Origin of the sequence: Paenibacillus glacialis (assembly GCF_001637205.1) — a bacterium.
Lineage (GTDB): Bacteria > Bacillota > Bacilli > Paenibacillales > Paenibacillaceae > Paenibacillus_AQ > Paenibacillus_AQ glacialis.
On the sequence record NZ_LVJH01000007.1, the window covers coordinates 461,372 to 519,042 of the forward strand.

61 protein-coding genes and 2 pseudogenes (2 of these 63 running past the window's edge) are annotated in these 57,671 nt (G+C 39.7%); 49 read left to right on the plus strand and 14 right to left on the minus strand.

Translation table 11 applies throughout. The annotated features are described in order from the left end of the window. The 12 genes from mutL to glnA form a co-directional block, all read left to right on the plus strand. Positions 1-1,814 carry the 3' portion of a DNA mismatch repair endonuclease MutL gene (gene mutL, locus PGLA_RS07500; protein WP_068531027.1) on the plus strand. Its footprint begins 139 nt before the window's first position, so 1,814 of the gene's 1,953 nt are visible here — the last part of the coding sequence; its start codon lies off the left edge, out of view; the stop codon is at positions 1,812-1,814. 48 nt (positions 1,815-1,862) lie between these two features. Continuing rightward, positions 1,863-2,651, plus strand: coding sequence for a class I SAM-dependent methyltransferase (locus tag PGLA_RS07505; protein ID WP_068531029.1), 789 nt, complete (start codon positions 1,863-1,865; stop codon positions 2,649-2,651). Beyond that, positions 2,635-3,615 carry a tRNA (adenosine(37)-N6)-dimethylallyltransferase MiaA gene (gene miaA, locus PGLA_RS07510; protein ID WP_068531032.1) on the plus strand — a complete coding sequence of 327 codons (981 nt, stop codon included), beginning with the start codon at positions 2,635-2,637 and terminating at the stop codon, positions 3,613-3,615. Before PGLA_RS07505 ends, miaA begins: the two co-directional genes overlap by 17 nt. 19 nt (positions 3,616-3,634) lie before the next feature. Then, on the plus strand, positions 3,635-3,874 hold the full coding sequence (gene hfq / locus PGLA_RS07515; RefSeq protein ID WP_068531042.1) for an RNA chaperone Hfq: 240 nt from the start codon (positions 3,635-3,637) through the stop codon (positions 3,872-3,874). Between the two features lie 123 nt (positions 3,875-3,997). Then, positions 3,998-6,577, plus strand: coding sequence for a transglycosylase domain-containing protein (locus PGLA_RS07520; RefSeq protein ID WP_068531045.1), 2,580 nt, complete (start codon positions 3,998-4,000; stop codon positions 6,575-6,577). A 200-nt stretch (positions 6,578-6,777) separates the two neighbouring features. Beyond that, the gene (locus PGLA_RS07525) at positions 6,778-7,335 is read left to right on the plus strand and encodes a ribonuclease FAU-1 family protein (protein ID WP_068531048.1); all 558 of its coding nucleotides are present in this window, start codon (positions 6,778-6,780) and stop codon (positions 7,333-7,335) included. Beyond that, on the plus strand, positions 7,332-7,991 hold the full coding sequence (locus PGLA_RS07530) for a YdcF family protein (RefSeq protein ID WP_084410827.1): 660 nt from the start codon (positions 7,332-7,334) through the stop codon (positions 7,989-7,991). The genes PGLA_RS07525 and PGLA_RS07530 overlap by 4 nt, the downstream gene beginning before the upstream one ends. Positions 7,992-8,076: 85 nt before the next feature. Then, entirely contained in the window at positions 8,077-9,069 is a 993-nt protein-coding gene (locus PGLA_RS07535) for an AAA family ATPase (RefSeq protein WP_068531051.1), read from the plus strand. 65 nt (positions 9,070-9,134) lie between these two features. After that, entirely contained in the window at positions 9,135-10,433 is a 1,299-nt protein-coding gene (gene hflX / locus PGLA_RS07540; RefSeq protein WP_068531054.1) for a GTPase HflX, read from the plus strand. Positions 10,434-10,500: 67 nt separating this feature from the next. Further along, positions 10,501-11,754, plus strand: a complete 1,254-nt coding sequence (locus PGLA_RS07545; RefSeq protein ID WP_068531057.1) for a methionine gamma-lyase family protein — start codon at positions 10,501-10,503, stop codon at positions 11,752-11,754. A gap of 81 nt (positions 11,755-11,835) precedes the next feature. Next, positions 11,836-12,246 (plus strand): MerR family transcriptional regulator, encoded by a 411-nt coding sequence (locus PGLA_RS07550; RefSeq protein ID WP_068531060.1) that lies wholly within the window; start codon positions 11,836-11,838, stop codon positions 12,244-12,246. Positions 12,247-12,328: 82 nt separating this feature from the next. Further along, positions 12,329-13,657 (plus strand): type I glutamate--ammonia ligase, encoded by a 1,329-nt coding sequence (gene glnA / locus PGLA_RS07555; RefSeq protein WP_068531064.1) that lies wholly within the window; start codon positions 12,329-12,331, stop codon positions 13,655-13,657. Between the two features lie 74 nt (positions 13,658-13,731). On the opposite strand, the pseudogene PGLA_RS28820 reads toward glnA, so the two are convergent. The 5 genes and pseudogenes from PGLA_RS28820 to PGLA_RS07580 all read right to left on the minus strand — a co-directional run. Beyond that, a pseudogene (locus tag PGLA_RS28820) lies at positions 13,732-14,318 on the minus strand (site-specific integrase); the annotation flags it as partial. Beyond that, positions 14,306-14,674 (minus strand): hypothetical protein, encoded by a 369-nt coding sequence (locus PGLA_RS07565; RefSeq protein ID WP_068531070.1) that lies wholly within the window; start codon positions 14,672-14,674, stop codon positions 14,306-14,308. The gene PGLA_RS07565 and the pseudogene PGLA_RS28820, both read right to left, overlap by 13 nt. A gap of 398 nt (positions 14,675-15,072) precedes the next feature. Further along, positions 15,073-15,279 carry a DUF6199 family natural product biosynthesis protein gene (locus tag PGLA_RS29530; protein WP_068531075.1) on the minus strand — a complete coding sequence of 69 codons (207 nt, stop codon included), beginning with the start codon at positions 15,277-15,279 and terminating at the stop codon, positions 15,073-15,075. 567 nt (positions 15,280-15,846) lie between these two features. Beyond that, complete coding sequence (locus PGLA_RS07575) at positions 15,847-16,056, minus strand: DUF6199 family natural product biosynthesis protein (protein ID WP_068531078.1); 210 nt, start codon at positions 16,054-16,056, stop codon at positions 15,847-15,849. 28 nt (positions 16,057-16,084) lie between these two features. Further along, entirely contained in the window at positions 16,085-16,309 is a 225-nt protein-coding gene (locus tag PGLA_RS07580; RefSeq protein WP_068531081.1) for a DUF6199 family natural product biosynthesis protein, read from the minus strand. 211 nt (positions 16,310-16,520) lie between these two features. On the opposite strand from PGLA_RS07580, the gene PGLA_RS07585 reads away from it, so the two are divergent. The 4 genes from PGLA_RS07585 to PGLA_RS07600 all read left to right on the plus strand — a co-directional run bounded on the left by PGLA_RS07585 (position 16,521) and on the right by PGLA_RS07600 (position 18,139). After that, positions 16,521-16,991, plus strand: coding sequence for a hypothetical protein (locus PGLA_RS07585; RefSeq protein WP_068531086.1), 471 nt, complete (start codon positions 16,521-16,523; stop codon positions 16,989-16,991). Between the two features lie 329 nt (positions 16,992-17,320). Beyond that, on the plus strand, positions 17,321-17,602 hold the full coding sequence (locus tag PGLA_RS07590) for a hypothetical protein (RefSeq protein WP_068531089.1): 282 nt from the start codon (positions 17,321-17,323) through the stop codon (positions 17,600-17,602). Further along, a complete protein-coding gene (locus tag PGLA_RS07595; protein WP_068531092.1) occupies positions 17,599-17,904 on the plus strand; it encodes a hypothetical protein in 306 nt (101 codons plus the stop codon). The genes PGLA_RS07590 and PGLA_RS07595 overlap by 4 nt, the downstream gene beginning before the upstream one ends. A gap of 1 nt (position 17,905) precedes the next feature. Next, positions 17,906-18,139, plus strand: a complete 234-nt coding sequence (locus PGLA_RS07600; RefSeq protein WP_068531096.1) for a hypothetical protein — start codon at positions 17,906-17,908, stop codon at positions 18,137-18,139. A gap of 69 nt (positions 18,140-18,208) precedes the next feature. Here PGLA_RS07600 and PGLA_RS07605 read toward each other — a convergent pair whose 3' ends face one another. After that, positions 18,209-18,511 carry a hypothetical protein gene (locus PGLA_RS07605; RefSeq protein WP_068531099.1) on the minus strand — a complete coding sequence of 101 codons (303 nt, stop codon included), beginning with the start codon at positions 18,509-18,511 and terminating at the stop codon, positions 18,209-18,211. Between the two features lie 151 nt (positions 18,512-18,662). Continuing rightward, positions 18,663-19,175, minus strand: coding sequence for a DUF3231 family protein (locus tag PGLA_RS07610; protein WP_068531102.1), 513 nt, complete (start codon positions 19,173-19,175; stop codon positions 18,663-18,665). Positions 19,176-19,338: 163 nt separating this feature from the next. Between PGLA_RS07610 and PGLA_RS07615 the strand changes: the two genes are divergently transcribed. Further along, positions 19,339-19,518, plus strand: a complete 180-nt coding sequence (locus PGLA_RS07615; RefSeq protein WP_068531105.1) for a hypothetical protein — start codon at positions 19,339-19,341, stop codon at positions 19,516-19,518. Between the two features lie 177 nt (positions 19,519-19,695). Further along, positions 19,696-19,932, plus strand: coding sequence for a hypothetical protein (locus PGLA_RS07620; RefSeq protein WP_068531108.1), 237 nt, complete (start codon positions 19,696-19,698; stop codon positions 19,930-19,932). A gap of 329 nt (positions 19,933-20,261) precedes the next feature. On the opposite strand, the gene PGLA_RS07625 is transcribed toward PGLA_RS07620, so the two are convergent. After that, entirely contained in the window at positions 20,262-20,942 is a 681-nt protein-coding gene (locus PGLA_RS07625; protein WP_068531111.1) for a hypothetical protein, read from the minus strand. Between the two features lie 89 nt (positions 20,943-21,031). Here PGLA_RS07625 and PGLA_RS29370 point away from each other — a divergent pair, with 89 nt between their 5' ends. Further along, complete coding sequence (locus PGLA_RS29370; RefSeq protein WP_281197268.1) at positions 21,032-21,166, plus strand: hypothetical protein; 135 nt, start codon at positions 21,032-21,034, stop codon at positions 21,164-21,166. Between the two features lie 16 nt (positions 21,167-21,182). Next, positions 21,183-21,407: a hypothetical protein gene (locus PGLA_RS07630; protein ID WP_068531114.1), complete on the plus strand. Its 225-nt coding sequence runs from the start codon at positions 21,183-21,185 to the stop codon at positions 21,405-21,407. Here the strand turns inward: PGLA_RS07630 and PGLA_RS28510 are convergent. The 5 genes and pseudogenes from PGLA_RS28510 to lexA all read right to left on the minus strand — a co-directional run bounded on the left by PGLA_RS28510 (position 21,358) and on the right by lexA (position 23,926). Continuing rightward, the gene (locus tag PGLA_RS28510) at positions 21,358-21,657 is read right to left on the minus strand and encodes a hypothetical protein (RefSeq protein ID WP_145939504.1); all 300 of its coding nucleotides are present in this window, start codon (positions 21,655-21,657) and stop codon (positions 21,358-21,360) included. The two genes, PGLA_RS07630 and PGLA_RS28510, sit on opposite strands and share 50 nt — an antisense overlap. Before the next feature lie 41 nt (positions 21,658-21,698). Further along, positions 21,699-21,833 carry a transposase gene (locus tag PGLA_RS28515; RefSeq protein ID WP_161487857.1) on the minus strand — a complete coding sequence of 45 codons (135 nt, stop codon included), beginning with the start codon at positions 21,831-21,833 and terminating at the stop codon, positions 21,699-21,701. Between the two features lie 132 nt (positions 21,834-21,965). After that, positions 21,966-22,195 (minus strand): annotated as a pseudogene (locus tag PGLA_RS28825) (hypothetical protein); the annotation flags it as partial. A gap of 314 nt (positions 22,196-22,509) precedes the next feature. Then, positions 22,510-23,181: a pentapeptide repeat-containing protein gene (locus tag PGLA_RS07635; protein WP_068531116.1), complete on the minus strand. Its 672-nt coding sequence runs from the start codon at positions 23,179-23,181 to the stop codon at positions 22,510-22,512. Between the two features lie 118 nt (positions 23,182-23,299). Beyond that, positions 23,300-23,926, minus strand: coding sequence for a transcriptional repressor LexA (gene lexA / locus PGLA_RS07640; protein ID WP_068531119.1), 627 nt, complete (start codon positions 23,924-23,926; stop codon positions 23,300-23,302). Positions 23,927-24,101: 175 nt separating this feature from the next. Between lexA and PGLA_RS07645 the strand changes: the two genes are divergently transcribed. The 5 genes from PGLA_RS07645 to PGLA_RS07665 all read left to right on the plus strand — a co-directional run bounded on the left by PGLA_RS07645 (position 24,102) and on the right by PGLA_RS07665 (position 26,825). Then, positions 24,102-24,491, plus strand: a complete 390-nt coding sequence (locus PGLA_RS07645; RefSeq protein ID WP_068531123.1) for a LysM peptidoglycan-binding domain-containing protein — start codon at positions 24,102-24,104, stop codon at positions 24,489-24,491. Positions 24,492-24,547: 56 nt separating this feature from the next. Further along, entirely contained in the window at positions 24,548-24,793 is a 246-nt protein-coding gene (locus tag PGLA_RS07650) for a DUF896 domain-containing protein (protein WP_425415353.1), read from the plus strand. Between the two features lie 26 nt (positions 24,794-24,819). Then, positions 24,820-25,359: a hypothetical protein gene (locus PGLA_RS07655; protein ID WP_068531126.1), complete on the plus strand. Its 540-nt coding sequence runs from the start codon at positions 24,820-24,822 to the stop codon at positions 25,357-25,359. Between the two features lie 24 nt (positions 25,360-25,383). Beyond that, positions 25,384-26,178 (plus strand): HAD family hydrolase, encoded by a 795-nt coding sequence (locus tag PGLA_RS07660; protein WP_068531129.1) that lies wholly within the window; start codon positions 25,384-25,386, stop codon positions 26,176-26,178. A 227-nt stretch (positions 26,179-26,405) separates the two neighbouring features. Further along, complete coding sequence (locus PGLA_RS07665; protein ID WP_068531132.1) at positions 26,406-26,825, plus strand: FixH family protein; 420 nt, start codon at positions 26,406-26,408, stop codon at positions 26,823-26,825. A gap of 85 nt (positions 26,826-26,910) precedes the next feature. Here PGLA_RS07665 and PGLA_RS07670 read toward each other — a convergent pair whose 3' ends face one another. Next, positions 26,911-27,453, minus strand: coding sequence for a cupin domain-containing protein (locus PGLA_RS07670; RefSeq protein ID WP_068531135.1), 543 nt, complete (start codon positions 27,451-27,453; stop codon positions 26,911-26,913). Positions 27,454-27,677: 224 nt separating this feature from the next. On the opposite strand from PGLA_RS07670, the gene metH reads away from it, so the two are divergent. The 24 genes from metH to PGLA_RS07795 all read left to right on the plus strand — a co-directional run. Then, positions 27,678-31,070, plus strand: a complete 3,393-nt coding sequence (metH, locus tag PGLA_RS07675; RefSeq protein WP_425415361.1) for a methionine synthase — start codon at positions 27,678-27,680, stop codon at positions 31,068-31,070. Positions 31,071-31,178: 108 nt separating this feature from the next. Further along, positions 31,179-32,108, plus strand: a complete 930-nt coding sequence (rnz, locus tag PGLA_RS07680; protein WP_068531141.1) for a ribonuclease Z — start codon at positions 31,179-31,181, stop codon at positions 32,106-32,108. A 416-nt stretch (positions 32,109-32,524) separates the two neighbouring features. Further along, positions 32,525-33,313 carry an HAD-IIA family hydrolase gene (locus PGLA_RS07685; RefSeq protein WP_068531144.1) on the plus strand — a complete coding sequence of 263 codons (789 nt, stop codon included), beginning with the start codon at positions 32,525-32,527 and terminating at the stop codon, positions 33,311-33,313. A gap of 69 nt (positions 33,314-33,382) precedes the next feature. Beyond that, positions 33,383-34,198: an Fpg/Nei family DNA glycosylase gene (locus PGLA_RS07690; RefSeq protein ID WP_068531147.1), complete on the plus strand. Its 816-nt coding sequence runs from the start codon at positions 33,383-33,385 to the stop codon at positions 34,196-34,198. Continuing rightward, on the plus strand, positions 34,188-35,042 hold the full coding sequence (locus PGLA_RS07695) for a deoxyribonuclease IV (protein ID WP_068531150.1): 855 nt from the start codon (positions 34,188-34,190) through the stop codon (positions 35,040-35,042). The genes PGLA_RS07690 and PGLA_RS07695 overlap by 11 nt, the downstream gene beginning before the upstream one ends. 48 nt (positions 35,043-35,090) lie before the next feature. After that, complete coding sequence (locus tag PGLA_RS07700; protein ID WP_068531153.1) at positions 35,091-35,438, plus strand: cyclic-phosphate processing receiver domain-containing protein; 348 nt, start codon at positions 35,091-35,093, stop codon at positions 35,436-35,438. Further along, positions 35,435-35,752 carry a thioredoxin family protein gene (locus PGLA_RS07705; RefSeq protein ID WP_068531157.1) on the plus strand — a complete coding sequence of 106 codons (318 nt, stop codon included), beginning with the start codon at positions 35,435-35,437 and terminating at the stop codon, positions 35,750-35,752. Before PGLA_RS07700 ends, PGLA_RS07705 begins: the two co-directional genes overlap by 4 nt. After that, positions 35,753-36,526, plus strand: a complete 774-nt coding sequence (locus tag PGLA_RS07710) for an ABC transporter ATP-binding protein (protein ID WP_068531160.1) — start codon at positions 35,753-35,755, stop codon at positions 36,524-36,526. It begins immediately after the preceding gene. Positions 36,527-36,532: 6 nt separating this feature from the next. Further along, positions 36,533-37,612, plus strand: a complete 1,080-nt coding sequence (locus tag PGLA_RS07715; RefSeq protein WP_425415354.1) for an SAM-dependent methyltransferase — start codon at positions 36,533-36,535, stop codon at positions 37,610-37,612. 393 nt (positions 37,613-38,005) lie between these two features. Then, positions 38,006-39,481 carry a serine/threonine-protein kinase gene (locus tag PGLA_RS07720; protein WP_211269509.1) on the plus strand — a complete coding sequence of 492 codons (1,476 nt, stop codon included), beginning with the start codon at positions 38,006-38,008 and terminating at the stop codon, positions 39,479-39,481. A 96-nt stretch (positions 39,482-39,577) separates the two neighbouring features. Continuing rightward, positions 39,578-40,426, plus strand: a complete 849-nt coding sequence (locus PGLA_RS07725; RefSeq protein WP_068531167.1) for a hypothetical protein — start codon at positions 39,578-39,580, stop codon at positions 40,424-40,426. Between the two features lie 262 nt (positions 40,427-40,688). After that, complete coding sequence (locus PGLA_RS07730; RefSeq protein WP_068531170.1) at positions 40,689-41,789, plus strand: SAF domain-containing protein; 1,101 nt, start codon at positions 40,689-40,691, stop codon at positions 41,787-41,789. 16 nt (positions 41,790-41,805) lie between these two features. Next, positions 41,806-42,522, plus strand: a complete 717-nt coding sequence (locus PGLA_RS07735) for a hypothetical protein (protein WP_068531173.1) — start codon at positions 41,806-41,808, stop codon at positions 42,520-42,522. Then, positions 42,510-43,331, plus strand: a complete 822-nt coding sequence (locus PGLA_RS07740) for a CpaE/TadZ family protein (protein ID WP_068531176.1) — start codon at positions 42,510-42,512, stop codon at positions 43,329-43,331. The genes PGLA_RS07735 and PGLA_RS07740 overlap by 13 nt, the downstream gene beginning before the upstream one ends. A gap of 2 nt (positions 43,332-43,333) precedes the next feature. Next, positions 43,334-45,226, plus strand: a complete 1,893-nt coding sequence (locus tag PGLA_RS07745) for a P-loop NTPase family protein (RefSeq protein ID WP_145939505.1) — start codon at positions 43,334-43,336, stop codon at positions 45,224-45,226. Further along, complete coding sequence (locus PGLA_RS07750; RefSeq protein ID WP_068531179.1) at positions 45,227-47,314, plus strand: hypothetical protein; 2,088 nt, start codon at positions 45,227-45,229, stop codon at positions 47,312-47,314. Positions 47,315-47,353: 39 nt separating this feature from the next. Then, positions 47,354-47,836 carry an ABC transporter permease gene (locus PGLA_RS07755; RefSeq protein ID WP_068531182.1) on the plus strand — a complete coding sequence of 161 codons (483 nt, stop codon included), beginning with the start codon at positions 47,354-47,356 and terminating at the stop codon, positions 47,834-47,836. Between the two features lie 70 nt (positions 47,837-47,906). Then, positions 47,907-48,296, plus strand: coding sequence for a hypothetical protein (locus PGLA_RS07760; protein ID WP_068531184.1), 390 nt, complete (start codon positions 47,907-47,909; stop codon positions 48,294-48,296). Between the two features lie 15 nt (positions 48,297-48,311). After that, positions 48,312-48,863, plus strand: a complete 552-nt coding sequence (locus tag PGLA_RS07765; protein ID WP_068531188.1) for a hypothetical protein — start codon at positions 48,312-48,314, stop codon at positions 48,861-48,863. Then, positions 48,847-49,839, plus strand: coding sequence for a hypothetical protein (locus tag PGLA_RS07770; protein ID WP_068531191.1), 993 nt, complete (start codon positions 48,847-48,849; stop codon positions 49,837-49,839). The genes PGLA_RS07765 and PGLA_RS07770 overlap by 17 nt, the downstream gene beginning before the upstream one ends. A 156-nt stretch (positions 49,840-49,995) precedes the next feature. Next, the gene (locus PGLA_RS07775) at positions 49,996-51,270 is read left to right on the plus strand and encodes an S-layer homology domain-containing protein (protein ID WP_068531194.1); all 1,275 of its coding nucleotides are present in this window, start codon (positions 49,996-49,998) and stop codon (positions 51,268-51,270) included. A 305-nt stretch (positions 51,271-51,575) separates the two neighbouring features. Then, a complete protein-coding gene (locus PGLA_RS07785; RefSeq protein WP_245699744.1) occupies positions 51,576-54,722 on the plus strand; it encodes a DUF5704 domain-containing protein in 3,147 nt (1,048 codons plus the stop codon). Positions 54,723-55,153: 431 nt separating this feature from the next. After that, positions 55,154-56,713, plus strand: coding sequence for a ribosomal protection-like ABC-F family protein (gene abc-f / locus PGLA_RS07790; RefSeq protein WP_068531199.1), 1,560 nt, complete (start codon positions 55,154-55,156; stop codon positions 56,711-56,713). 19 nt (positions 56,714-56,732) lie between these two features. After that, on the plus strand, positions 56,733-57,671 hold the 5' portion of the coding sequence (locus PGLA_RS07795) for a MoeB/ThiF family adenylyltransferase (protein ID WP_068531203.1). It continues 123 nt past the right edge of the window; 939 of the gene's 1,062 nt are visible here — the first part of the coding sequence; its start codon is at positions 56,733-56,735; the stop codon falls past the right edge of the window.

A 57,671-nucleotide genomic window follows, 5' to 3' on the forward strand; every position in this document is an offset into this window, starting at 1 on the left:
TCGAAGAGGGTGGACTCCAAAGTATCCGAGTAACAGATAACGGATCAGGGATAGAACCGGATGACTGTGAATCCGCCTTTTATCGTCATGCCACAAGTAAAATTACAAATGGTCGCGATCTTTTTCACATAACAAGTCTAGGTTTCCGTGGTGAAGCATTACCAAGTATTGCATCTGTTTCTAAGATAGCACTTACCACTTCTAGCAAAGAAGATGGACTTGGTCGCAAACTAATCATTGAAGGTGGAAATCTACTATCCAATGATGATTCTGCCGCACCTCGCGGGACTGAATTTGTGGTAAAGGAATTATTCTACAATACTCCGGCAAGGCTGAAGTATATGAAAACCATACAGACAGAGCTTGGTCATATTTCAGATTATATGTACCGTATTGCCTTATCACATCCAGGTATCGGGATTACACTGAGACATAATGATAATACGCTCTTACAGACAGTCGGTAATGGAGATCTTCTCCAGGTTGTAGCTGCCATTTATGGAACGCAGGCTGCTAAGGCTATGCTTCCTATACAAGCAGAGGATAAGGATTATAGCTTGCAAGGTTACGTAAGTATACCTGAATGGACACGCTCGAATCGTAACGCTATTTCAACCTTTGTGAATGGGCGATATATCCGTAATAATGGTCTGAATCATGCCATACTGAGAGCCTATCATACGTTGTTACCCATTAATCGGTATCCTCTTGCTATTCTTTCTTTGACGATGCATCCTTCGATCGTGGATGTGAACGTTCATCCTGCGAAATTAGAGGTACGTTTTAGTAAGGAAAATGAATTATATCCTTTCGTGGAACAAGCGATACATGCGGTCTTACGTCAACAGGTGCTTATTCCTCAGCCAGTGAAACATCCTATTGGAAGCAGTGGAAGTACATCGTTCATACAGGAGCAGTTCGGGTTCTCGAAAGATCAGACAACATCGAATACAGCATTCCCAGAATTAAGTAATCAAGGGGGAAGAATGACTTCTGATTCGAATAAATCCATTCCTTCTGATATGATGGGGAGCCATTCAAGTCGACCTAACGTACCGCCTAACTATGCTATGAACGATGATCGGTCGGGTGTGAATCCTCCTGTAAGAGAACGCAATGACCAGAATTATAGTATAAATGGAGGAACGGGATATCGACCTGAACAAGGAAAGAGTACAACTTTCAATCCGGAAGTGTATGCTGCTCCTAAGAATGGGTCACCTGATATTCCTCCATTTCCAGAATTGACACTGATTGGGCAACATCATGGGACATATCTAATTGCTCAGAATGAAGATGGTCTATATTTAATCGATCAGCATGCAGCACACGAACGAATCAATTATGAATTTTATTATGAACAGTTTGGACGTCCGGGTGATGCTTCACAAGAACTGTTATTACCGATTACCTTAGACTTTACGCCTTCGGAGACGGAACAGTTGAAACAAAAGATCAATTGGTTCGAACAGGTGGGTGTGTATTTAGAACATTTTGGAGGACAAACATTCCGTGTCAGAGCGCATCCATATTGGTTCCCAAAAGGGGAAGAACAGGCGCTGATTGAAGAGATGACAGAATGGGTACTTAGTGAACGTATGATTGATCTAGCCAAATTAAGAGAGAAATCATCCATACTGTGTTCATGTAAGGCCTCCATAAAGGCGAATCAGAATTTGACTGCGCTTGAGTCGGATACACTTTTAGAACGTCTAGCGGCATGCAAACAGCCTTATACATGTCCTCATGGGCGTCCGATTGTGATTTCATTCTCTTCGTATGATCTAGAGAAGCTATTTAAACGTGTGATGTAGTTCAACTTAAGGAATGAGACTTGTATTCACATATGACAGGAGAAAATAATGATAATTACGACAGGAAGATGCGAGGATCCAGACAAGTTGGTCAAGCGTGCTAAGGCATTAGCGTTGGATTCAGGTTATACCTATGTGCCGCGCCATAGGACATCTATTCCGAAGTTAGTTAAGTCTTCAAAAGATTCAGTAGCACTTGTTGTGTTAGAGAATGGTGCTAGATTAGTTAGACCTGGGCAACCGCCTATTGATTATCATCCTAGCATGGGATATGTGAGAGTAAAACGCGTGATTAAAGGCGACACTGATCCTATGTTAGAGGCCGCAGGGATGCAAGCGGGAGATTCGGTTTTAGACTGTACGGCTGGCTTAGGAAGTGATTCGCTCGTATTTGCTGTAATGGCTGGGCCTAAGGGTGAAGTTACGGCATTGGAGAGCTCTAGTGATTTGTCTGCGCTATTGAAAGAAGGTCTGGGACATTATGTTACAGATCTAGAAGAAGTTAACCAGGCGATGCGTAGAATCGAAGTAAGGCATGGACATCATTTGGATATATTAAAAGAAATGCCGGATCAAAGTGTGGATATCGTATATTTCGATCCTATGTTTCGCGAGCCATTAATGGAATCTGCAGCAATAAATCCGTTAAGAGAATTCGCCAATAGCGACGCACTAAGCTTGGAGAGTATACAAGAAGCGGTACGTGTGGCTAGAAAGTCAGTCGTACTTAAAGAGAAGTGGGGTAGCCCTGAATTTGAACGGCTAGGCTTCCGGATGATACAACGTAACAATTCAAAAATCACGTATGGAGTGAAATTCCTTGACAATAGAGACTAAACCAACCTTACTTGTGCTGTTAGGTCCTACGGCAGTTGGTAAGACAAAGATGAGTATCGAAATTGCAAAACGTTATGGATGTGAGATTATTTCGGGTGACTCCATGCAGGTATATCGTCAAATGGATATTGGAACCGCCAAAATTTCTAAAGAAGAAATGGAAGGTATTCCGCATCATTTAATAGATATTCATGATCCAGATGATCCTTATTCGGTTGCTGAATTTCAAGAGCAATGTCGGCGTCTAATTGGGGAGATCCATCATCGAGGGAAGGTTCCATTTATTGTTGGGGGAACTGGGCTTTATATTGAGTCAGTCTGTTATGGGTTCGAATTTACCAATGTTGGCGCAGATGAGGAATTTAGAAATGAACAATTTGCCTATGCAGAAAGTCACGGCGCGGATGCCTTGCATGATCGGTTAAAGTTTGTGGATCCTATCAGCGCGGAGAGATTACACGCGAATGATCAACGGAGAATCGTCCGTGCACTCGAAATTTATCATCTTACGAATACGACTCTTTCAGCTCAAATGGCTACGCAAACAAAAGAGTCTCCATATGATTTGTGTATCATAGGTTTGACAATGGATAGACAAATGCTATATAAACGTATTGAAGCCCGAATCGATCAAATGATTGAACAAGGCTTGCTAGAAGAAGTGAAATCATTGATTCAGAATGGGTATGAACCGGGTCTAATCTCGTTGCAAGGTTTAGGTTACAAGGAGATTATATCTTATCTGCAAGAGGAGTTAACTTGGGAAGACACGATCACGTTATTGAAACGCGATACACGTAGATTTGCCAAGCGTCAGTTGTCTTGGTTTCGCCATATGAAAGACATTGTGTGGGTGGATGTTACAGACGTGGAGAACTTCACAGAGAATTTCGCTAGGATTTGTGATATAATAGCAGGAAAGTTTCTTTCAGATATTGAATATATATCTAAACAATCTAATTGAACCAATGGGGGTACGGCTAATGAACAAATCCATTAATATTCAAGATACTTTTTTGAACCAACTACGTAAAGAAAACATCTCAGTTACCATCTTTTTGGTTAACGGGTTTCAAATCAGAGGAACGATCAAAGCATTCGATAACTTTACGGTTGTTGTGGATAGTGAAGGCCGCCAACAAATGTTATTTAAACATGCTATTTCAACCATTACTCCACAGCGTAACGTATCACTTATGCAGGAACCTTCAACAGAGGGATAACACTTTATGAAACCTTTTCATGAGTTGTTTCGTTTAAAAGAATAGGAAATAGACGATGAGCAACCTATATGGGTTGTTCTTTTCATTCCGATACTAGAATTATTGGAGTTAGGGAGGCAAACAATGGCTAACAATCGACCTACGAGGGCGAATACAAATACAGAACCGCCCAAGAAGAAAAAGAAGAGGAAGTTATCTAAAAAACGTGTGTTTTGGACATTGTTTTTTACTGCTGCCATTGCAATCTTTTGTGCATTAGCTGGATACTTGTACATTACGGTTAGTGGTGAAAAACTGTACAATGAAAACTTTGATAAGATGGAAGTTAAAGAAAATTCTAAAGTGTATGATCGAAGCGGGAAATTAATGGGTGAGTTGTCCATTCAAAAAAGTGATCCTGTAGAGAGTGATCAAATTCCTAAATTACTGAAGGATGCATTCATTGCTACAGAAGACAAGCGTTTCCGGGAGCATAGTGGCGTGGATATTTGGTCCATTGGTCGTGCAGCGGTTAAAGATATTATAGCTAGAGCTAAAGTAGAGGGTGGAAGTACCATTACTCAGCAACTTGCTAAGAATCTCTTTTTGACCCGTGAGAAAACGTTCTTCCGGAAAGCCACAGAAGTATCGATAGCTATGGCATTAGAACGCAAACTGAATAAAGAAGAAATTATAACGATGTATCTCAACCGTATTAATTTCGGTGGTCAAATCTATGGGATCAAGGCAGCTTCTCAATATTACTTTGGGAAAAGTGATCTAAATGAATTAGAAGTTTGGGAGATGGCAACATTAGCAGCGATGCCAAAGGGACCAAGCAAATATAATCCTCTTCGTAATCCAGATCTATCGATGCAGCGTCGATCCGTTGTCCTACAACTGATGAACGAGCAAGGGTATATTACAGCTGAAGAGAAAGAAATAGCTAAGGATGTTGTGTATAACTATACACCTCCGGCCAAGAAGCAACAGTATCTTGCGTTTATGGATTATGTCATGAGTGAAGCCGAGGAAGTTACGGGATTGTCACAAGATGACCTGAATGTCGGTGGATATAAGATCTATACAACGATGGATGCAAATGCGCAACAGGTTATGGAAAAAGAGTTCGCCGATGACAATAATTTCGAGAAGAGTGTGGATGAGGTTCAAGTCCAAGCTTCTATGGTGATCATGAACAATGACACCGGGGCTATTGTGGCCTTGTTGGGCGGGAGAGACTATGAACGTAAAGGATATAGTCGTGTGACAAGCAGTCGGAGACAGCCGGGATCGGCATTTAAACCGATTGTGTCCTATGCACCAGCTTTGGAATCGGGTCAATACACGAAAGACTCACTTCTAAGTAATAAGAAGCAATGTTTCTCAAATTATTGTCCAGGTAATCTACATGGCTATTCAGATACGATAAGTATGCCAGATGCGATTCAGAGATCTGAGAATATTCCTGCCGTGTGGTTATTGAATGAAATTGGCGTAAATACCGGATTCAAGTTCGCACAGAAATTAGGTATTACAATGGAAAAAGAAGATAAGAACCTTTCATTAGCCCTTGGTGGTATGAGTACAGGTACGAACACTTTAGAGATGACGCAGGCGTTTAGCGCATTCGCCAATGGTGGTACGTTGAATGAAGCTTATTCAATCAAACTAATTAAAGATAGCGATGATAAAGTTAAGTATGAGCGCAAGAAAGATGGAGTAGAAGTGATGAGTAAGGACACTTCTTACCAGATGACGCAAATGATGCAGAATGTTGTTGAGAGTGGTACTGGGAAAAAGGCTGCGATTAGTAGACCAGTTGCAGGTAAAACAGGTACGACTCAAAGTGGTATCAAAGGGAATAAAGCAAACCGGGATGTGTGGTTTGTAGGTTATACTCCTGAATTAACAGCAGCTGTGTGGATGGGTTACGACTCTCCTAATAAAACACACTTACTGCGTAAGAGTAGTTCTCTAGCAGCGAGTTTCTGGGGGAAAGTCATGGAGCAGGCGGTACAAGGATTTGAAGCGAAGAGTTTCCCTGAACCACCAGAGAATGTGAAGCAGCCTGTAGAAAAGCCAGTAGAAGTGCCGGTGGCAACTGTTGTTACTGGATTGAATGGTTCTTATGATCCAACCACACAGATTGTTTCATTGAATTGGAATGGTGTAGAAGGTAGTAACGTTCTATATCATGTATACCGTAAAGAATCTTCCGAGAGTGATTTTAGATTAATTATGGATGCAGCTCCTACAAGTAATGTTGAAGATTTCGACATCGTAGAAGGGATGACTTACGAATATTACGTGAAAGCATTTTTCCCAGATACAAACACGGAATCAGAACAATCTAACTCAGTTCAGGTGTTTACTGAGCCATTAACTGAAGAAGTACCAGATGTGGATATCGAACAACCAGATATTAATAACGGCAATGGTAATAACGGAAACGGTAATAATGGAAATGGAAATGGAAACGGGAACGGGAACGGAAATAATGGTAATGGGAACACAGGTGGAGAGATACCAGGAGTCCCAGAGACGAACCCAGGTACGGGTGGAGAGACGATACCAATACCACCCGATGGAACTACGGTTCCTCCTGAACAAGTAGTTCCTCCAGTTGGTGAGGATTCGGGTGTCACGAACCCCTTAGATCCAGGAGCGATCAATACAGGAACAACGGAGCATGTTGAACCACCTGTAACTACAACACCATAGGTTAAACAAAGAGAGCCCCTGTGTGGGGCTTTCTTTGTTAATAAAAAAATTAAACTATGATCCAAAATAACGTGGGATAAATTGGCGTCTGTTGTATAATTGATAAATAAGCAGTTGAGGGCATGTTTTATAACGCTTCTTTTGAGTGTAATTCACAAATGTGTTAAGCTGTAGCTAACATACTGGAGAGGGTAATTTCCATGAAACGTAAATTTGGGGATCGTGCGAACTGGCGCAGAATATCACGCCGCCGCTTTACCTGCCGTTATGTAGAGACCAAGAGGTTTACAGGCTATATTACGTTATATACCATTTATAACCTAAAGGAACCGCTATGGAAAACCTATGGCAGTAATACGTATCGGATTGCGGATAAAGGATATTCTTGGCTGCAATATTATCCAAAGAACAGCCATTATATCGTGACGGCGATGTTTGATGAGAAGCAAGAAATTATACAATGGTATATTGATACATGTAAAACACAAGGAGTAACGGAACAAGGGGTTCCTTGGTTTGATGATTTGTATTTAGATGTTGTTGTACTTCGAAATGGTGAAGTATTTCTACTGGATGAAGACGAGCTAGATGATGCACTAAATCGTAACGATATCACAAATGGTGATTATGAATTAGCAGTGTCAACGGCGAATCAATTGCTAGATGAAATTGACTCCGATCACTTCCCCTATTTCCTGATGTCTATTGAACACCGCAAACAATTGTTTGAGAACGGTGAATTCAGGAGGAACTCATGATTCTTATTACTAAAACATCGTTGATTGGGAATGGCATAAAAGGGTCTCTTTCTCGTTTAATTAAGAGATTTCTAGTCATTATTCTAATCGTATGCCTCTTGATATTTGCTTGGGCAGGTTATGTATTATGGAAGATTAATAGTGTACAACACTCCGATTCAAGTCAATCGGTGGATGTTGGAATTATTCTTGGATCTTCTATGTGGGGTGATTCTCCAAGCCCTAGCCTTCGTGAACGACTGGATTATGGACTGAAGCTATATCATGCCGGGAAGTTCGATCGTATTATCGTAAGTGGGGGACTAGATCAGCCGGATTTTCGATATACCGAAGCTGAAGGAATGCGCCAATATTTATTAGACCACGGTGTATCAGATGCAGCGATTATCATGGAGAACGAGGCAACGAGTACGTTAGAGAACTTGAAATTCAGCCAACTCATTATGAAAGATCGTGGTTGGAATACTGCTGTCATCATAACTCATACATACCACGGGATGCGTTCTCTCGAGATTGCAGAATATTTGGAATATGACCATCCATTGTTGTCAACGACGCAATCAGAGGTTCTTTCGATGTCTTATCATAAGAGTAGAGAAATTCTAGCCTATTCGAAGTGGAAGTTAGATGAGTGGATGTTAAGGCTCGGATTTTAAATCAATCGAAACTGTTAATAACTCTACGTAAAGTTGAATACATTGAATAGAGATATCATCCCAGTAGATAATGAGGTGATGGTGCATGAGCGGGCGTGTCATGGCCTCGAACGGCCAGCCTGAGGGCAGGCCATCTAGACAAATCAATGTTGTTTTACGTAACCAAGAGTCACCGATACAGAACCAGGGTATCCCTGACCGTGAGTCTTCGAAGGTACCGAAAGGTATTCCTGAACAAGGTTTGTATCAAGAAATTCAACGAGAACTAGAACTACTTATAGGGTTAGATAACATTAAAGAGTTAGTGTTTGAAATCTATGCGCTTCTTCAGGTTGCTGTGATGCGTTCGGATGCGGGATTGGCAAGTGGTGGGCATGTGTATCACATGATATTTAAAGGCAACCCAGGAACAGGGAAGACAACCGTGGCGAGAATTATTGCAAAAATATTTCAAAAGATGGGTGTGCTCAGCAAGGGTCATCTTATTGAAGTAGAACGTGCGGATTTAGTTGGAGAATATATTGGGCATACGGCACAGAAGACAAGAGATCTTGTCAAAAAGTCGATGGGCGGCATTCTTTTCATTGACGAAGCTTATAGCTTGGCTCGTGGTGGGGAGAAAGATTTCGGTAAAGAAGCGATTGATACATTGGTGAAAGCAATGGAAGATCATAAGAATCAATTCATCCTCATCCTTGCTGGTTATTGCGAAGAGATGGATTACTTTCTACAGACCAATCCAGGACTGCCATCCCGCTTTCCCATTCAGGTCGACTTCTCTGATTATTCGATTGATCAGCTTATTCAAATCTCGGAACTGATGGCAAGGGATCGAGAGTATATTCTCATGCCACAGGCGATACTTAAATTAAGACAACATATTTCACAGGAAAAGGCCGAAAGTTTACATGCATTTAGCAATGCAAGATATGTACGCAATATGATCGAGAAATCGATACGTAATCATGCGGTTCGACTTTTGAATCAATATGAAAGTAGTAATCCTGGCAAGCAAGAACTGATGACACTACGTACGGAAGATTTCAGGTTTGAATCAAAGACCAGCTCGAGTATATGACTCGAGCTGGTGGTTCGAAACCACACATCATAATATTCAAAGCAGATAAAGGGGTAATTTAATTCATGGCTAATAACATCACGTTTGATACAGAAACAGACATTCCAGATCGGGCAGTACTGGTCAGCCTAGTTACAGACGCAGTAAAGAAAAAAGGGATCAATCCGGAATACTCACTACATGAATTAGTGCAGTTAGCTGAAACAGCAGGAGTAGAAGTGATGGATACGATTAGTCAGAATCTTGCCAAACCTGATCCTAAATTTTTTATTGGGAAAGGTAAAGTAGAAGAGTTACGGATGGCTATGGAAGCGGTAGATGCCACAACAGCTATATTTGATCATGAACTATCTGGGGCGCAGGTTCGGCATTTAGAGGAAAGTCTAGATGTTAAGATTATTGACCGGACCCAGCTAATTCTCGATATTTTTGCACAAAGAGCTAACACACGTGAAGGTATTATTCAAGTTGAGCTGGCGCAGTTAACGTATTTGCTGCCACGACTTTCTGGACATAATACTAACCTCTCTCGTCTGGGTGGTGGTATTGGGACTAGAGGACCAGGTGAAAGTAAGCTTGAAATGGACAGACGTCATATTCGAAACCGTGTTAACGATTTAAAAGATCAGTTAGAAGAGATTACACGTCATCGGACACTTTACCGCGAACGTAGACAGAAAACAGGTGTCTTTCAAGTGGCTCTTGTTGGATATACGAATGCCGGTAAATCAACGTTACTGAAAGAACTGACGGATGCAGAAGTATATATTCAAGATCAATTGTTCGCGACTTTAGATCCGACATCTCGCGTGTTAGAACTACCTACAGGTAAAGAAGTGGTGATTACGGACACTGTTGGATTTATTCAGAATCTACCTCATGATCTCATTGCTGCCTTCCGCGCTACGTTGGAAGAAGCGAATGAAGCGAATCTGATCCTTCATGTCGTTGATGCTTCTTCAGAAATGAGAGAAGACCAGATGGCGGTGGTTCAGTCTATTCTTGTGGACTTAGGTGCATCTGACAAGCCACAAATCGTCCTCTACAATAAGAAGGACCGTTGTACACCAGAACAATTACAAATGCTAAATACAGGTGAAGGGCATTTGACGATCAGTGCATTTGAAGAAGCTGACTTACTAGCGATACGTGATGCCATTCAGACCACGTTAACGGGGGATACCATTACCTTCCGAATCCCAGCGAATCGTGGAGATTTAGCATCTTTGTTGTATCGTGTTGGAGAAATCATTAACCAAGAGTTTGACGGTAGTGATTCACTATATGAGGTACTACTCCACAAAGATGATTATGAGAAAAATGGCTATTTGCTACAAGATTATATTGAGGTATCACATACCTAGAATGATTGTATAGAGTACATGATAATATAATACTGATCGGACGACAGCAAGGGAGAATCGAAAAGAAATGGCAAGATTTACGGAAGAGATAGAGCAAGAGATGATTGCGATAGAACATCAGATTAAAGATCGAATACAGACTGTGGATCATATCGTAGACCTCAACCAGTGGAAAGTTATCGACGCATTTCAAAATCATCATGTAAGTGATTTTCATTTTGCCGGTTCCACAGGTTATGCCTACAATGATAGAGGCCGTGAGGTGCTGGATTTAGTATACGCGGATGTATTTGGTGCTGAAGCGGCACTCGTCAGACCCCATTTTGCATCAGGAACGCATACGATCTCTACAGCACTCTTTGGGGTGTTACGTCCTGGAGATGAATTGTTTTATATAACAGGTCGTCCATATGACACGCTTCATAAGGTAATTGGTGCAGCAGGTGACGGTCATGGTTCGCTATTAGATTTCGGAATCACCTATCGAGAAGCAGCACTGCAAGAGGACGGGAATGTAGATTGGGTTGCGATTGAGAACGGAATTACACCAGCTACGAAAGTCATTGGTATCCAACGTTCAAGAGGATATGATTGGCGATCTTCGTTCACAGTGGAGCAGATCGGTGAGATGGTTCGGCGTATAAAAGCAATTAATCCAAAGCTCATCGTATTCGTCGATAATTGTTATGGCGAATTTACGGAGGAGTATGAACCTACCAATGTGGGTGCCGACCTTATCGCAGGTTCTTTAATCAAGAATCCTGGTGGTGGCATTGCGGAGACTGGTGGATATATTTGTGGTAAGAAAGAGCTTGTTGAATTAGCGGCTTATCGACTAACAGCACCAGGTATTGGTGGCGAGGTAGGAGCAATGATGGGAACGACAAGAGGGATCTATCAAGGTTTGTTCCTAGCGCCTACGCTTGTGGGACAAGCTATTAAGGGTAGTATATTTGCAGCAGCCATGTTCGAAAAGGTTGGTTTTGTGACTAAACCTGCATGGCATGAGAAACGTACTGACCTCATTCAAGCGATATCCTTCACAGGACCTGAGCATTTAATTGCATTTGTTCAAGGCATTCAGCTAGCAGCGGCTGTGGATAGCCACGTTGTTCCTGAGCCATGGGAAATGCCTGGGTACGAACATCCTGTCATTATGGCGGCAGGTACTTTTATTCAAGGTGGGAGCTTAGAACTATCTGCGGATGCACCCATTCGAGAACCTTACATAGGGTATATGCAAGGCGGATTAACCTATGCTCATGTGAAATATGGTGTGCTTAAAACGATCCAAGTGATGAAAGACAGGAATTTATTGTGAGTTTATCTGACATGTCCTTGACACCGGGTATTGAGAGTTGTTACAATGATAAATATTAGATCATTGGAAGGTTGATGAGTCTTGGGCGATGAAATTCGTAGAAATATGGCTTTATTCCCGATTGGTATCGTTATGAAGTTGACTGATTTATCAGCACGACAGATTCGCTACTATGAACAACATCAGTTGATTGTTCCGGCACGTACAGCTGGGAATCAGCGTTTATTTTCTTTTAACGATGTGGAAAGACTGCTTGAAATAAAGGCTCTTATTGAGAAGGGTGTTAATATCGCTGGTATTAAGCAAGTTATGAACCCGGTGATGAGAGAGTCTGAAGAAGCGACAGTTATGACTCCAGATACTGAAGTGAAGCGTAGAGAACTAACTGATTCACAACTTCATCGTTTACTTAAGCAGCAACTTGTAACTGGTAAAAGACCGGGGCAGGTGTCATTGATTCAAGGAGAGTTGTCACGGTTTTTTAATAAATGAGGGATTATCATTCCCTGTTGAAACAGGGTTGACATTCCATCAAATAAAATAAGTATTTTTAGGAGAAAAGGGGAGAGGTTCTGTGAGTTATTCAAAAGAAGATATCTTGAATATGGCGAAAGAAGAGAATGTGCGGTTCGTTCGCTTACAGTTTACTGATTTGCTTGGGACGATTAAGAATGTAGAAATCCCTGTAAGTCAACTGAAGAAAGCCGTAGATAACAAAATGATGTTTGACGGTTCTTCTATTGAAGGATATGTACGTATTGAAGAATCAGACATGTATCTGTATCCTGATCTTAATACTTGGGTTATATTCCCATGGGTAGCAGAAGATCGAATCGCTCGGTTGATTTGTGATATCTACATGCCAGACGGAACACCATTTGCTGGAGATCCACGCGGTATCTTGAAACGCAATTTGAAGGAAGCTGAAGAAATGGGCTATACATCTATGATGGTAGGTCCAGAACCTGAATTCTTCTTATTCAAAACAGATGAAAAAGGCAATCCAACGACTGAGTTGAATGACCAAGGTGGATATTTCGACCTTTCTCCTATGGATCTTGGTGAGAACTGTCGTCGTGAAATCGTTCTTACACTTGAAGAAATGGGCTTCGAAGTTGAAGCGTCCCATCATGAAGTAGCTCCAGGACAACATGAGATCGACTTTAAATATGAAGATGCTATTAAAGCGGCGGATCAGATCCAAACGTTCAAATTGGTTGTCAAAACCATTGCTCGTGAACATGGACTACATGCGACCTTTATGCCTAAACCTCTATTTGGAGTAAATGGTTCAGGTATGCACTGTCACCAATCGCTCTTTATTAAAGATGAGAATGCTTTCTATGATGAAAGTGACGAATTAGGATTGAGCAAAACAGCACGCCACTATATGGCTGGTGTTCTGAAGCATGCGCGCGCATTTGCAGCTATTACGAACCCAACTGTCAATTCATATAAACGTCTTGTACCTGGTTACGAAGCACCTTGTTACGTAGCTTGGTCTGGAAGTAACCGTAGTCCAATGATTCGTATCCCTGCATCACGCGGACTCAGTACACGTGTTGAAGTACGTAATCCGGATCCAGCAGCGAATCCTTATCTAGCTCTTTCTGTTATGCTTAAAGCAGGTCTAGATGGAATCAAAAATGAAACTAAACTACCACCTCCAATCGACCGCAACATCTATGTGATGTCGGAAGAAGAACGTATTGAAGAGGGTATTCCAAGTTTACCATCCAACCTTAAAGAAGCTTTGAATGAACTTATTCGTTCCGAAGTTATTACTTCAGCTCTTGGTGATCATGCTCTAGCTTACTTCTATGAGCTTAAAGAAATTGAGTGGGATATGTTCCGCACTCAGGTTCACCAATGGGAACGCGATCAATATATGACGTTGTACTAGGTCCTCCAAACCCTTGACGCTCTAAGCGTTGGGGGTTTTTCTTTTGTGAGCATTTAATTATTTTGGAGCCATCATATGTGGGCATAAACATCTGATGTAATTTGAATACTACCATGTCCTAGCCGCTCCTGAACATATTTCATATCAGCACCGGATTCCAAAAGCATGACAGCGGATGTGTGACGAAGGGAATGGATAGGTAGGGAGGGAATGCTTGCTCGTTTGAGTATTTGGGAAAAAGCATTGAAAAGAGTTCGTGTTGAATCGAATGTTTTAGGATCTCCCATTAATTCTTCTGAATCCTTTGCGGTAAAATCAAGAGTTTTGGAAATTGATAAGGGTTTGTTCGATTTTATAAAGTATAACGGCTTTTTTCATGGCATTATTCATTGTGGAATGTACTATTTCGACAGTTCTATGAATGTAACCTTTGGCAAAAAGTCCGTTAATAAATTCTTGGTCATGATTGGTTTCACTTCATTAAGTGAAATATCCTTGAAATAAGGAAGTATATGATTATTGATACTATACTGGTGCGATGTAAGGGTGTTTTTTCTTTCTGCTTTAACTGCGGCAATTTGTGCCTCTTTCTTTGTTGAAATCCACGCTGTGACTTCAAACGATATTCCCAACTTGTGATATGTTTTTTTATACTGGCCATTCTAAAACACCAAGCGGTTCAAAACAAATGTGGAAATCCTCAACTTTTATGAGTAAACCGTACTTTTCTATAAAGTACTGAATGGCCGAATCTAAGAATTCTTCTGTAGCATTTAAATAGTCCACAAGTCCATGCCGGTTGCGGATAGCATCTTTATGGGTTTGTAAAATGGAGGTTAGAGGCACGAGTTTTTCATAGGCCCATGCTCTAGCAGTGCGCTCTTGCTCGCGGTTCTGGAGATTGGATTGATCTAGGATGCTACCGCTCGTGGGTGGTGTCCGAGTTCTTCGGCTAAGACCAATGTTTTTCGATAGAAGTAGGTATATATTGGTTAATCCAAATAATGTTGTCACCATCACTCCTTTTCACCAAATCAGTCCGGTTGTTGAACTCATCACAATTGCAGTAGGGCGTTCATTGAAAGCCAAAGAACTCAGACTAATAGAATGTATGGATGAAAAAGAAATAGCCATTTTTGAAAACATGATGAGTGATGCAATTAATTCGGCGTAACTGAAGCAAGGATTACCTTTTGGCTATGGATATTTCGATGATTGACTCTGGGGAATACGTTGTTACTTTCGGGATCTATATACCCAAAAATAGAACTGGTGTAGTTATAAATACAAATTATGGAGGAATAAATATGAAATCTATTAATGAACTCGTTCAAGCAGCACACAACAACGCAATCTCAAAAAGATGGTGAAAAGACGCTCTGGACCAATCAAAGGTTATTAAGCCAACCCATTAATTAAAACAGTTTAAGGATACCAATTAACAAACACATGATCCCAATGATTAAACCAATGATCCCAATTAACTTCCTTGAGGCTATATAAGCGTCACTGGGTGTAGTGTCACCGTTTACCTTCCAACCTTCGCTCCTGTTCCAAGCGAAAGTTGGATTCAAAATATTTAACAAACCCAATGCAATTAATAAAGTCCCAATAAAGATCACACAATCATCTCCTTTTAAAGATAACGCAAATTGTAGTGATAAATTACAAAAAAAGCAAAAAGTCCATCTATAAGGAGCTTAATATACATGGATAAGTTAAAAGAGATAAAAGAGGCGCTGCTTAAAGAGAATTTAGCACACCCAACAAGATAAACAATGCATCCAAAATTAATAGGCGGAATACCCGTGGGATAAGAAGATACTCGGAATACAGCTTGGTTAGTATGTTATTCAATTAAATATCCCTTTGAGTCATTTGAAAAGACCCATTAGCCCAAAAAGAACGACATCGTTAATCCCTTTGTTTAACAATAAACAAAACTATATTTATCACTATAGAAGTCGAGAAAGCGACAAACATCCAGAGTTTTGAATCGAATAGTATTAAAGCCAAACCTACTAATTGAAGCATTAATTGCAATCGATAAAGAAATTTTCTTGTATTTTTAGTCATTAAGATCAACTCCAATCTAATTAATACTATACCATAAATTGGATTTATCTAGAGGGAGGAAGACAGACATTGATGATCCATCACGAAATGCCATTACTATTAGCTGAGTGACATTATATAAAGACATATTGTGTGCTTATCAGGATAATAAATGCACCAATTCCTATAGTTATTTTGCCAGCAAATTTTGTATACGATATCAACAAATCGCTAGGTTCGCGGTCGTCAAACAGGTTCCTGAACCACCATGAATCTGGATGCTTTATAGCAAAAATACCAAGAGCAATCACTGCACTACCAAGTAATAAATTAAAAATGAACATTAGATCAACTCCTTTGTAGGCATATCCATTAAAGCGTCAGCTTTAAAATTCCAGATATTAATAACAGCAAACCAAAAAGTGAAGAAATCAGACCATAAAATTTTGTGACGGATAAGTAGGTACTGCTTGGTTCGGAATCACCGTTTACCTTCCAACCTTCATTGAAATTCCAAGCGAATGAAGGATTAAAGATACTAAGTAAACCGAGTGCGATTGCTACAATTACCATGAAAATGAGCATTAAGCCTGGCATTAAATCAACTCCTTTGTAGATATGACGCAAAATTCGGGAAATAGTTCCAGACGAAGGGAGACAGACACACACACATGGAATGGATCAAGTACGAATGTGAGAATGACAGGTGTGGTCGTAAGTTTGCTGTTGAGGACGATCTAGAAGAGCCAGCATGCCCGGAGTGTTCCGGCATAAACTGCAAGGAAACTGGAACATTGGGGTGATGTAAATGGAACAATTATCTTTTAACCAAGATTGGATTGGAGCAGATACTGGGATCTTAAGAATACAGAACCATTCCAATCTAAGTGCTGGCGATCTGGTTGCATATCAAGGTGTAATTTCATTGTATTCAAAACAAATATTCTTCTATCGATGCATTCTTAAAGATAAACGTAAATCACCTAATCCATATCACTTAGGAACTTTTACCACTGATCAAAGTAATGCGAATTATGACTGTATTGAGCGAGAGTATCAGCTTTCTGTATCGGGATGGTGGCGGCAGACACAGCCGCCTAAAGGTTCACCAGCATATCCACAGTGGATGGCTTGGACGTGGGAAAATTGTGAGGAAGATCGGTTATTTGCAGAGTGGCACATAAGGGACTTCGAGAAGAAACTGAAACCAAGCAAGGCGCAGATAATCACGTCAATTCCACCAATAACAGTGGAATATGAACAGCTCACATTATTTTAGGTTACACCCTGTATTGAATATATAACCCATACCCTAGGAGAGCACAACTTTTAAATATTATTAGGGCGACCAAGATCTGTAATAAGTTGCGCTACGACTAAAGAACAAGCGCCAATTACCAGCAAAACAATAACCATTATAGTAACAAATACTTTACCATTCATCATTTTCACCTCGGTTTGATTATACCAAATATATAACCATAAAGGAGCGATAACAACGGATGGATGAGATGAAACGTGATTTACACGAAGATTTAAAAATAATGACATTGATGCCTAAAGGTTCCGATGAACCGGTAGACATGGTATTCGACGTAGTAGCACCTCATGTTACGTAGGGCTATAGCAGCAGAGGGTCAGTTGGCAGAGGCACAGAAGACCATAACCGATAAGGACGCTGAAATAATAAAGCAAACTGACTTAAAATTTGAAACCTATCGAGCTAACGCGGAATGGCAAGAGCAATATGAAAAATCACAAAGACAGGTAGTTAAACTACAGAAGGCACTAAAAGAAGCGTACGATCGCATGTGTAACAATCTGCCGCTTGCAGTGAGATTCATATTGGTAGATGCCTTGAAGGTGATTAAGGAAGAGGTAGAGTCATGACACAGTTACAGAGTGTACAGGCGTGGTCGGACGAAAAACTAGATGAGGAAATATTGGAGATTACAGATAGGATGGCATCTCCAACTCAAAGCTTAGAGGACTCTCTTGAGGTACAGGCAAAGGCTATAGAAAGAAAGCCAAGAGAATACGCTGAGAATTTAATAAGAGTCGTAAATGGGGACTTCCCACTTTACCAGCTTAAAGAAAATTATATTTTTAATCTGCATTACTTAAATCAATTACTCCAAGCCACTCCACGACAACGAGCAGAAGCTACTTATCTGACTATAAAGGCGGTGTAACATGGCACGACTGAAATTTGATATAAGAGCTAACCAACAGGGCGGCGGAGTTATATGTAGCTTCACGGATGGTAAGAAGCGCACTTCTGAAACTTGGTTCGGTGCACCTCCAGACTCAATAAATCATGTTGGACCTGAATACCTTCAAAATAGACTTCCTAACGCCAGGAATGAACGACATTACACATTTATAAAGCGACGCTTCAAAGAGGAAATAGGCAAGTTTAAACCCTGATACGGTCGCCACTGACATTAAGTATCTCCCAGCCAGTAATGTTGGGGAACGATCGGCTGGGAGATTACATCAACTTTTCTCAGCTTCTGGGTCATTGAAAGTTTCTAAGGCTGCATTGCCTTGCCCTTCATCGCCTGGATATTCACGTTCGTTTCCTGCATGCAACTCTCGATTTTCGTAATCAAATCGATTAGGAGGTCGTTGATCACTACGCCATGGCGTACTTTTGCCTAACGTTTCCGCATTAACGGGTGAACCATATGGTCCGTCTGAGAATTCTTCTGCAACTAAGTCATTGCGTTGGGATTCTACGGTTGCAAGATCGGTGTACTGCCTTCGTTGTTCATTGATAAAACCATCGTCTTTAGACATAGAGAACCTCCTACAAATTTTAAATAATATGCTCATTACATTAAGAAATATAATAATTGATGAAATTGAAATACCTTGGAGAATCTACGGATATTTAATCGGACTCCCAAACAAAGAAATCCTGCTCAATGAGCAGGACTATAAAATAGATTTATTTAGATTCAGGTCTCTTCACTTGAAGAGGAGGAGGGATAAGCCAACCTTTTTCTTTGTTCATCTGGAGTATCCGAACTCCAAAGCCTGTTAAAGTGAGATGGTATTTAGCAAATAAAGCACCAACATCCACTCTAATTGATTGACCCATAGCTTGGCTACAAGCGACAAGTCCGACAGAGATATCTGCCGCAATTTTTGCAGCTATTTCAGGATCAGTAAATCTTGCGCCAGCAGGGATGTCTTCGAGTTTTACTGGTGGTCTTTCAGGCATAATTGGTGCGGGAGCTAATCCGTTATCAGAAAGCAATTTATCAAATTCTTTGATCTCTAGCTTTGCTTGATCAATAAGATCGCCTAGTATTTTTTTAAGGTCCTTGTCACCAGCGTGGTATAAAAATGCTTGGTAGCATGACACCGCACCTCTGGCAACCATAGAGCCCTGCCATACACTATTGATCTCACCATAATGCATTGGTTCATCTTTCGGATTGCCGTTTAAAATACCCATTTAATTTGGCTCCTTCTATTCATGAATTTTTCACAGATGTTATTGTGTCCAAAAAAAATTAAATAATGTAAGATCGTGACCCAACAAAATCAATCAACCCAAGCCGTATAAAGCATTTAAGGGGAGAGAGGTATAACCTCTCTCCCTAAAAGGAGTGTAAAGGATGCCTGAAACAGTTCCGATAAGTGGAAAAGCCATATTGGATGCAGTACCAGGGAATGTATTACTAATATACGCAATAGAAAAACTCTTACTTGAAGGAAAAACAAGACACGAGATAACAGATAAAACTCAGGAAATTGCTTTTGTACTATCAGGTATCGTTAAGGAGGTTAGAGAGTAATGAATAAACCCATAGTTTGTAGTGTATGTCATGAATCATCCAAGGCGGTTGATTGGGATATTCAGACGCAGAAATACTATGATCACTCATTGTTGGAAGAAGGAGAATACAGCAACACATTTATTTGTCCTCACTGTGGCGAAATGCAACCAAGACACATGATTATGGAGGTATCCCATGGATACACAAACAAGGATGATAGATGCAGGCAAATTTATAGAATGGCTGGATACTAGGGCAAACGAAACAAGCCAAGAACAGGCAAAAACACAAGATTCTGAAAAGTTCCATTTTATGAATGGTGATTATGGGATTGGGGAAGTCAGAGGAATTGACGTATGTGTTAATTTCGAGGAATCGTCATTCACCATTCGCGTAAGCCCTGATGATTTGGAGGTAATCCCTAATGAGTAGAGACCAGCTAGAAAGCGATCCTGAATACGCCACAACATTAAGTTATGCAAACGGATTGATCGAAAAGCTACAGGGCGAAATCAAATAGCTAAAAGAAGATAACGCACACTGGATATGCAAACACACAGCCAGTGAGCAAAAGTACCAGACGTAATCGAAAGTGATAGCTGATCTGAAACGTGAACGAGAGAAGATAGCGGAATATTTAGAAGAAATCATCAAGGACTCTAAGCATGATGGAATATCTAAACACCTTGATGATTGCTATTTAAATGCTCGTCAAGTACGTTTCATCCTGTACCCCGTAGATAGGAAGAAGGAATAATAGCTCATTCCCTCAATAGTAATACTTTTACTAATTTCATTGATTCTGCTAAATTCTTATATTCGTTAGCTTTAGACAAGTAAAAAGTTTTTAGCAGACCAGTAATAAAAGTAGAAATATAAAACAATCCAATTACTGATAAAAACATAAACATAAAACTACCAATACCAAAATCAAATAGATGACTAATAAACTCATTCCAAAGGGGGAGGAGAATAACGATTGCTAGAGTAATAGGCCACCACTTGTTTAATTTAATGGTTTCGCCTTTTCTTTCATAGTAATTAATTATCTCACCTAGAATTTGATCAGATATAGGAATTTCTAATTCTACTATTTTTTCTCTAATTTTGTCACATCTATATGCTTGAATAAAATCATCCTGATTGAGAGAGTCGTATTCGGGATAACTATTACGGGAAAGTTCTTCTGATTTTTTAATTGCTACTTTCGTTAGATAGATACCTATAGACGTTGAGCCCAAAGAAGTAATAAATAGCATCGGATTACTCTTAAAAAGGAAATTCAAAAGTAAAAGAATAACGCCAGAGAAAATAAAAAATAATGCGAAGATAGCCCATATCCTTACTCTGTTATTTGCAATAAGCTTAGAAGTTAATAATTCATCTTTGTAATATTCAAATAAGATATTGGTTTTAACGATAAACTCAACTGCGTTCGACAATATTCTCTCATCCTTTCTATTTATATGAGTACGAATGAATATTATGGAAGTTTCAATATGTAAATTATTTAAAAAGGAGAAAACCAATCATGAAAAATGAGATTGATGATTATGATCTGTTCGATCTGGACTTTGAAGAGTGCGTGAGACGTGGACAAGAATGGCTAGAGTGGGAAGCGAAGAATGTAGATAATAACTTAGAATCCCAAGTAAATAAACGGTAAAGTGAGTGGTGAATCCATGGGTAGAGAAGTAGTGATTCTAAATAAACACGATGAGGAAGCAGAGGATAACAGAAAAATCATCCAAGTAACACTTTTCGATGATATTGATAAGGAAGATATTCGAAAAAAAAAATGGATCTTAGGAAAGTACACAGGTATGGAAGATGTCATTAAGAACTATGAGTTTTCCCTCAAACAGATAGAAAATGGAATGTCCGCTTATGATGCTGAGACCGTGTAGCACGCCATTTGTAGTAGCTGGCTCTGGGTATACCTGCAATGGCTAGTAAGCGTGAGACACCGTGTAGACTACGAAGTTCTTCAATTACTTGATAGTTGTCTTGCTGACTGAGAATGCCTCCTTTAACAGATTTGGAATACTGCTTTTTTAGGAAGTCTACCTGTACTTTCAGATAATCTCGTTCTTCCTCTACAGTGTCAAATACTGTACGGGGACGTCCTTTAAGAGGATTAGATTGCCCCTTACGCACATCGAATTTCTCCCCATGAAGCCATTTTCTTACCCATTCCTTTAATATGTGGAATTTCTGATTTCTAACTTTTTTGCTACAACTTCATAGCTCGATGATCCTTCTATGTAATCTTTTACTGCCTCTAATTTGAAATCATCCGTATACTGTTGAAATACTTGTCCTTTTTTAGCCATAAAAATATCCCCTCCAAGTTCACTCTTCTCCACATGATAACATGCGGTTTTTTTTGAGTGTTTACTTAAAAGGGATAATACCAAACACCATATGGTGTTTGGGTTTTTATTATACGGAGATGATGTTTGAAGACTTACCCATATTTTATAAATAAAATTGTGATCATCAGTTACAGATTTTTCAGTATGTACCCTGAATTGCTTGAATGAAGCTAATATAAATGAGAGAGCATAAGCTATTTTATAATCCGGTGTGATGTAACCTTCATTAGTCTGCAGGAGAATTCATTGGCTATGGAATCTGCCCAGGTTTCCGATTCCCGCAATGTATCAAAATAGAGATCGTCACGATGCCATCGAATAGTCAATAGAACACTCCTTTTAGAATTTACTAGATTACCTTTTGCAGCCCTATAATGCCCTCAATGAAAAATGGAAGTAACTAATAGGACAATACCTCACTGTACAGATATCCTTTATCGAAGGTATTCCATTCATTTAAGCACTTGATTTAGTTTTGAACTGTACTTTCATATTCATTTAGTCTTCTTAAAAAGATATGTATGTAATGTATAGAAGAGGAGTGCATCGAGTTCCTAACGAAACCGTAGAAACTCGATTTATTCTATGTAGAAGGGCAAAGGGATGTAACGTGGTTATTTCGATTCGACGATACTTATTCCGGAGTGTCCAAGTCTTTAATTACAAGATCCAATAGACCTGCAAATACATAGGCTTGATGTTTGGAAATCGAGCAACCTTTAAGATCATCCAGATTAATACTTAATGAAGAGAACTCACATGTACTGAAATCAAGTCCATTATGTTTCGCACCAGCGAACTGTGATTGATCAATATTTGATCGTACAAAATTGACCTGCTTCATAGTGGAATAACAATAGTCTGTGCTAGAGAATGTGCAATCTTCGATGTTCACCTGTTTCATATTAGCAAACCTGAAATTCGAAAACTCCCCTAAACAATTCGTGAAAAGGACGTTTCTAATCGTGGATTCCGACAAATCCATCCCAATGATCTTACAATTTCGAAACTCTGTTCTGTGGATGCTTGAGTTACTGAAATCTGCATTAGAAAGATCACATTTGTCAAAAATAACATCGGTTAGTTCCAGATTAGTGATTTTAGAATGGGAAAAGTTCACGTTGCTAAATATAACTTCATCAAAGGTGACATGGTCAAAGCTTTTATTGTCTAAGAAGCAATCCTGAAACTTTCCTCTTTCGATACAATCCTCTGATTGAATATCCATGGCTTCGGCAGATTTATCTGGTAAATCCAAAGGGATTTTGGGTGATTCAATCTTAGTCGTTAACTTCTTAGTCTTCATGGGTACCACCTCGCGTTGTAGATTAAGTTAGGGCACTAACCAAAGAAAAGAATACAGCTCATGGTAAGCAACCGTATCCTAATCTATCGTTAAAACAAAATATTGAAATAATAAGAGCTTAATGAATGTCACGGAAGAGACCAACGACCTTACCTAGGATCGTTACATGGTTTAAACGTAAAGGTTCATAGGTTGGATTCTCAGGTTGGAGTCTGATATGGTCCTTCTCTTTGTAAAAGGTCTTGACCGTAGCTTCGTCTTCCTCAGTCATCGCAACCACGATATCTCCGTTATCAGCCGTCTGTTGTTGGCGAACAATGACAAGGTCTCCATCATGAATACCAGCTTCGATCATACTATCTCCCATAACATTGAGCATAAACACTTTCTCGTCACCCACGAAATGTTGGGGCAGCGGGAAATAATCTTCTATATTCTCTGTTGCAGTAATAGGTATACCGGCGGTCACTCTACCAACAATTGGCACACGGGATACATCATGAGTGAAAAGATGAGCATTCTCAGAGTCTTCTTGTCCCAAAATTTCTATCGCTCGTGGTTTAGTTGGATCTCTTCGAATGAGGCCTTTCTTTTCTAAGCGGTCCAAATGTCCGTGTACAGTTGAACTGGAAGCTAGTCCTACCGCTTCTCCGATCTCACGTACAGATGGCGGATATCCCTTAGTACGTACTTCGTTACGTATGAATTCTAGTATAGCTTGTTGTCGGCTAGATATCTTCGACATATTTACCCACCTCATTAAAGTGACTTTCGGGAAATTATAACATAGAACTTCCGTTCGCACAAACGTAGGTTCTAAATCAGCAAGAACATTTGTTCTAAAATCTATTGAACAAAACAAGTGTTCGTGTTATAGTTATTTCAATAACAAGAACAAACGTTTGGGAGATGGTATTGATATGTTGAGATTCAGTACTTACGAGAGTATTCATGGACCTTCGAGTGACACACATACACGTACACTTACACGTATTAATAATACATATGCATGGAGGGTAAGAGTAAGTGCTATTATTTCACAACAATTGATCAAGAGATTGATATGGATGTTGTTATTACTTACTGTAGGATGCACAGGAATGGTCAGTGCATTTGCTAATTCTGCTGTAGAAGTTCGCGAAGAGAAACATCTTATCATTCAACCAGGAGATACCCTTTGGGAGATTGCTGTTCAGGAGAAACCTGCTGGGATGGATACTCGCGTATATATCAAAGAAATGAAACATTTAAATGATTTATCTAACGGTAGAATTATGGCTGGAGAGGTGCTCTCATTACCTCAATACTGAATGAGAACTCTCAATAGAGCTTGGCGAGGAGGAATCCTTGACAAGCTCTTTTTATCATGGCAAAGTTAGTACTGTTAGTCATGAATGGAGGAAAGTTTATGGATATAGACAACTTGGTATTACGCATTAACGAACTTGCCCAGAAGCATAAAACAGTTGGGTTAACAGATGATGAAATGCAAGAGCGTGCTCGTCTTCGTGAAAACTACCTTCAGAACATTCGTAACAATTTCCGTCAACAGTTGGATTCTATTGAATTCACAGATGAAGTACCGGGTTCTGAACAGGATGGAAATAAGTAAACCTACATTATAAGGGGGACAAAGGCATGGCTCGTTCTTGGGAGAGAATGGTACAGAAAAATAAAAACCAGCTTAATAAGCAACGTAAGAAGCAAGGTAAATCAAGTATTTCAAGTTTTTCAGATCTTGGATCTGTGGTGAGTGGAGATACATTTAAGGGGCGTAAAATAGCTCTTCCTGTTGTGTTAGTCTTACTTGCTTGTTTATATGGACTTCTCGGAGTTGCTTCAAGCACGGTTAATAAGGGTGAAGGTATAAATACACCTACAATGACATGGTTAATCATGGGAGCGTACATCCTTCTGGGTGTTATCATTTATTTTAGACGTCCTTACTTGCTTGTTGGTAAAGATACTTTACAAACGACGAGGCTAAATAGAGTTCGTAATGTGTCAGCAACAAGCATTACAAACATTAAAGTAGCTAAAGGTTCTGTCGTGATTGAACAGAAAGGCAAAGGTGGTAATTGGGTATTTACACGCCTCATTAACCGCTATGATATTCAAGCTATGGGAGTGCGATTGGAAGAATTCGCCAAAGCTAACAACATACCTTTCGAAAAGTAATGGGTGAGGGAGAGAATTAGAGAGATGTCGATAAATGCCGTTATGTTTGATCTAGATGACACTTTATTATGGGATGATCGAAGTGTGGAGGAATCTTTTGAAGCCACTTGTAAGAGAGCTGCTGACGCTACGGGAATAGATCCATCTCAATTAGAAGAAGCCGTTAGAAGTGAAGCTAGAACGCTTTATGAGTCTTATGAAACCTATCCATTTACTACAATGGTTGGAATTAATCCTTTTGAAGGACTGTGGGGGAACTTTACTGCAGGGGAACAATCAGAATTTCGTCAGTTAGAGCAAATTGTTCCTACGTACCGTAAAGAAGCATGGAGACTTGGTCTTTTGAAAATGGGTATAGATGACGATAAGTTAGCTTCTGAACTTGCGGATCAATTCGCAGCTGAAAGACGTTCTCGTCCACATGTATATGAAGAAACGTTTCAAGTGCTTGAAGAGTTGCGTGGGAAAGTGAAGTTGCTTTTACTTACGAATGGTTGTCCAGCATTACAGCAAGAGAAGTTGGATGGCGTTCCAGAATTAGCTCCTTATTTCAATGAGATCATCATTTCAGGTAAATTCGGTAAAGGTAAACCTGATGTTTCTATTTTTAACCATGCCCTATCTACCTTAGGTGTAACTAATGATCAAGCACTTATGGTTGGTGATAAGTTAACGACTGATATCCGTGGTGGTCTAGCTGCAGGAATTCAGACGGTATGGATTAATAGAACAAGCAAACCTAAGGATCCTGAAATTGTACCTAACTTCGAAATTGAGCATCTTTCACAACTACACGAGATCATTTCTCAATTCTCTTAAATGTGATTTCACCAAACCATCGAATCGTTCTTACGTTTTCGTTAAATTAACCTTTAACTCTGTTGCGGTAGAGTTAAAGGTTTTTTATTGATATGATAAATGTCACAATATTGTATATAAATCAATCGTTCTGATGGATTTTGAGTTATATAATGGAATTGATGAGTGGATCTAGTTCAAAAAAGTTTGATATTATATAATAAATTGTTATTAGAAGGGGCAAATCAATGAAAAGAACAATCGTAGGTACAGGATTATTCATGTTGATGTTATTGGTGGCTGTGGGTTGTAGTAATAACAACCATGATCACTCAGGAATGGATATGGTGAATGATGGTTCGTTATCGCCAGTGGTCGTAGACTTAAGTATTCAACCGGATCCAGTTAAAGTGAAGGAGAAAGTGATGATTGAGGTTCTAGTGACGCAGAATAACAAGAACGTTACCGATGCAGATAAAGTCATCATTGAGATCAATCCTACGGCTGTAAATGGAAAACATATTGAGACGCCTGCAACACATGTGGGTGACGGGAAATATGTTCTTGAGACAAGCTTTGATCAAGCGGACAAGTATAGTATCACTTCTCATGTAACGGTTGGGCCTATGCATACGATGCCTAAGAAAGAACTAACAGTTACGGACTGAGTAAGCGCTACACAAGAGAAAAAAACAACCTCACTTTTCCAATATTCGGAAGGGTGGGGTTGTCTTTGAAGTTTGATGTATAAGATTAAGCTTTCTTAAAATCAGGATCATTTACCGGTGATGATACCCAACCATTCTCTTCGATAAAGAGGCGTACAGCTATAATCTGACGGTTATCCATTAATGTGAAGAAGTGATTCGTGTTCTCTGGTACAGAGATAACATCTCCAGCAGATAACTCAACATCGAAATAACCGATATCACCAGCACCTTTGATGACAAAGATACCTTTACCAGACACGATGGCACGAATTTCATCTTCTGTATGGGTATGAACCTCTTCGAATTTGTTAAGAAGCTCGTTCAGATTCGGAGTTGAATCAGAAAGGGTGATGACATCCCAGATTTTATATCCACGACGTGCAGCCAAGTCTTTAATTTCCGCATCATAAATTTGTAGAATCGTATTTTTCTGTTCATCGGTTAAAATGAAATTGTTTTGTAATTCCTCAGGTAATTTAGCGGGTTCCCAACTTTCATAAATAACATCTTGATTCTGTAAAAAAGTACGGACATTTTCTTCTCCAGTGATGCGTTCGTTCGTGTTTCTAATAACGATTTCAGCCATTTGATAACCCTTCTTTCCCACTTGGTTTAATTAGTATTATAATATAGGATGATTTCTTTGTCGATGATTGATTTGCAGAAATCCTTCTCCCATATAGAGAATACCATGAAAGTTGTTTTATATTGTAAGGTATTCTGTTAAACTAAGAACTAACGTTTTGCAGGGAGGGATTTGTGTTGAATATACAGAGTCTTGAAGAATCTTTAAAAGAACGAATATTCATTATGGATGGTGCCATGGGGACAATGATCCAACAAGAGGATCTTTCGCCAGCAGATTTTGGTGGAGAAGAGTTGGATGGTTGTAATGAAATGTTAGTTCTTACCCGTCCAGATGTTATTGGACGAATCCATGAAGAGTATCTGGCTGCAGGTGCAGATATGATCGAGACCAATACATTTGGTGCGACTTCAGTTGTACTTGCTGATTATGACATACCTGAAAAGGCTCGGGAAATCAACCTTAAGGCTGCTGAAATTGCACGCCAGGCTGCAGATAAATATAGTACGGATAGTAAACCACGTTATGTTGTTGGTGCAATGGGGCCTACGACGAAGACCTTGTCAGTAACGGGTGGAGTTACCTTTAAGGAGTTAATTGAATCTTATGAGGAACAAGCTCTAGCTTTGATCGAGGGTCGAGTGGACATGCTCTTGTTAGAGACGAGTCAAGACACATTAAATGTTAAGGCAGGAAGTATTGGTATTCGTAATGCTTTTGAAACTAGTGGTGTGACGTTGCCTATTATGATCTCCGGTACGATAGAACCGATGGGTACGACATTGGCGGGGCAGAACATCGAGTCCTTCTATTTATCATTGGAGCATCTAAATCCTATTTCTATTGGACTTAACTGTGCTACGGGACCTGAGTTTATGCGAGATCATATCCGCTCGCTTGCTACTATGGCAAAAACAGCTGTGAGTTGTTATCCCAATGCAGGACTACCGGATGAGAACGGGAATTATCACGAATCACCTGAATCACTTGCTTTTAAGATCGCTGATTTTGCTGCAAATGGTTGGTTGAATATCGCAGGAGGCTGTTGCGGAACAACACCAGAACATATTCGAGTCATGGCAGAGACGCTTTCGAAGTATGAAGCTCGTCGTGTGTATGGGGAACATCCTCCAGCGGTCTCGGGTATTGATGCAGTCTTTGTTGAAGAGGATAATCGTCCAATCATGATCGGAGAACGCACGAATATTTCGGGATCCCGGAAATTCAAACGTCTAATTAAGGAAGAGAAATTTGATGAGGCTTCTGAAATTGCACGTTCTCAAGTTAAGGGTGGAGCCCAAATTATAGATATAAACCTTCAGGATACGGATATTGATGAGGAATTCGCTGTGAATCATTTCCTTCCTATGGTTGCTAAGAAAATCAAAGCTCCGCTGATGATCGATTCTACGTATGATCACATTATCGAACTAGGTCTTCAATATTCTCAAGGGAAAGCGATAATTAACTCCATTAACCTTGAAGATGGTGAATCTAAGTTCGAATCCGTTGTTCCTCTTATACATCGATATGGAGCAGCAGTGGTCTGTATCTTAATTGATGAGCGTGGGCAAGCGGTAACACGTGAAGCTAAGCTTGAAGTGGCAACTCGCTCGTATGATCTTCTTGTGAATAAGTATGGCTTACATCCATCGGATATCATATTTGACCCTAACATGTTCCCAGTAGGTTCTGGTGATCCACAGTACATCGGTTCTGCTGTTGAGACGATAGAGGGGATTAAGTTAATTAAGGAGAAGTTCCCTCAGGCTAAGACCATTCTTGGACTAAGTAATATCTCCTTTGGTTTGCCGGATGCGGGGCGCGAAGTACTAAATTCAGTATACCTGTACGAATGTACAAAAGCTGGACTTGATTATGCTATCGTGAACACGGAAAAGCTAGAAAGATACGCTTCTATACCGCAAGAGGAACGTCGTCTTGCAGAAGATCTTATTTATCGGACGAATGATCAGACTCTTGCTGATTTTGTAGCTGCTTTCAGAGAAAAGAAAATCGTCAAAAAAGAAGCGATCTCTAATCTTACGTTAGAAGAACGCCTTGCTTCTTATGTCGTGGAAGGAACGAAAGAAGGACTACTTTCTGATTTGGAAGAAGGACTGAATAAATACTCTGCACTAGAATTGATTAATGGCCCTCTAATGACTGGAATGGCCGAAGTTGGTAGACTTTTCAATAATAATGAGCTTATTGTAGCTGAAGTATTGCAAAGTGCTGAAGTCATGAAAGCATCCGTCACGTATCTTGAAGATTTCATGGAGAAGGATGAGAGTAGCGTTAAAGGGAAGGTCATTTTAGCAACAGTCAAAGGCGATGTTCATGATATTGGAAAGAACTTAGTTGAGATTATTCTTTCTAATAATGGTTACCAGATCATAAACTTGGGTATAAAAGTACCACCTGATAAGATTATAGAAGCTTATCGAAATGAGAAAGCAGATATTATTGGGTTATCTGGATTACTTGTGAAGTCGGCTCAGCAAATGATCGTTACGGCTCAGGATTTAAAGATCGCAGACATTGATGTTCCAATCATGGTAGGTGGAGCTGCACTTACGCGTAAGTTTACCAAAACACGTATTAAACCTGAGTATGATGGTATGGTTGTCTATGCGAAGGATGCCATGGATGGGTTAGATATCGCGAACAAACTCATGGACCCAGAACTACGTGAAGTGATGATTACAGATATGCTAGTTGAACAAGAGGCGATCTTAGCTGCTAGTCTTGAGAGCGTGCCATTACCAGTATTGACTCGTGCAGTGAAGTCTAATATTGCAACGGATAATCCTGTACTAATACCTCCGGATACAGAACGTCACGTTATTCGTAATTATCCAATATCTCATATTCTTCCTTATGTAAATATGCAGATGTTATTAGGTCACCATCTGGGGTTACGTGGATCGGTGGAACAGCTATTAGCTGAAGGTAATGCGAAGGCTGTGGAACTTAAGGCAACGGTTGACACAATATTCAAAGAGGCAAGAGAAAATGCGATTATTCAAGCACATGCGATATATCGCTTCTTCCCGGCACAATCTCAAGGGGATAGTATCATTATCTATGATCCACAAGATCATTCGAAAGTGTTACACACGTTCACGTTCCCTCGTCAGAAGGTAGAACCTTATCTCTGTCTAGCTGATTTCTTGAAATCCGTTGAGAGTGGAATTATGGATTATGTTGGCTTCCTCGTTGTAACGGCAGGACATGGTGTTCAACAATTGTCTACGACATGGAAGGATAACGGAGATTATCTTCGTTCACATGTATTGCAGGCAGTTGCGCTAGAGACAGCGGAAGGATTGGCTGAACGTATCCATCATATGATGAGAGATTCGTGGGGCTTCCCTGATCCAGCTGATATGACGATGAAGAAACGTCATGGTGCTCGTTATCAAGGTATCAGAGTATCCTTTGGTTATCCAGCTTGTCCAGATTTGGAAGATCAAGGACCATTATTTAAGCTTCTTCAACCCGAAGACGTTGGTATTGAGTTGACGGAAGGCTTCATGATGGAACCGGAAGCTTCTGTATCAGCAATGGTATTTAGTCATCCACAAGCCCAATATTTCAATGTTGAAAAATTATAGAGTAACGTTAAATATGAAGTAAATACTACAAGGACATATCAACATAAGATCCTCCGATATTTCGGAGGATCTTAATGTTGGGTTGTTGAAAGGAGAACGTTTAGAAGCATGGAATTATTGTTTCTAGGTACGAATGCAGGTGTTCCAACACTGCAACGAAATGTGACCTCTGTCGCACTTCGTTTATTTGAAGAAAGACGCAGTTTCTGGTTATTTGACTGTGGGGAGGCAACCCAGCATCAGATTCTTCGATCCTCATTAAAGCTCAGCAAGCTAGAGAAAATATTTATAACACATTTACATGGCGATCATCTATTTGGACTTCCTGGACTACTTGCTAGTCGAAATAATCAAGGTGGAACTTCGCCATTAACGGTATATGGACCTCGTGGTATTAAGGAATTTCTAGATACGACCATGAGACTGAGTCAGTCTCGGGTGGATTATGTATTGGAAGTAGTGGAGCATGATGGTGGGATTATCTTTGAAGATAAGGGATTCATCGTTGAATCACAACTATTGGAGCATCGGATTGACAGCTATGGATATCGTGTGACTGAGAAGGATCGTATAGGAAGTCTTAATCTGCCACTTCTAGAATCGCACGGAATCAGACCAGGCCCGATGTATGGAAAGCTCAAGTCTGGTGAGAGTATTGAACTAGAGAATGGAACGATTATACGACCAGAAGATGTGTTGGGACAGCCGAAAAAGGGTAGGATCATAACCATTCTTGGAGATACACGGCCTTGTCCTGCAGTTGTAACGTTAGCCAAGGGGGCGGATATGCTTGTTCATGAAGCTACATTCCTTCATGAGATGGTAGAGACTGCTTACGAGTATTATCACAGTACGGCAACTCAAGCCGCTAACGCTGCACAAGATGCGCAAGCTAAACGTCTTGTTCTGACACATTTTAGTTCACGATATAAAGATCTAGAACAACTTGGACAGCTTCTTGATGAAGCTAAAGAAATTTTCCCAAATACAATGTTAGCAGAGGAATTTCACATCCTTCCAATTGAACGTATACAATGAGATAATTGATGTGTACAGTATTGTGAAGTACACATCAATTATTTTCCGGGCAAGCGCAAGTTTAGACACAGGGTTCCATAAAAACGCTAGGGAATTCGGTTATAGTTCGATAATATGTGACGAATGATGAGTGTAAATGATGCGATAAGTGGTGTTATAACCCTCAACTGTCAGAAAATAATGATTCGTTAAGTAGTAAAGTTATCTTTATATATTGAAATATTTCCTGCGATCTGAAATGATAAAGATTGAACTTGTGAGTGTAAACTTCAGTTCATTTATACGGATAAAGGTGTAACATTCCTGAGTAAATGGATATTACAGATATTTAAGCAATTTGATTAATGATTTATACAGTTAATTAAATAGCGAGTGACACATTCATTGCTCTTACGTTGAAAGGATGTTTCTTAGAAATGAAAAAGTCTAAAGGTCTATTAATTGATCTAGATGGCACGTTGTATCATGGGAAGCATATGATTTCAGGCGCTGATATACTTATTAATACGTTGAAAGAGTTGAATATTCCGTATTTGTTCGTAACTAATAACTCATCGCGAACAGCAGAAGATGTAGCTGACGTATTAAATTGTATGGGGATACAGGCTTCTCCTCACGATGTTTGCACATCATCACAAGCAGCCGCAAAATATATCGCTAATGAATCACCAGGCGCAAGAGTGGCTATTCTCGGAGAACACGGTCTACGTCACGCTTTATCGGAAGCTGGATTACAAGAAGTGCAAACCTCTCCGCAATATGTGGTACAGGGAATTGACCGAACTTTTACATATCATTCTTTATCTGCAGCGATAGGTTGGATTAGTGAAGGGGCTCAGTCCATTCTTACTAACCCTGATTTACTTCTTCCTTCTGATAATGGCCAAATACCAGGTGCAGGCACGATTGCTGCTGCAATTGAAGCTGGATCTGGCGTGAAGCCTATCGTCATTGGTAAACCTTCCAGTCATTTAATGACCTATGCAACGGATATATTGGGTATGGAATCATCTGAAGTGATCGTTATTGGTGATAATATTCGTACTGATATTGCTGCCGGCGCAGCAGCTGGGTGTGAAACCGTGTTAGTACTTACAGGAATTACAACGGAAAATAACTTGCAGCAGCATATACAGTCTACAGGGGTAGAACCCGATGTCATTTGTAAAGACTTACATGAGCTTCTAAAGTTCCTGACTTCTTAAATGAAATTTAAATAATCCATTAAAACAAGTTATAATATATATTCTTATACAAGAAAGGGTTGAATACACATGCCTGAAATGCCTGAAATGGAAAATTACCGAAAATTAATTTCTGATCAAATATTGAATATTCCTATCACAAATGTCATCGTGAACAGGGAAAAGTCCATAAATATTGAAGGAGATAATTTTATCTCTGAATTATTGAATACAAGAATTATTTTTATAGAACGTCGTGGTAAATATCTGAACTTTCATTTAAATAATGGACGTAGATTGTTAGTGCATCTGATGCTTGGTGGACTCGTGTATGTTGGTACGGATGGTGATCTACCTCATCGAAATACGCAGGTGGAAATTTCATTCGGAGCAACTACATTATACTTTATCGGTCTTCGTCTGGGTTACGTTCATCTGTTGTCTGCGAAGGAAGTAGAACAAGTGTTAGGTCAGCTTGGTCCGGAAATGACGGATCGTAGAATGGACATTAACCGGTTCTTTAATATCGTAAATGGTCGTCGTGGATCATTAAAAACGTTACTCGTGAACCAAAATGTCATCGCAGGGATTGGGAATCGTTATGCAGATGAGATTGCTTTTGAAGCGGGATTACTACCTTCAGCGAAGGTTCAGGACCTTGGGCCAGAAGTAATAGAGCGATTATTCATGAGTACGAAATCTGTTCTAAGTAAAGCCGTTGATGCTGGTGGTTATATAGATATGCCTGTCACGAAAGATGATTCCCACACGGGTAGCTATAAATCGGAGTTTAAAGTATATGACCGTGAAGGTGAGCTTTGCCCTCAGTGTGGTGGTATCGTGGTTAAAGCCGAGTTGAATAGTAAAAAAACGTTCTATTGCCCTACATGTCAGCATGAACAATGACCTGAAGGTCGGGAGTCATATCAGTATTCGAGGCGGCTATGCGAAAGCAGCACGTCGCGCGATCGATATGGGGGCTCGGTCTTTTCAATATTTCCCGAAGAATCCACGAAGGCTTTATATCAAAGATTTCGATGCCAAAGACGCTGAAAAATGTAGGATTCTGTGCGTAGAGGCTGGGATTGTAAGTATTGCACATACGCCTTATCCAGTTAATCTAGCTGTAGATCATAGCCATGAGCAAGCCTTGTACGATTTAACTGTGAGGTCAATACAAAATGATCTGATTATAGCTGAAGCTTGTGGTTCACTAGGGGTAGTGGTTCATTTTGGCCAATATAAAGGAAATGATCCGTTACAAGGTTATAAAAATATATTAAAATGTCTTAATGAGGTATTACTATCGTGGGAAGGAAATACAAAAATATTAATTGAGAATCAAGCTGGACACGGCCATAGTATGGGTACAACGCTTGAAGAGATGGTTAATATCCGTAAGTTATCCCAATTCCCTGAGAAAATTGGCTTCTGTTTCGATACATGTCATGCATTTACAGCAGGAACATGGGATACTTCTCATAGCGATTCATTGTTTGAGAAAGGTCATGTATTGGATTATTGGCGTGATCTAATAGCTGTTCATCTCAATGATTCTCGTTTTCCTTACGGTTCTGGGCAAGATCGACATGCACGAGTGGGAGAAGGGTTTATTGGAGAGCAGGCTTTTCAAGAACTATTAACCTACCACGGTATTCTTGATACGGCTATTGTGATGGAGACTGAAGCGGGCGAAGATGGAACGCACAAAGATGATATTGCCAGAGTCCTTCGGTGGACTTCGCAATGAAGGGATAACATAGGCGAGTTTGTCAGACCAATGAAGGGGTTGATCACTGTGATTCATTTGTACTTAGATGACTATCGTCGCTGTCCCAAAGGTTTCGCCTTAGCTCGTAGTGGAGAAGAATGTTTGATAATGCTTCGGGAAAGTGAAGTTGATATATTATCTCTAGATTATGAACTAGGGTTTGATAGTGAGATGTGTGGTAGGGATGTAGTGACTGCTCTCATTCGTGAAGGCTTGTATCCACGAGAGGTTTATCTACATACGTCGAGTCTGGCTGGCAAGCAGGAGATGTATCAGTTGTTGTATGAGCATAAACCTGAGGGTATGATCCTCCACAATGGGCCTATGAGTGATGAGTTGTTAGGCCGGATTGCTAAGGCTGCTGATCTAACATGAGGATGCTTAATGAGCAAGAGTTACGCTTTCTAATGGATATTAAGGGTAAGCCTATCGCTATATTTCTGTTTACGCCACTATGTGGAACCTGTAAAGTGGCTCGACGGATGTTGGAAGTGGTTGAACAATTACTTCCTGAAGACACACTATCAACAGCGGATGTTAACATGATGCCTCAAGTAGCTCAAGACTACCAAATTAAAAGTGTACCTGCTCTTATGCTGATGGATGCAGATCGTAGCCATCCACCAAGGATACGCTATCGTATGGGTTCTGTGGAAGAGTTGTTAGACGTGATAAGGAGCGTGCCGTGAATGATATCGATGCAGCATATTACACTGCAAAGAGAGAATGATATAATACTGAATGATGTATCTCTCGAAATTAAAAGTGGTGAAAACTGGGCTATCTTAGGTCGGAATGGTTCTGGAAAGACAACACTCTTAGAAATGATGACGGGTTACCTCTTTCCTAGCCGAGGCCGAGTTGAAGTAATGGGTAATGTGTATGGGCAGTGTGATATTCGTGAAATACGCAAAAGTATTGGTTATATCAGTCCTTCTTTATTAGATAGATTTGCTATGACGGATCCTGTGTGGGAAGTTGTTGCTACGGGTGCGTATGCATACTTGCGCTTCTATGAGACTATTCCTCAAGAAGTGAAAGAGGACGCATATCGACTACTTGAAGAAATGAATATGGCTCGATTAGCAGAACATACATTAGGTACTTTATCTCAAGGGGAACGTAAAAAGGTGTTACTGGCGCGCTGCCTAATGGGAAATCCCAAGATTCTTATTATGGACGAGCCTTGTGCAGGTCTTGATCTGTTTGAACGTGAAAAAATGCTAATAGAAGTAGATCGTTTGCGACAACGTGATATAACGGTCGTCTATGTAACTCATCATGTAGAGGAAATCGTTCCACTCTTTACCCATGTAGCACTCATCAAAGACGGTCGCTTAGCTGGTGCAGGACCGAAAGAACAAGTACTAAATAAAGAAATGATTATGCGTACCTATGAAATTCCAGTTGAACTGGAATGGGACGGCGGACGTCCCTGGATCAAGGTAACTTCTGGAGGTTAATCCAACTTGGATGATAATAAAGTAAATATAAATGAAGTAGTAGAACAAGAAGAGCAACAAGAGCAACGTCAGTCACGGTTTATTGTTACAGCAAATCATGGATTTGCTCCATTCGCACAAGAGGAACTACGTCGCTTATTCGGTAGTGTCAAAAGTTCTGTACTTATCTCAGGTGAAGTATTTCTTGTGAGCGTGGCATATACATGGCATGAAGTTGCATCCATGATTGCAAATCAAGCGCCTATATTTGTAAGACATATTCAACCTGTTGATATCGAGATTGGCGCTGATCAATTAGATGTTGGTGTGAGTGAATTGAAGGCCTATCTACTTCGTCAAGAAGAACTACAAGGTGCAAGTGTTTCCCTTCATGTACGTAAGTCGGAACAAAGTTTAAGTGAAAAAAGTGCGGGTGCTCTCAGAGAGCAACTACTTGCAGAATTGGAAGAACTACATGCGGAATTCACAGTTCAAGATGCGAAGTGGATACTTTCGGTGTTTGTATCATCCGATCATATCTATGCCGGTGTATCGCTCCCTAAGGATAACCTTTCCGATTGGAACGGTGGAGCTGTTCGCTTCCAACGCGAAGAAGGCCAGATTTCTCGTGCCAAATTCAAATTGCTGGAAGCAGAGAAGTCCTTCGGAATTGATTTCTCAGCTTTTCGTCATGCGCTTGATATAGGTGCGGCACCTGGGGGATGGACTTCATTCTTACTTGAGCGTGGCATTCATGTGACTGCGGTTGATCCAGCGAAGATGCATGAGTCATTAGTGAATAACCCACAATTAAAGATTATGCGAAAGAATGCGTCTCAAGTGAAGTTCCGTGACAACCAATTTGATTTGCTTGTCTGCGATATGAGTTGGAGTCCTAAACAAATGGTTAAGCTCGTTAAAGATTTACTCTATTGTCTGTCCCCAGGGGGAACAGCCATTGTAACGGTTAAGCTCATGCATAAGAAGCCAATGGCATTGATCAAAGAAGTGATTGCTTCATTTGAAGAGGATCAGATGCAATTGCAATATGCTAAACAGCTATTTCATAATCGCGACGAAATAACACTTCATATGATTAAATATTAATGGGTTGAAATTAATTAGTCTTAGCATAACCCTCTAATATCTGCATTTGATTAGGGTGTTTGGGCGAGTGAATTGCAATATGTTAATCGAGATCTAGAAGACTAACTAGCTGGAACACACTCAACCGATGGAGAAATTCAACTGAAAGATCTCTTTCGTAAGTTGTCTACGCATCTGCAAGGGCATATGGAACAGATTGAGCGAAATCTTGTGGCATTTGCTCTGCAAAAATAATCCTTTACAAGTAACTTTGTAATGATCTATACTAGTTCCAAAATTAACCATATACCATGAATAGGGAAAGTATCCCGAAAAGCATGAAGATTATCGGTGTAGACCGGTTCTTCACTTTTCAGGGTACTTTCTTTTTTTGTGTTGTGGAATGGGGGTGGAATGATGAATCAACGTTTCTTACTTCTGAAGGGACAAATCATTGGTGGAAGATACCTGATCCAACAGGTCATAGGGTCTGGAGGCATGAGCCATGTGTATTTAGCCGATGATTTGAAATTGCCTGGAAAGCAATGGGCAGTGAAGCAGTGTTTTTCTTTTCCACAGCAATTTACCAACATCGAGGATGAAGCCGAATTATTAACAACATTAAGTCATCCACGATTACCGAGGATTGTAGATTTTTTCCCTCCTGATGTCAAAGGAAATGCCTATTTAGTCATGGACTATATCCAAGGGGTGACATTAGAGAAATATTTGAGTAGTCGTAGTGGAAAAGTGAAGATCGATTTTATAATACGGTTGGCCGAACAAGTCCTTGATGTACTTGAATATCTACATCAACATGACCCTCCCATTGTCTTTCGCGACCTCAAGCCATCCAATATTATGCTGACGTCACAACTAGAGTTACGACTAATTGATTTTGGGATCGCTAGAAATTACAAGCAAGAACGATCCGAAGATACGGTCAAGCTTGGAACTGTTGGGTTCGCGGCACCAGAACAGTATGGCAGTGGTCAAAGCGATGCGAGATCTGACTTGTATGGATTTGGTGCTTTGCTCTTATATCTTGTAACAGGAGGAATAGCTAGCGAATGGTCAGATCGTGTAGAGTCTGTTATTCGACGTGATTGTCCTAATGAAATAATTCCCATTCTACGTAAATGTCTGCAACAATCACCAGAAGACCGATTTCAATCAGCAAGTGAAATAAGTAGAACGTTGATGAATTATCAACAAACTCCTAGTAATTCACCTCAAGCTATAGGAACGGGGCATGTTGGAACTCGAGTGATTACGGTTATGGGTGTGAGTTCAGGTGCAGGCGCTACACATACCGCAATTTGCATCGCTCATTATTTGGCTAGAACATCCAGTAAAGTGGCTATCGTTGAGATGAACATGGAAGCGAGCGCATTTACTCGAATTCAGCAAATCGTCGAAGGAGAGGATGGTCTTGTCATTCAACATGAACGACGTTTCTCCGTAGAAGGTGTTGATTACTATCGTCAGACTGAAAGAGAATATCTGATCGAATTGCTCGGAGGCAGTTACAATTTCGTAATCATGGATCTGGGATCATACCACGAGAACGATACATTGGAAGAATTTCTACGTGCGGACATTCCGATTCTGGTCGGATGGGGTTCGGAGTGGCGGATGCAGGATATGAGCGAATGTATTAGCGGCCTTACGAGATATCCTCAGAACAAATGGGTGTATTGTCTACCCCTAGCACCATCAGATGCGGTACAACGTCTTCGTAAATTAATCAATAGCAATAAAGTGTATAGTGTACCATTGCATCTCGATCCTTTCGATCGGTGTGAGGAGATGGACAAATTAATGAATCAACTATTTAAAGGGATTATTCCTGATATGGTGAAGCGTAGAAGGTTTCGATTCGGATTATGAGAGCTTGTAACGCAATAACGAATCAAATGAACAGCAAACACTATTGGATCAAAGACAAATTACACATGCTCTACGAAGAGTAGGAAGGAGAAAGACATGAGTACAGTTGCTTTTTGGAGTCCTCTACGGGGAGGGAGCGGGAGTACAGCTCATACCGCTGCTGTTGCATCCATGATTGGAATGGAATATCGAGTTCGTATGTTACTGGGACATGGTGGGGCAGTAGGTGAAAGAGTAGAGGAGGCATTTCAGACGGGAAGAGGAGCATTAGATCATTCGTTTATTTCATCTATTGACTGCGGTATGGATGCTTTGGAGCGTTTATGTTTGAATCGACGTCTTAATAAAGAGAATATTCGCGATTATACGGTACCCTTGATGCCAGAAAGGTTCGACTTTATTACTGGAAATGCCAAAAAGGAAGGTACTCTTCCTGGCTACAGATCTTCATTATTACCATCGATTCTTTCCTGCGCTAATGAATATTATGATCTCGTGCTTATGGATGCAGGATGTGGTTTTGAAGATTTGGATTCCAAGGGAGATGGTGCACTTCTGAATCATGCAGATCTAATTGTCGTTAGCCTAACTCAAAATATCCAAGCATTAGAGGGTTTCTTCACGGGAGGACAGCTTCCAGCCGCACTGCAACATAAGCCGTATATCATTGTCGTTGGAAGATATGATCCTCATTCCCACTGCACATTACAAAATATGAAAAAAAGATTTGGATTCAAAGGATCACTTCACGGCATTCCTTATTCAACTGAGTTACTAGATGCCTGGAATATGAAAGCTGTATTACCGTTCATACATAGAAGTAGACACGTGAATAGTCATCAACCTGCGGCTGCCTTCTATGAAAGTATTCGGTCAGTGACAAAGGATATTATGGAGCAGCTCAACTTAAGTTCATCAGTCAAAAGGATGGTGAGGGGCGCCTAAATGCTCTTCGGAAGGCACTTAAGCTTGGTTACATAACTAAGAGATCGATCTTTGTCATCATTCATGTGGCATATATGGTTCTCTAAAAGCTTCAAACTTACGTTTGAGACGATTTATTGTGCAGGGAGGAACGGAAAATATTTAAACAGATTTGCGGGTAAACAATTTAATAAAGGCGTAGTAATTGGATTACTAACTATATTATTCGTGGTGAGTGTGATAGTAGTCTGGTTCTGCTGTCTAACATGAGGGGTGGATATTATTGTCAACGCTTAGACGAAGAACAAAAAACTTGATTCTGGCAAGTCTATCTGGTGCTGTCATTATGGGGGCATTATCAGCAGGTGGGATTACCTATTTAATTAAACAGCATGACAAGGAAGAGAAAACAATCCGATTGGAGTATCAGGCACAAATTGATGAGGCCAAAAAGCTTCTGAAAGAACAAAATTCCGTGAAAAAAAGAGTGGTAGTAACTTCGAAGGAAATTAAGGCAGGGGAAACTTTAACAGAGAAGGATTTAAAGGTGATAGAACTACCTCAAAAAGATGTCCCAGACAATGGGATAGAAGGAATAGAAAATTTACTAGGAAAAGTAATAAAGATCGATGCTGGTTTAAATACGCCATTAATTAGTTCTATGGTATTTGAAGAAGGAGCTACTCCAAATGACCTTAGACATCAAGAGTATACTGTGCTTCAGTTGCCAACACAACTTAAAAAGGGACAATTTGTGGATGTACGGATCATGTTTCCAACTGGACAGGATTACACAGTGTTATCGAAGAAAAAGGTGAAGGATTTATTAGGGTCAACTGTATGGCATGAGGTAAACGAATTTGAGATTTTAGCAATGCAAAGTGCCATTGTAGATGCATATATTCATGGAGCAATACTTTATGAAATAACCTATGTTGATCCTTTTATGCAGGATGAGTCAATTCCAAACTACCCAATAAATCTTAAAGTAATAGAACTTATACAATCCGACCCAAACATTCTCGAAAAAGCCAAGTTCTCAATGAGTACTTGGGGAAGAACAACAATAGAAAAGTCGATGTCAGAGATGGATGAGATGGACATCATTAAAGTTCAGAATGGTAGTACGATGCTGCAACAACAGATTATAAATGATCAAACGGTTCAACAACAAAAGGATCAAGGAATAACAAATGAGCAGATTATTCAACAAACGAGCGAAGATGCAATCGTTAACACTCCAGAAGACATCACAAAAAATGATGCAGAAGTAGGAATACCAACCCCTACAAGTAATTCTGATCTAAAAGAAACGATTGTACAACCTGTTGATTCAGGTGAGAAAGAAAAAGACGTATTTGAACAGCCGCTAGTTAATCCATAGAGAAGGAGTGTTATCGTTGACTAAAACAATATTTTTCGGGTCATGTGATATAAGCGATTTGCTTCAATATACATGCAAAATATTATCGGCTGCAGGTAAACGTGTCCTCCTTATCGATAATACAATAGAACGTTATATCTATTATGGTACACAAAACAATAATAGTGAGTTGAAGCTAGCAGAGAACGATGGATTTGAAATAGCACATGGATTCTTGAAACTATCAGACCTTGAGAGATTTCTCACAAATAACGAACTATATGATCAAGTTCTTATACATTGCACTGACCCAAAATTCCTCTCCAAATCAGATTTACAAAAGTTCAATAAAAAGTACGTAGCAGTGAACAATGAACGTATCGTACTGGAAAAGACCGTTGAGTTTTTGAATGAACTGTTTAGTGGCAAGGGAGAAGGGGTCGGACCCATCCAGTTAACTAAACTCGTTGTTAATCATGTCATATGTGATATAGCTGAAGATTACTTAGAATCCGTTCTGGGGAAATTCCCAATCGTATGGTCAGATGAATCTTATGAAATGTTGTTTGACGAAATTGACTTCGCAACGAAAATTAACAACCAGCATAGTGGGCAGAACAATATTAATCGGTTATCACGAGTATTCAAAAAAACGTTAATGAATATATCTGAGGAAATATCTGGTTTAGAGAAAAAAGAAATAAAATCAGCTTTTAAACAAGCAAAAAGGAGGAAAAGAGTATGGGGCAAATAGCATTTTGGTCACCGGTTGGAGGGCAGGCAGGAATTACAGCTAATATGAGTGCAGTTGCAACTGTTATTTCCATAGAGTACATGACCAAAACATTGATTAGTCATACGCAATGGGAAAATCCAGTATTGGAATCTACATTTATTAGAGACAAAGTAATCGGTGAAGGTGATATGAATTATTCTACTTCAGGTATTGATGCATTGGAACGATTGGTCCGAAGCAAGAAATTAACGCCAGAATTAGTTCGTGATTTCACAATTCCGATTCTAACAAATCGTCTCGATCTGATGACAGGGACAACGAAACCGGATGGATCTATATCAGATGTCGTAAATCGGATTTTTGATGCAGCCAAGCAATTCTATGATGTATCACTCATCGATGTGGAGAATGGATTGGATAACTCATTAACAAATGCCGTTCTACAAAACTCGGATGTGATTGTTGTGAATTTGAATCAAAACCTATCTGTTTTACAAAAGTTTTTTCGTGGAAGTGAATTCAATGAAGTGTTGAAGGATCAGGAATACATCATCGTGTTAGGACAATATGATCGTAATTCTAAATATAACGTTGGGAATATCAAGAGAACGTTTAAATGTGATAAGCCGATGTATACGATTCCACACAACACGGGATTTATGGATGCTATAAATGACGCAACAGTAGTCGAGTTCTTTCTCAAAAATAAAAACATTCGATCGGGGAACGATAATTACCATTTTATTGAAGAGGTTAGGGGATTTGCAAAGGGGATTCTTAGCGCTTCAGGAATAGACACAAAGATCTATAGCGAACGGGGGGCTTAAGTATGTTGACGAGTCAGTGGATTAATATCTCCCTGATTGTCGTATTGGTCTTTGTGATCGGGGTTATTGTCTTTTTTAAGCTTACTGAAAAGAGAGAGCCCCGTAGAAACCCTCATGATCTAGACAAGAAATTTACGATTCCGACTATGATTGAGTTCGTAAAAAAAGCATTAAACGATATGACGACTAGCGATTTAGATCACTTGGGATTATCCGAAGAAGAATTCAATCGACAAATTCGTCAGAGATTACAACTGAAAAAGGCGTTAAAAGGGTCCATTTATGGTGATCGAAATGATAAAAACTATGTCAAAAATACAATCTTTGATCTTCTGTATAAAAACTATGGATTAAATGATGACAATATTAATCAAGTCATTCAGTTTAGTAACAGCAAACAATTAACATCGCAAGATAAATTTGAAATCATTCTACATAAATACAAGAAGAAATATGGTATGGATGCACTGTCAACAATGATTGATAATCACAATCTGGCAGAGTTAAAGGAAATAATCGATGATCATGAATCGGAATCATATATCATAACGGTTGCGGAAATGGACGACGTATTTAAAAAGGAACAGAAGAGTTTGTCTTTCGAGGACAAGCTAAACATTGTGGTACAAAGAATCTATCAGGAATTCAAAGGCTTCAGCGTGATTGATGATATACGTGATATGCGCATTGATGGTGTGTCAGGTGGGGTATCTGGTATACCCATTAATCAGATTGATCCTGATGATGACATGATGATTTGTTCGAACCAAGCCAAGATGAATACAATTCCTTTAAGTCACGATAGTGTGTGGATTTATTATAAAGGGAAAACCATTCATTTATCTTTTCTCTCTTTTCAAACCGAAGGGGAGTTCAAGAGAGTCTGCCAAAATATCTATCGATATAATAATCCCGGACAATTATCAGATCAAAATGGTTTTATAGTCAACGATATGAAAGATGGCTCTCGTGTTGTTGTGGTAAGACCCAAGTTTTCTGAGTCATGGGCATTTTTTGTCCGTAAATTTGATACTGGATCAGCACACCTTGAAGAATTGATATCAGTGAAAGATACGAACCGCCTATTAGTTATAACTCTGCTTATTTATATGATCAAGGGTTGTAGAATTGTCTCACTTACAGGAGCACAAGGTACTGGGAAAACGACATTATTGATGGCATTGGTCAGATATATTCATGCATCCTATACCATTCGAGTGCAAGAAATGACGTTCGAATTACGTTTAAGAAAAATTTATCACAATCGTAATATCTTATCCTTCCGAGAAACGGATACGATCAATGGTCAAGCGGGACTAGATCTTCAGAAAAAGACGGATGGTGTTGTTAACCTGCTTGGTGAAATTGCTACTGATGTTGTTGCAGCTTGGATGATTCAGATGGCACAGGTTGCGAGCTTGTTCACTTTGTTTACCCATCACGCTAAGACGACTAACAATCTAATAGAATCAATCAGGAACTCATTGCTGAAAACAGGCGTGTTTACAAATGAGAAAATCGCTGAGCAGCAAGTAGTTAGTGTTTTAAACTTTGATGTTCATATGAAGAAAGATCTGGATGGGAAGAGATATATCGAGAGAATTACTGAAATTGTACCGCTTGATCAAGATACGGATTACCCAACAGACTTTCGGAATGTATCTGATCCACAAGATAAGATCGATTCTTTTATGAATACAACAGCAGAATATTTCAGAAGACAAACGGACCGGAAATTGTATGAGGCTAGAAACATCATAGAATATCGGGATGGTGGCTATGTGGCAGTAAATCGTATTTCCAGTCGAAATCAGGAAGAAATGTTGGAATTCATGTCACCTCGTGATAAGGAAGAGTATATCGAGTTCACCGAAAGGAATTGGGGGATGATTTAGATGGATTTGAGAACGATAGGGATTGCAGTATTTATTGTATCCATATTGTTGACTGTCGTCTTTTACATCTGGTTGAAACTCCTAACAAGAAAGGCAGAAAGAGACGGTACACAAGAGATTATTCGTTCATATGAGCAATTAGCAGGGACGAATAAGCAAAAATGGAAGAGAAAAGTATATCAATTCTTTCAAGATTCATACGTAATGCTATTGCGAGTTCCACTCATTCGTCGATATGTACTGAAAATTAGAAAGAGACTACAAGCGATCCATGCTTATGACGAGTATACGATGAGACGTGAGACTATTAAAATTGTTTTTTCTACGATTAGTATTATATGTGTGGTTGTGATTGTTCTCATATTTGTAAACCAAGATTTCACTTTCATATTTATGGTTCTGCTAGCTGCGTTAGTTGTGAATGGAATGTTGATAGATGCATTTGTACTTCGTGTTGAGGATCGCTTACTTATCCAGCTTCGAGATCTGCTAAAAGATGTACGTCATAATTACCATCAGAACGGGATGATAGAAGAAGCGGTACATGATTCTGCAGAGACTTCTTCTAATGAAGCTGCACTACATGCAAAAAAAATACATGAAGTCCTAACATCGAACAACTCTGAAGAGAAGCTTGAGCTTTACTATGAATCTGCGCCAAACCGTTTCTTAAAAGGTTTCGCGGGTATGTCCTTTTTAGTTCAAGAGTATGGAGACAAGATTGTTAAAGAAGGCTCACTGTATTTGAATAATTTAAACAAGTTAGCGGAAGAAATTAATTTGGAAATATTAAAACGAAGGAAATTAAACTTTCTCTTTAAGGGCTTAACTGCGATTGCGGTATTTCCAATTCTATTTACTAAACCCATAGAAAACTGGGCAAGTAACCAATTTCCATTAATGGGTGAGTTTTATACAAGTAAGATGGGTTTCTTAACAAAATTAATCATTTTTGCGATTGTCCTTGGATCGTATGTTCTTCTAAAAAAGATGCAAGATCAACAAGAAGGAACATACGTGTCTAAGACTAGAAAGAACCCTTGGGAATTACATTTATTAAAGGTTCCAGGAGTAAAGTGGATCGTCGATCGTCTAACACCAGCACGTAGGACAGGCGAATACTTTAAGATAAGCAGATTGTTAAAAGATGCAAATGCAAGAAATTCGATTGAATGGCACTATCTACACAGGTTTTTATTATGTCTCATTGTATTTGTGGGCGTACTGATTTCTTTTTCGACGATGCATTACATTGCGATCCACAACGTGATGACTGCCCCTACGAATAACTCTAATCTGTTTGGGAAAATGTCCATAGAGGAGTTACAGAATGCAAATCAATTGACTGATTTTGACTCTAACATCATTTATCAAGTGAAGGGGGTGAACAATGAACAACTTCATGACGCAGTGGTCCAGTTGGTCAAACAAGATGAAACAGCATTCTTTAATGAAACATTGCTTAACACTACAACCATTCGGATACTGTCAAAAATTCAGGATATAAACGCTGAGTACCTTAAATGGTGGGAGCTTTTGATTAGTATCGTATTTGGGGGGATTGCATATCAAGTCCCATTGTGGATATTGTTATTCCAAAAGAAAATGCGTGCCATGGATATGCAAAATGAGACGGATCAATTTCACACCATCGTTGCAATGCTTTGTGAGATTGATCGTATGTCTGTCGAGGTAATCCTTGAATGGATGGAGAGATTTTCCAATATTTTCAAAGACCCGTTACATAAGTGCGTTCAGAATTATGAAAGTGGTGCTGAAAAGGCATTGGAACAAGTAAAACTGGATGCACCCTTTATTCCTCTTGTACGAATTATCGAGAGGCTTCAGCTATCGATCGATAGAATTCCGATTAAGCAGGCATTCGACGATCTCGAGACGGAACGAAAGTTCTATTTTGACCAAAGAAAGCAATCTTATGAAGAAATGATTGATGCAAAAGCAGGTTGGGGTAGGATGATTGGCTTTGCACCGATGTATGCGGTTATTTTTCTATACTTAGTCATTCCTTTGATTTACATGAGTTTCACTCAGATTGGAGTGTACTACGAACAAATCAACAAACTATAAACCTTGGTGAAAAATTAGATTAATTAGGAGGAAATTCAAATGAATAACGCTTCAACAGCTTTAAAAGTATCCGCGGGTATCTTTTTAACCATTGCACTGATCACAATTGTCGTCGTCCTGTTTATCTCTGCCCAAGAAGCAACAAAATCAGCTCAAAACAATTTCGCTGACATTCAAACAGAAATGTCGCAGGCATCTTTCACAGTTTATGATAACACGACAGTATCCGGTAGCCAGGTTTTGAATGCTCTTCGTAAGTTCCAAGATAAAGGACAGTTCGGTGTTGAAGTCAAAACTGGTAAAAATACAAATGGTTCTTGGTACTTCAAAACAATTAGCACATCAGTACCGGTAGGGAGTTCTGGGTACGGTTCGGTTACCGCTACAGCGCCAGGCGGTAGTATTGCTCACGCTAGCAATGAATCCGAAAGTGATTATGTGAATCCTTCGGGTAAGTTTGAAGCCAATGTTATTAAAGATAACAGCAATGTCATCCGCGGTATTACCTTTAAACAAAAATAAGTTACGTTCATTCAATACAAGAGAGTGAGATGTACTTTACATCTCCTTTCTAGATCCAATAGAGGTGAGTATGATCGATCTTGAAAATAATGCTTCTGAAGCAATAGGTCATAGTTTTGCCGTATCGGTCTTTATTGTTTCACTGACACTTTCCTTGTACCTATGTTCATCCACTGGGGATACGATACAGAAAACCTACGAAATGAATACTCATTCTGATAACAATATGTATTCTACTTTGAAGGTGCCTATGAATTATTCTGTAAGCGGATCTGAAGTAAGGCAGTCTCTTTACACCATAAGAGAAATTGGAGTTGATATTGAAGTAAACGGAATGATTTATTCCAACTCGCTAGATCCAACTACACTGAACGTTTCAGCTATTGATCTAAATAAAAAATATACTCCCACATATGTAAGAGACACTAACGGTGTATTAACAATGTTACGTTTTCATTAAAGGGGATGTAAAGCCTTGTCCAATTCAGTTGCAAAAGTGTTTGCTGTTATCATAGCGATTGTTCTTCTCTTAATATGGCCTGTATCAACTGCATTGAACAAACAAGATGACATATCTGAAGTTGTAGTGTTAAATTCAGTAACTTACTTTGTGGATTCCGTTCGGGATAAAGGATACATAACCCCTACAATGTACAATGAATTTGTAGATCGAATGGCTCTAACGGGGAATACCTATGATATTCAGATGGTTCATCGACACAAGAGATACGATCCTATTTACAGTGATAATGGTGTGTTTCAAGCTGGATACAAGGTCAATTATGAAGAATTTTTTAATGCTCAAATCAACGCGAAGATATTCCCAATTAATTCAAGTGAAACTATAGATTCCCCTAACCGGATTTATAAATTCGCAACCGGTGATTTCTTCGATGTCACAGTCATAAATACTAATCGAACGATGGGGACGTTGATGAATGATTTCCTTACAGGAGGCATCAACAACCCCAATGAAAAAATAGTAATTCCTTATGGAGGCATGGTCCTCAATGAAGACTATCACTAAACTTGCTATATTTTCCGTCCTTATTCTCTTTCCTTCCTTTGTTATAAATAATATAAATTTAGAGCATCAACGCCAAAGCCTTATTACGGAGTTACGATACAATAGGGCTATTGATACAGCTACACAAGATGCTGCAAAAGCTTTATTAACCAATAGTACTCAAAGGGAAGAAACACAGTATGAAACACTAAAAAAGGTGAAGATCAATAAAGAAGAAGCTGTTCAAACCTTCTTTCATACGCTATTTTTGAATTTTGGGGTTTTTAATGATGAGGATGGACAAGGTGTATTAAAAAACTACGTTCCAGCGCTAATTATTGTTGGATACGATGGATACTATATTTATTCTTGGGATGAATATACGAATGCTTCAGGAGAGAAAGAACTCAAGCATGTATGGAGTCCCAAAAAACCATACTCTTATTCTGATATTCACGGTAACACATTTGCATTTACCCTCGATGATTATGTAACGGTTAATCGAAATGTTGATCAAAAGTGGTTCGAAGGTTTTAGAAGTGAAATCGTATTAGAGGCTTCCGTATCCTTATTAAATGATTCCAATACGTTTGATCACGTGCGGAGAACTTCAATAGTTAACTCTATTCAACAAGACCTTGAATACTATATCAACAAATACAACAATTACACCAAACGTCATGGAGTAGCATATACCTTTACTCTTCCGCTAATTAGTCAAGAAGAATGGAATAACACGATCAATGATGTTGGCGTGTTGGCATTCGTACAGGGAATTCCAATGGGGGAGAAGTATTATAACAACTACGCTTTGGGAGGTAGTCGAGTCGTGAAGAGACCAATATACAATGGGATTATCGCGAATGGTCATAAATACTATTATTCTCGAAATGCCTGTGTATCTTCTTATACAACGGAGGAAGTGTTCACCACTGAAAAGGATGCAGCAGCCAATGGATATATTCCTTTGGATTGTACTGTAGGGAACAGGAATTAAATAAAGATATTCATTCCTATGTTCTTCTTGGATTTATCCAAATTAATGAAGTTGAAAATTTGTCAATAAAACCACATATCATGCAATGGAAAAATTGTACAATTATATTGTGAACAAGATTACAATGAACTTAATAATAAAAAGGGGGAACAAACAATGAAAAAGAAAACATGGCTTGCTGTTTTGGTGACATCTTTAGCAGTAGTGGGGACTTTTACAGCTTTGAATCATCAATCGGTTGCGAATGCGAAATGGTCGGAAGGTTTGAGTGATACGGGAAGTAGCATTATTAGTGGAGATAAAGGTTCTTCAACTGAACTATCTGATATCACTACACATTGGGCCAGAGGAGCCATCGACAAAGCGGTTCAACTAGGGATTGCCAAAGGTTACCCGGATGGTACCTTTAAGCCAAACTCAAATGTAACAAGAGCTGAGTTTATTAAGATGACTGTAGAAGCATTGAAATTACCTGTGGATTCGAATGCAGGTGGAACTTGGTATGACGCATATGTCAATGCAGCAAAAAATGCGAATCTGTATGTTGAAACTGACTTTAAGACAGGTAACCTAAATTCACAGATGACAAGAAAAGAAATGGCACGACTGTCGGCAAGAGCGATAGGGGAAAAGACAGCGGATGATGCAAAATGGATGTATTTAGCCACGAAGAAGGGATTAATTTCGGGACTAGGAGCGGGTAAACTTGGTGAATCTGACAACACTACACGAGCACAGTCCGTTACGATCATTGATCGCATATTAACAGTAAATGCAGGTGGATCGCTTCCGGTTGATAAATATGCTGTCGCAAGTGCGGAAGTGGTTTGGCACGGGACTAATATTTTTACTGTAATGCCTGAAGTATTCACTACAAGTGATGAGTCTAAAAAAGCGAATGTGGCTGAATTATGGAACAAAAAAAATATGATTATTGATTCAATTGATGGGGATTATAAAGGGGAGATCGAAGCAGTAATTGCTATTGACTTAGCAGATCCTAATGATCCTAACCTTAAATTGATACCACCGATCTCCAGTTTGAAGTGGCAAAATCATAGTTCAAGTACATCAACAGAAGGAATACCAGTATCCAAGTTGAAAGACAGTTATTTGATTTATTATAAATCTAAAGTGATCTTCAGTAAAAATTCCGATCATTATGTACCAATTTCTAGAAAAAATTACGTTCCGCTTAATATTTCAGGAACAAGAGGTAATATTGAAGAATTCTTTAAAGGAACATTAAATATGGTTGGCAGGGTATTTAAGGATCAGCCTATGGATCAAACAATCTTTATCTTCCCAAAGAAGGGATGGTCGCAAAGTAGAAATCTTTCTATTACAATTAATACACCAGCATCCTCAAATTACTACTATAAAACACAAGATATATTAGAAGTATCTGGACCATTTTATAAAGGATATTAAAGGTGGTGTAACGACTGAAAAATCTAGGTAAAGTCACATCTCTCCTAATAGTATTCTCACTTATATTTACATCAATAAATTCATTGTTTTCTGAGAATACTAACGCAGCCGGAACCGAAACTCTATTTAAGACGGAAGATATAAGCTTTCTACCAGCGGCAACTCAACTAAAAAGGGACTATCAGTCTGTCTTTTATAAATCAAATCAGATTAAAACAAAACCCTTCAACTTAGATGCAGGGCCTAATAGAATCATTACAAAAATTGTGTTGTACAAGGGTGGACGAGATATAAAAACGATAGATGTGAATGCACGTACTTACAAACGATCACTAACTTTGGATGGTGAGAGCATCTCTGTTAAATCGAGTGGGAATACACCATATGGTACGTGGTTCGCTTGGCAAAGAAGTATGGCAGGTACAAAATGGGTTCCAGGTTCAAATGCGGGCACTGCTCTTTGGGGTTTTAGGGATGGAAATTCTGGATACTCCTCAACAGGTACCCCTGAAGTATTTAATGGGGTCCAAAAAGATCGATGGCCAGGAAGAAATATTTGGATGAATATACCTTACGGTAGAAACAAGCAATATTTAAGCGTAGATTATGGCGCTTTTGAGACTAAGTTCATTGACAGTTCAGTTGATACCTTGGCTGCGGAAAATATTCTACAACGTGGCGTTAATGTGGAAGAAGATTTTACTACGGATATCGATAATACAATAGGAGGAATTACAGGTAGAACTGACTCCACTACGCGTATTACTGGCTTTATGGTTCCGAATTTAGATACGGGTAAAATTAAATTCACTCAAGACTTTGACCATGAAGGTTCCAGGGTGAAATTAGGTGGTAATGGTTCTGCTGCTATGATGTATTATTTTGCTACCTACAAATTTGATATCAGTTCTTTTACATATCGATATCCCAATAAATATGAAGTGTACACGATGGAAGATGATGGGACAACTATACCTGGTCCGGAAGAACCTGGAAGTGGTGGAGCGGGTGTATGCACGTTAGCAGGGATTGACTCCCCTTCGCAGGTGTCTGCTCCACAAACAACAGTTATGGACCCAGCTTCAACTGGGATAATCAAAGCAGACGATGGAAATAACTCTCCGTTCAATTTTGACGTAGGCAAAGGAATACCTACATCAGAAAATCTATACGCCAATACTTTTGGGCTTAATTATCTGTTTCAGCACACATTTGGACAGATGAATGGAAAAGTCAATTATGATTGTACTATCGATGTCGTCTATACTCTGAAGTGGAGTGAACCACAACTCCCAATACCTGGACCAGACGGGAGACCCGTCCCTCAACCATCCATTCCTATGTCTGAAGATGAGCCGAAATCATATTCATTTTCATTTACTAAAGATTATACATATTGGGAAATTAAAAATTTGGAGTTATACGGTATTGACCAAGCTGTTATGAGGAATTACGCATTACCGGGTGAAGAAGTAACACTCAACCCTTCAGGATATGTACCTCCTACACTTGGATCAACACATAGCGAAACGGTTGAAGACCATGTTAACCCCCAAGAGACAGGAGAGTTTTCGTATTCTCCAAGCCCTGTTTCAGGAGGAAGCTCTAAGCCTTCTATACCGGATCATACGGGTTTACTCAAGGGAATTGCTCAAGGGGTAATAAACGATCCTCTTGTAAAGAACGACAAAGTTGATTTTAATGGTGACACTATTATGGATGATTCAGAAGTGAGCAAGACAGGTCCTACGCCAACAAAAATACCAAATCCAACGATGATTGATAATAGTGTCCTATATAAAGATGCTCTTTTGATCTCTAGTTCATTACTGAACAAACTGAATACTACGAGTACCGGAACAATTTACTATAAATTGCTCCCTCAAAACATAGGAGGGGGTTCTGATAAACAGTATCCGGTTAATTCAATCAATACGGTGACTGTGCATACACCTACCGTCATTTATGCGAATGCTTCGGATGATGCTGCTCATAATCAAAAGACGAATCCCAATTATAGCCGTCGGGCATTTATACTGGATCGTAATATCAAAATCTATATGCCTACGAGTGGTCAACACAGGAATATACCAGGGTATGGTGACAGGGATTACGCAAAATATATTAAGACAAAACAATTGCGCTTTGAATTTGATGTCTATAATGGTGATAAATCCACGTTCTATCCAAAGGATACTTGGATAAACGTACCTGTATCGGAATTGGAAACGACGTTTTTCTTACCAGTCTGGGTTGATGAAGGTGACTATACCGTGTATTTCAGATCTTTTGCTGAAAACGCGCCTGCACCACTTTTCACTACCGAAACGGAAGCAAACCTTAACTTAGATAACCATGTAGCAACGGACACTGTACCTGTGGAAGTTATTGGTAGGTTATATGATTTCCGTATCACGGATATTGCTGATCCGAACTGGGAAACGGTGTTTCGAACATCTAAGGGTAGTAGTGCTCCAAGAGGCACAAAATATACTGTAGGCACAACAGGAATTGATGCGAGTCCAAATGGATCTCTTTCACCATACGTACTTCCTATCCTTAGAGGAAGTCATCCTGTAGCAAGTTTCAAGACGATGTCCGTTAAAACGGGTTATCACTTCAAATTCGATCTGAAGAGCAAAGGCAACATGTTCGAAGAAAAGGATGCTATACGAGTGACACCGACTTTTTACTTCCAAGATAACCAAGCGTCTACACCTGCTAAACGAATTGAGGTTGACCTTTACTATCATACAGACACTAAAAAGTTCGTGAAGATCGGATCAGCACCTGATCAAGAACGTCGAAATATAACGCTTAATAAACGATTGAGGAATGTCCCTGTTGCAGATATTGTGAACACGGGAGGCTCGATATACGATATGAATACAGGTTGGTCTATGACAAGGGGACAGTACCTATTGTCATTCCAAAAGAGATCAACAGAACCTACGTATGTAGGTGGATATAATATTCAATTACTTCCATCTCCATTACGGACATTCATAAACACGTTCGATCGGCCAGCAAATGCAAGTGCTAGTCCAGCTAGAACGAATGCTTCAATTCAACAATGGTATGGTGAATACAGTTTGCCAGCAGCAGTCTATGTAGTTGCCAAAGGTACAGACTTAGCCGCCTACGGAAGATCGAATAAATTAGATGAAAAGTCCCCCATCTTTTTACGAGAGGGGTACATCTCATTAAATTTCGATATTGAAACGATTCGTAATGCAGATTTGAACAAGCCTCATTTGCAATATATCCATGGGCCTCTGGATAACCAATGGTGGGATATGGAGGGATTTGATAGTTCGGATGGTGTACGCGATCGATTGATAACCGATCCTTATGGTGTTCAGTTTCAGTACATCCTGAAAGATGGCGATGTCGTATTCTATGACGCTAGCAAGTCTTCTTATGATGATTACGCTCCTAATGGAACGCACTAGTAAGTAGCATTATTTTCATTTATATGTATGCTATTTGGCAAAGATATGCTAAGTGAATGCCTAACGTAATTGTTACTACTAATTGAAATTCTGAGTTTCCCAAAAGACCCTTTATTCCTTATGAGTAAGGGTTTTTTGACCTTTCACCATACGTATGAAAGTTCTTACGTGATCACAATGCCAACAATTTCACCAGACGTATGGCTCTTATTCATTCCCACTTCAATTAGAAGAAGTTTATTTGCTTGCTAAAGTTGCAGCGGTAGCGGAATATTTGGAATTGATCAGTTATAATATTTGCAATCCGTAATAATAAAAATAAGGATTTCTTTCTTACAGCCAGCACCCTATTTATGTTACAATATAATCTTGATGATATTTTTAATAGAGATTACGTGATTTTTATAATAGATAGGGGTTAAAGAGTAAAGATGAGTTTATTAACAGTAGAAGGTCTCTCCCATAATTTCGGGGGACGTACGTTGTTTAGAGATGTTACTTTTCGTTTGTTAGAAGGGGAACGTGTAGGGTTTGTTGGTGCCAATGGGGTTGGTAAATCCACATTGATGAATATTCTTACAGGTACACTGCTTAAAGATGAAGGGAAAGTAGAATGGACGCCTCGCGTTCGTTTTGGTTATTTGGACCAGCATACGAAGTTAACACCAGGAAAAACGATTCGTGATGTTCTCAAGGATGCTTTCTTGCCGCTTCTGGTACTTGAGCAGGAATTGAATGAGATTACGAACAAGATGGGTGAAGCAACACCAGAAGAATTAGAAGTGCTCTTAGAGCAAATGGGTGACATTCAAGAGCAGTTAGATATTGGGGATTTCTATTTGCTTGACGTTAAAGTAGAAGAAATGAGCCAAGGTCTAGGTCTGACCGCCATTGGTTTGGATCGGGATGTAGCATCATTAAGTGGTGGACAGCGGACGAAGGTATTGCTTGCGAAGTTATTACTTGAGAAGCCGAACGTGCTACTGCTGGATGAGCCTACGAACTATTTGGATGTTGAGCATATTGAATGGTTGACACAGTATTTGAAGAACTACCCCCATGCCTTTATGTTGATCTCACATGACACGGATTTCATGAATCAAATCGTAAATATCATTTATCATTTGGAATTCTCCAAATTAACAAGATACACAGCCAATTATGAGAAATTCCTTGAAATGGCTGATATGACGAAGAATCAGCATGTCGATGCTTATGAGAGACAGCAAGAGATGATTAAGAAACAGGAAGATTTCATCGCACGTAATAAAGCGCGAGCTTCTTCGTCCAAGCAAGCGAAGAGCCGTGAGAAACAATTGGATCGATTGGATCGCATTGAGAAACCAGAGGAAGCTTCTAAGCCGACATTCAAATTCAAAGAATCTAGAGCAAGTTCTAAGACCGTATTCGAAGGAATTGATTTCGAAATTGGTTATAGTTTCCCTCTACTTCCTAAGATGAATATGGTGATCGAACGTGGAGATAAGATTGCTATCGTTGGTTGTAATGGTGTAGGTAAGTCAACATTGCTCAAAACCATTCTCGGTAAAATACCTACACTAAGCGGTAAAACATACCTAGGGGAATATCTGCAACCAGCATACTTCGAGCAAGAAGCGACTGCTGGCAGAATCACGCCTCTTGAGGATGTATGGGATGAATTTTCATCACTCACTCAAAGTGAAGTGCGTTCGCATTTAGCACGTGTTGGTCTTAAGAATGATCATATTACACGGCCTTTAAGTATGTTGAGTGGTGGAGAGCAAGCTAAAGTTCGGATATGTAAGTTAATGATGCGTGAAGCGAACTGGATTCTATTCGATGAGCCTACGAACCATTTAGATATCATTGCTAAAGCTGAATTGCAGCGGGCGCTTAAGGAATTTAAAGGAACGGTAGTTCTAGTCTGCCATGAACCGGAATTTTATGAAGACTGGATCACAAAAGAATGGAATGTGGAAGAGTGGGCTTCAAAGACGAAGACTGTATAATGCTGAAGGGGTGAATAACATGTCCAATGATGTGGGCCAACAGGAATTATCATCAGATTCTATGCATCGCTATTCACGACAAGAGCGATTTACACCACTAGGTACGTCCGGTCAGAAAAAACTTGGGCAAAGTCATGTTCTTATTGTGGGTTGCGGCGCATTAGGTACATCGATTGCGGAAACGTTAGTTCGAGCAGGGGTTGGACATGTTACTTTAGTTGATCGGGATTATGTAGAGTGGAGTAATCTTCAGAGACAACAGTTATTCAGTGAACAGGATGCGCAGCAGCGTCTTCCCAAAGCAGTGGCTGCTAAACGCCGGTTAGAAGACATCAATTCGTTAGTAAAAGTGGATGTTCATGTGATGGACGTTCGGGTGGAGGAACTGGAGTCTCTGATTGCAGGTGTGGATCTGATTATGGATGGAACAGATAATTTCGATACGCGTCTGCTGATCAATGATATGGCTCAGAAGCACAAGATTCCATGGATTTATGGAGGTTGTGTGGGGAGTTACGGTATCACTTATACGATTATCCCAGGAGAAACACCTTGCCTTAATTGTCTCTTAGGTGCTGTTCCCCTTGGAGGAGATACATGTGATACTGCGGGTATTATTCCTCAAGCTGTCCAAATGGTGACTGCGAATCAGACGACGGAAGCACTAAAGCTTCTTAGTGGACATCCGGAAGTACTCCGTCGTAAGTTGTTGTCATTTGATCTATGGCGAAATGAATATGTCTCCATTGGCGTCGATTCTGCGAAGAAAAGCGATTGTCTTTCTTGTGGAGATCATGCGACGTATCCATATCTATCTGCTTCTAACTTAGAAAAGGTGGATGTGCTCTGCGGACGTGACACTGTACAGATTCGTCCTAGTCGGCGTCAAACTGTGAATCTTGAAGGGGTAGCGCTTCGACTCACGAATCTTCAAGAGGGTGCTGTTGAAAGTAATCCA

Excerpts from the sequence above, each read along its gene's own strand:
- PGLA_RS07505 (WP_068531029.1), top strand. The coding sequence starts at position 1,863 with ATGATAATTACGACAGGAAGATGCGAGGATCCAGACAAGTTGGTCAAG.
- hfq (WP_068531042.1), top strand. The coding sequence starts at position 3,635 with ATGAACAAATCCATTAATATTCAAGATACTTTTTTGAACCAACTACGT.
- PGLA_RS07520 (WP_068531045.1), top strand. The coding sequence starts at position 3,998 with ATGGCTAACAATCGACCTACGAGGGCGAATACAAATACAGAACCGCCC.
- PGLA_RS07525 (WP_068531048.1), top strand. The coding sequence starts at position 6,778 with ATGAAACGTAAATTTGGGGATCGTGCGAACTGGCGCAGAATATCACGC.
- PGLA_RS07530 (WP_084410827.1), top strand. The coding sequence starts at position 7,332 with ATGATTCTTATTACTAAAACATCGTTGATTGGGAATGGCATAAAAGGG.
- PGLA_RS07535 (WP_068531051.1), top strand. The coding sequence starts at position 8,077 with ATGAGCGGGCGTGTCATGGCCTCGAACGGCCAGCCTGAGGGCAGGCCA.
- hflX (WP_068531054.1), top strand. The coding sequence starts at position 9,135 with ATGGCTAATAACATCACGTTTGATACAGAAACAGACATTCCAGATCGG.
- PGLA_RS07545 (WP_068531057.1), top strand. The coding sequence starts at position 10,501 with ATGGCAAGATTTACGGAAGAGATAGAGCAAGAGATGATTGCGATAGAA.
- PGLA_RS07565 (WP_068531070.1), bottom strand. The coding sequence starts at position 14,674 with ATGGTGACAACATTATTTGGATTAACCAATATATACCTACTTCTATCG.
- PGLA_RS07575 (WP_068531078.1), bottom strand. The coding sequence starts at position 16,056 with ATGTTCATTTTTAATTTATTACTTGGTAGTGCAGTGATTGCTCTTGGT.
- PGLA_RS07580 (WP_068531081.1), bottom strand. The coding sequence starts at position 16,309 with ATGCCAGGCTTAATGCTCATTTTCATGGTAATTGTAGCAATCGCACTC.
- PGLA_RS07585 (WP_068531086.1), top strand. The coding sequence starts at position 16,521 with ATGGAACAATTATCTTTTAACCAAGATTGGATTGGAGCAGATACTGGG.
- PGLA_RS07590 (WP_068531089.1), top strand. The coding sequence starts at position 17,321 with ATGTTACGTAGGGCTATAGCAGCAGAGGGTCAGTTGGCAGAGGCACAG.
- PGLA_RS07595 (WP_068531092.1), top strand. The coding sequence starts at position 17,599 with ATGACACAGTTACAGAGTGTACAGGCGTGGTCGGACGAAAAACTAGAT.
- PGLA_RS07600 (WP_068531096.1), top strand. The coding sequence starts at position 17,906 with ATGGCACGACTGAAATTTGATATAAGAGCTAACCAACAGGGCGGCGGA.
- PGLA_RS07605 (WP_068531099.1), bottom strand. The coding sequence starts at position 18,511 with ATGTCTAAAGACGATGGTTTTATCAATGAACAACGAAGGCAGTACACC.
- PGLA_RS07610 (WP_068531102.1), bottom strand. The coding sequence starts at position 19,175 with ATGGGTATTTTAAACGGCAATCCGAAAGATGAACCAATGCATTATGGT.
- PGLA_RS07615 (WP_068531105.1), top strand. The coding sequence starts at position 19,339 with ATGCCTGAAACAGTTCCGATAAGTGGAAAAGCCATATTGGATGCAGTA.
- PGLA_RS07620 (WP_068531108.1), top strand. The coding sequence starts at position 19,696 with ATGGATACACAAACAAGGATGATAGATGCAGGCAAATTTATAGAATGG.
- PGLA_RS29370 (WP_281197268.1), top strand. The coding sequence starts at position 21,032 with ATGAAAAATGAGATTGATGATTATGATCTGTTCGATCTGGACTTTGAA.
- PGLA_RS07630 (WP_068531114.1), top strand. The coding sequence starts at position 21,183 with ATGGGTAGAGAAGTAGTGATTCTAAATAAACACGATGAGGAAGCAGAG.
- PGLA_RS28515 (WP_161487857.1), bottom strand. The coding sequence starts at position 21,833 with ATGGCTAAAAAAGGACAAGTATTTCAACAGTATACGGATGATTTCAAA.
- PGLA_RS07635 (WP_068531116.1), bottom strand. The coding sequence starts at position 23,181 with ATGAAGACTAAGAAGTTAACGACTAAGATTGAATCACCCAAAATCCCT.
- lexA (WP_068531119.1), bottom strand. The coding sequence starts at position 23,926 with ATGTCGAAGATATCTAGCCGACAACAAGCTATACTAGAATTCATACGT.
- PGLA_RS07645 (WP_068531123.1), top strand. The coding sequence starts at position 24,102 with ATGTTGAGATTCAGTACTTACGAGAGTATTCATGGACCTTCGAGTGAC.
- PGLA_RS07650 (WP_425415353.1), top strand. The coding sequence starts at position 24,548 with ATGGCAAAGTTAGTACTGTTAGTCATGAATGGAGGAAAGTTTATGGAT.
- PGLA_RS07655 (WP_068531126.1), top strand. The coding sequence starts at position 24,820 with ATGGCTCGTTCTTGGGAGAGAATGGTACAGAAAAATAAAAACCAGCTT.
- PGLA_RS07660 (WP_068531129.1), top strand. The coding sequence starts at position 25,384 with ATGTCGATAAATGCCGTTATGTTTGATCTAGATGACACTTTATTATGG.
- PGLA_RS07665 (WP_068531132.1), top strand. The coding sequence starts at position 26,406 with ATGAAAAGAACAATCGTAGGTACAGGATTATTCATGTTGATGTTATTG.
- PGLA_RS07670 (WP_068531135.1), bottom strand. The coding sequence starts at position 27,453 with ATGGCTGAAATCGTTATTAGAAACACGAACGAACGCATCACTGGAGAA.
- metH (WP_425415361.1), top strand. The coding sequence starts at position 27,678 with ATGGATGGTGCCATGGGGACAATGATCCAACAAGAGGATCTTTCGCCA.
- rnz (WP_068531141.1), top strand. The coding sequence starts at position 31,179 with ATGGAATTATTGTTTCTAGGTACGAATGCAGGTGTTCCAACACTGCAA.
- PGLA_RS07685 (WP_068531144.1), top strand. The coding sequence starts at position 32,525 with ATGAAAAAGTCTAAAGGTCTATTAATTGATCTAGATGGCACGTTGTAT.
- PGLA_RS07690 (WP_068531147.1), top strand. The coding sequence starts at position 33,383 with ATGCCTGAAATGCCTGAAATGGAAAATTACCGAAAATTAATTTCTGAT.
- PGLA_RS07695 (WP_068531150.1), top strand. The coding sequence starts at position 34,188 with ATGAACAATGACCTGAAGGTCGGGAGTCATATCAGTATTCGAGGCGGC.
- PGLA_RS07705 (WP_068531157.1), top strand. The coding sequence starts at position 35,435 with ATGAGGATGCTTAATGAGCAAGAGTTACGCTTTCTAATGGATATTAAG.
- PGLA_RS07710 (WP_068531160.1), top strand. The coding sequence starts at position 35,753 with ATGATATCGATGCAGCATATTACACTGCAAAGAGAGAATGATATAATA.
- PGLA_RS07720 (WP_211269509.1), top strand. The coding sequence starts at position 38,006 with ATGATGAATCAACGTTTCTTACTTCTGAAGGGACAAATCATTGGTGGA.
- PGLA_RS07725 (WP_068531167.1), top strand. The coding sequence starts at position 39,578 with ATGAGTACAGTTGCTTTTTGGAGTCCTCTACGGGGAGGGAGCGGGAGT.
- PGLA_RS07740 (WP_068531176.1), top strand. The coding sequence starts at position 42,510 with ATGGGGCAAATAGCATTTTGGTCACCGGTTGGAGGGCAGGCAGGAATT.
- PGLA_RS07745 (WP_145939505.1), top strand. The coding sequence starts at position 43,334 with ATGTTGACGAGTCAGTGGATTAATATCTCCCTGATTGTCGTATTGGTC.
- PGLA_RS07750 (WP_068531179.1), top strand. The coding sequence starts at position 45,227 with ATGGATTTGAGAACGATAGGGATTGCAGTATTTATTGTATCCATATTG.
- PGLA_RS07755 (WP_068531182.1), top strand. The coding sequence starts at position 47,354 with ATGAATAACGCTTCAACAGCTTTAAAAGTATCCGCGGGTATCTTTTTA.
- PGLA_RS07760 (WP_068531184.1), top strand. The coding sequence starts at position 47,907 with ATGATCGATCTTGAAAATAATGCTTCTGAAGCAATAGGTCATAGTTTT.
- PGLA_RS07770 (WP_068531191.1), top strand. The coding sequence starts at position 48,847 with ATGAAGACTATCACTAAACTTGCTATATTTTCCGTCCTTATTCTCTTT.
- PGLA_RS07775 (WP_068531194.1), top strand. The coding sequence starts at position 49,996 with ATGAAAAAGAAAACATGGCTTGCTGTTTTGGTGACATCTTTAGCAGTA.
- abc-f (WP_068531199.1), top strand. The coding sequence starts at position 55,154 with ATGAGTTTATTAACAGTAGAAGGTCTCTCCCATAATTTCGGGGGACGT.